54 protein-coding genes (2 of these 54 only partly in view) are annotated in these 55280 nt (G+C 68.3%); 25 read left to right on the top strand and 29 right to left on the bottom strand.

Going from position 1 to position 55280, the window contains the following annotated elements; all coding sequences use genetic code 11:
* The 4 genes from GA0116996_RS14810 to GA0116996_RS14795 all read left to right on the top strand — a co-directional run.
* Position 1 carries a 1-nt sliver of an AraC family transcriptional regulator gene (locus GA0116996_RS14810; protein ID WP_244159877.1) on the top strand. It extends 1013 nt beyond the left edge of the window, so a 1-nt sliver of its 1014-nt coding sequence is all that appears in the window; the start codon falls outside the window, past its left edge; only part of the stop codon is in view: it crosses the left edge, with 1 base visible at position 1.
* Positions 2–177: 176 nt separating this feature from the next.
* A complete protein-coding gene (locus GA0116996_RS14805) occupies positions 178–720 on the top strand; it encodes a (2Fe-2S)-binding protein (RefSeq protein WP_092312852.1) in 543 nt (180 codons plus the stop codon).
* Positions 717–1817, top strand: a complete 1101-nt coding sequence (locus tag GA0116996_RS14800) for an FAD binding domain-containing protein (RefSeq protein WP_092312849.1) — start codon at positions 717–719, stop codon at positions 1815–1817. Before GA0116996_RS14805 ends, GA0116996_RS14800 begins: the two co-directional genes overlap by 4 nt.
* Positions 1814–4093, top strand: a complete 2280-nt coding sequence (locus GA0116996_RS14795; RefSeq protein WP_092312846.1) for a xanthine dehydrogenase family protein molybdopterin-binding subunit — start codon at positions 1814–1816, stop codon at positions 4091–4093. Before GA0116996_RS14800 ends, GA0116996_RS14795 begins: the two co-directional genes overlap by 4 nt.
* Positions 4094–4108: 15 nt before the next feature.
* Here the strand turns inward: GA0116996_RS14795 and GA0116996_RS14790 are convergent, their stop codons facing one another.
* The 3 genes from GA0116996_RS14790 to GA0116996_RS14780 all read right to left on the bottom strand — a co-directional run bounded on the left by GA0116996_RS14790 (position 4109) and on the right by GA0116996_RS14780 (position 6696).
* Positions 4109–5017 carry a DMT family transporter gene (locus GA0116996_RS14790; protein WP_092312843.1) on the bottom strand — a complete coding sequence of 303 codons (909 nt, stop codon included), beginning with the start codon at positions 5015–5017 and terminating at the stop codon, positions 4109–4111.
* Positions 5018–5092: 75 nt separating this feature from the next.
* Positions 5093–6412, bottom strand: coding sequence for a type II toxin-antitoxin system HipA family toxin (locus tag GA0116996_RS14785; protein WP_092312840.1), 1320 nt, complete (start codon positions 6410–6412; stop codon positions 5093–5095).
* Complete coding sequence (locus GA0116996_RS14780; protein ID WP_208601250.1) at positions 6409–6696, bottom strand: helix-turn-helix domain-containing protein; 288 nt, start codon at positions 6694–6696, stop codon at positions 6409–6411. Before GA0116996_RS14780 ends, GA0116996_RS14785 begins: the two co-directional genes overlap by 4 nt.
* Before the next feature lie 302 nt (positions 6697–6998).
* Between GA0116996_RS14780 and imuA the strand changes: the two genes are divergently transcribed.
* The 7 genes from imuA (at position 6999) to GA0116996_RS14745 (ending at position 16499) form a co-directional block, all read left to right on the top strand.
* Positions 6999–7919, top strand: coding sequence for a translesion DNA synthesis-associated protein ImuA (imuA, locus tag GA0116996_RS14775; protein WP_092312835.1), 921 nt, complete (start codon positions 6999–7001; stop codon positions 7917–7919).
* Positions 7852–9414 carry a Y-family DNA polymerase gene (locus tag GA0116996_RS14770; protein WP_092312832.1) on the top strand — a complete coding sequence of 521 codons (1563 nt, stop codon included), beginning with the start codon at positions 7852–7854 and terminating at the stop codon, positions 9412–9414. The genes imuA and GA0116996_RS14770 overlap by 68 nt, the downstream gene beginning before the upstream one ends.
* Positions 9411–12884, top strand: coding sequence for an error-prone DNA polymerase (locus tag GA0116996_RS14765; protein WP_092312829.1), 3474 nt, complete (start codon positions 9411–9413; stop codon positions 12882–12884). Before GA0116996_RS14770 ends, GA0116996_RS14765 begins: the two co-directional genes overlap by 4 nt.
* Before the next feature lie 220 nt (positions 12885–13104).
* A complete protein-coding gene (locus GA0116996_RS14760; RefSeq protein WP_375790490.1) occupies positions 13105–13713 on the top strand; it encodes a tetratricopeptide repeat protein in 609 nt (202 codons plus the stop codon).
* 52 nt (positions 13714–13765) lie between these two features.
* Positions 13766–14593: a hypothetical protein gene (locus GA0116996_RS14755; RefSeq protein WP_092312823.1), complete on the top strand. Its 828-nt coding sequence runs from the start codon at positions 13766–13768 to the stop codon at positions 14591–14593.
* Positions 14594–14880: 287 nt separating this feature from the next.
* Complete coding sequence (locus GA0116996_RS14750) at positions 14881–15834, top strand: 5'/3'-nucleotidase SurE (protein WP_092312820.1); 954 nt, start codon at positions 14881–14883, stop codon at positions 15832–15834.
* Between the two features lie 11 nt (positions 15835–15845).
* Entirely contained in the window at positions 15846–16499 is a 654-nt protein-coding gene (locus tag GA0116996_RS14745; protein ID WP_092312817.1) for a YajG family lipoprotein, read from the top strand.
* Positions 16500–16517: 18 nt separating this feature from the next.
* Here the strand turns inward: GA0116996_RS14745 and GA0116996_RS14740 are convergent, their stop codons facing one another.
* Positions 16518–16997 (bottom strand): hypothetical protein, encoded by a 480-nt coding sequence (locus GA0116996_RS14740; protein ID WP_092312814.1) that lies wholly within the window; start codon positions 16995–16997, stop codon positions 16518–16520.
* 2 nt (positions 16998–16999) lie between these two features.
* The gene (locus tag GA0116996_RS28045) at positions 17000–17206 is read right to left on the bottom strand and encodes a hypothetical protein (RefSeq protein WP_141693745.1); all 207 of its coding nucleotides are present in this window, start codon (positions 17204–17206) and stop codon (positions 17000–17002) included.
* Between the two features lie 167 nt (positions 17207–17373).
* On the opposite strand from GA0116996_RS28045, the gene GA0116996_RS14735 reads away from it, so the two are divergent.
* From GA0116996_RS14735 to GA0116996_RS14725, 3 genes are all read left to right on the top strand, one after another.
* Positions 17374–18345, top strand: coding sequence for a Bug family tripartite tricarboxylate transporter substrate binding protein (locus tag GA0116996_RS14735; RefSeq protein ID WP_375790491.1), 972 nt, complete (start codon positions 17374–17376; stop codon positions 18343–18345).
* A gap of 203 nt (positions 18346–18548) precedes the next feature.
* On the top strand, positions 18549–18989 hold the full coding sequence (locus GA0116996_RS14730; protein ID WP_092312811.1) for a helix-turn-helix transcriptional regulator: 441 nt from the start codon (positions 18549–18551) through the stop codon (positions 18987–18989).
* A gap of 75 nt (positions 18990–19064) precedes the next feature.
* Positions 19065–19475 (top strand): VOC family protein, encoded by a 411-nt coding sequence (locus tag GA0116996_RS14725; protein ID WP_092312808.1) that lies wholly within the window; start codon positions 19065–19067, stop codon positions 19473–19475.
* A gap of 110 nt (positions 19476–19585) precedes the next feature.
* Here GA0116996_RS14725 and GA0116996_RS14720 read toward each other — a convergent pair whose 3' ends face one another.
* The 7 genes from GA0116996_RS14720 to GA0116996_RS14690 all read right to left on the bottom strand — a co-directional run bounded on the left by GA0116996_RS14720 (position 19586) and on the right by GA0116996_RS14690 (position 24204).
* On the bottom strand, positions 19586–20464 hold the full coding sequence (locus GA0116996_RS14720; protein WP_092312805.1) for an NAD(P)-dependent oxidoreductase: 879 nt from the start codon (positions 20462–20464) through the stop codon (positions 19586–19588).
* A 57-nt stretch (positions 20465–20521) separates the two neighbouring features.
* The gene (locus GA0116996_RS14715) at positions 20522–21055 is read right to left on the bottom strand and encodes a TetR/AcrR family transcriptional regulator (RefSeq protein WP_244159875.1); all 534 of its coding nucleotides are present in this window, start codon (positions 21053–21055) and stop codon (positions 20522–20524) included.
* A gap of 207 nt (positions 21056–21262) precedes the next feature.
* Positions 21263–22183 (bottom strand): arginase, encoded by a 921-nt coding sequence (gene rocF / locus GA0116996_RS14710; RefSeq protein WP_092312799.1) that lies wholly within the window; start codon positions 22181–22183, stop codon positions 21263–21265.
* Between the two features lie 126 nt (positions 22184–22309).
* Positions 22310–22528 (bottom strand): DUF2188 domain-containing protein, encoded by a 219-nt coding sequence (locus GA0116996_RS14705; protein WP_092312796.1) that lies wholly within the window; start codon positions 22526–22528, stop codon positions 22310–22312.
* Between the two features lie 38 nt (positions 22529–22566).
* Positions 22567–23022, bottom strand: a complete 456-nt coding sequence (locus GA0116996_RS14700) for a universal stress protein (RefSeq protein ID WP_092312793.1) — start codon at positions 23020–23022, stop codon at positions 22567–22569.
* 170 nt (positions 23023–23192) lie between these two features.
* The gene (locus tag GA0116996_RS14695; RefSeq protein WP_092312790.1) at positions 23193–23567 is read right to left on the bottom strand and encodes a VOC family protein; all 375 of its coding nucleotides are present in this window, start codon (positions 23565–23567) and stop codon (positions 23193–23195) included.
* A 61-nt stretch (positions 23568–23628) separates the two neighbouring features.
* Positions 23629–24204, bottom strand: coding sequence for a cysteine hydrolase family protein (locus GA0116996_RS14690; RefSeq protein WP_092312788.1), 576 nt, complete (start codon positions 24202–24204; stop codon positions 23629–23631).
* Between the two features lie 280 nt (positions 24205–24484).
* On the opposite strand from GA0116996_RS14690, the gene GA0116996_RS14685 reads away from it, so the two are divergent.
* Entirely contained in the window at positions 24485–26638 is a 2154-nt protein-coding gene (locus GA0116996_RS14685; RefSeq protein ID WP_425248314.1) for a TonB-dependent receptor, read from the top strand.
* 46 nt (positions 26639–26684) lie between these two features.
* Here the strand turns inward: GA0116996_RS14685 and GA0116996_RS14680 are convergent, their stop codons facing one another.
* The 8 genes from GA0116996_RS14680 to hppD all read right to left on the bottom strand — a co-directional run bounded on the left by GA0116996_RS14680 (position 26685) and on the right by hppD (position 36885).
* Positions 26685–27686, bottom strand: a complete 1002-nt coding sequence (locus GA0116996_RS14680; protein ID WP_092312782.1) for a Bug family tripartite tricarboxylate transporter substrate binding protein — start codon at positions 27684–27686, stop codon at positions 26685–26687.
* Between the two features lie 173 nt (positions 27687–27859).
* A complete protein-coding gene (locus GA0116996_RS14675; protein WP_092312779.1) occupies positions 27860–28732 on the bottom strand; it encodes a MipA/OmpV family protein in 873 nt (290 codons plus the stop codon).
* A gap of 134 nt (positions 28733–28866) precedes the next feature.
* Complete coding sequence (locus GA0116996_RS14670) at positions 28867–31074, bottom strand: xanthine dehydrogenase family protein molybdopterin-binding subunit (protein WP_092312776.1); 2208 nt, start codon at positions 31072–31074, stop codon at positions 28867–28869.
* Positions 31071–32069: an FAD binding domain-containing protein gene (locus GA0116996_RS14665; RefSeq protein WP_092312773.1), complete on the bottom strand. Its 999-nt coding sequence runs from the start codon at positions 32067–32069 to the stop codon at positions 31071–31073. Before GA0116996_RS14665 ends, GA0116996_RS14670 begins: the two co-directional genes overlap by 4 nt.
* Positions 32070–32077: 8 nt before the next feature.
* On the bottom strand, positions 32078–32650 hold the full coding sequence (locus GA0116996_RS14660; RefSeq protein ID WP_092312770.1) for a 2Fe-2S iron-sulfur cluster-binding protein: 573 nt from the start codon (positions 32648–32650) through the stop codon (positions 32078–32080).
* A gap of 275 nt (positions 32651–32925) precedes the next feature.
* Entirely contained in the window at positions 32926–34122 is a 1197-nt protein-coding gene (locus GA0116996_RS14655) for an amino acid aminotransferase (protein ID WP_092312767.1), read from the bottom strand.
* A gap of 106 nt (positions 34123–34228) precedes the next feature.
* Positions 34229–35623, bottom strand: a complete 1395-nt coding sequence (locus tag GA0116996_RS14650) for an amino acid permease (protein WP_092312764.1) — start codon at positions 35621–35623, stop codon at positions 34229–34231.
* Between the two features lie 182 nt (positions 35624–35805).
* Positions 35806–36885, bottom strand: a complete 1080-nt coding sequence (gene hppD / locus GA0116996_RS14645) for a 4-hydroxyphenylpyruvate dioxygenase (protein ID WP_092312761.1) — start codon at positions 36883–36885, stop codon at positions 35806–35808.
* A gap of 237 nt (positions 36886–37122) precedes the next feature.
* Here hppD and GA0116996_RS14640 point away from each other — a divergent pair, with 237 nt between their 5' ends.
* Positions 37123–37596, top strand: coding sequence for an Lrp/AsnC family transcriptional regulator (locus GA0116996_RS14640; protein WP_092312758.1), 474 nt, complete (start codon positions 37123–37125; stop codon positions 37594–37596).
* 10 nt (positions 37597–37606) lie between these two features.
* Here the strand turns inward: GA0116996_RS14640 and GA0116996_RS14635 are convergent, their stop codons facing one another.
* Positions 37607–39565 (bottom strand): PAS domain-containing hybrid sensor histidine kinase/response regulator, encoded by a 1959-nt coding sequence (locus GA0116996_RS14635; protein WP_092312755.1) that lies wholly within the window; start codon positions 39563–39565, stop codon positions 37607–37609.
* A 496-nt stretch (positions 39566–40061) separates the two neighbouring features.
* Between GA0116996_RS14635 and GA0116996_RS14630 the strand changes: the two genes are divergently transcribed.
* From GA0116996_RS14630 to GA0116996_RS14620, 3 genes are all read left to right on the top strand, one after another.
* Positions 40062–40685, top strand: a complete 624-nt coding sequence (locus GA0116996_RS14630) for a response regulator transcription factor (protein WP_092312752.1) — start codon at positions 40062–40064, stop codon at positions 40683–40685.
* Position 40686: 1 nt separating this feature from the next.
* Entirely contained in the window at positions 40687–41457 is a 771-nt protein-coding gene (locus GA0116996_RS14625; protein WP_244159874.1) for an Hpt domain-containing protein, read from the top strand.
* 153 nt (positions 41458–41610) lie between these two features.
* A complete protein-coding gene (locus GA0116996_RS14620; protein ID WP_092312746.1) occupies positions 41611–42117 on the top strand; it encodes a hypothetical protein in 507 nt (168 codons plus the stop codon).
* Between the two features lie 25 nt (positions 42118–42142).
* Here the strand turns inward: GA0116996_RS14620 and GA0116996_RS14615 are convergent, their stop codons facing one another.
* The 3 genes from GA0116996_RS14615 to GA0116996_RS14605 all read right to left on the bottom strand — a co-directional run bounded on the left by GA0116996_RS14615 (position 42143) and on the right by GA0116996_RS14605 (position 44696).
* Positions 42143–42742 (bottom strand): TetR/AcrR family transcriptional regulator, encoded by a 600-nt coding sequence (locus tag GA0116996_RS14615; RefSeq protein ID WP_092312743.1) that lies wholly within the window; start codon positions 42740–42742, stop codon positions 42143–42145.
* A gap of 116 nt (positions 42743–42858) precedes the next feature.
* The gene (locus GA0116996_RS14610) at positions 42859–43761 is read right to left on the bottom strand and encodes a patatin-like phospholipase family protein (protein ID WP_092312740.1); all 903 of its coding nucleotides are present in this window, start codon (positions 43759–43761) and stop codon (positions 42859–42861) included.
* Between the two features lie 203 nt (positions 43762–43964).
* Positions 43965–44696, bottom strand: coding sequence for a YceH family protein (locus GA0116996_RS14605; RefSeq protein ID WP_092312736.1), 732 nt, complete (start codon positions 44694–44696; stop codon positions 43965–43967).
* Between the two features lie 208 nt (positions 44697–44904).
* Here GA0116996_RS14605 and GA0116996_RS14600 point away from each other — a divergent pair, with 208 nt between their 5' ends.
* Positions 44905–46641 (top strand): FAD-dependent oxidoreductase, encoded by a 1737-nt coding sequence (locus tag GA0116996_RS14600; protein ID WP_092312733.1) that lies wholly within the window; start codon positions 44905–44907, stop codon positions 46639–46641.
* Between the two features lie 13 nt (positions 46642–46654).
* On the opposite strand, the gene ada is transcribed toward GA0116996_RS14600, so the two are convergent.
* The gene (gene ada, locus GA0116996_RS14595; protein ID WP_092312730.1) at positions 46655–47737 is read right to left on the bottom strand and encodes a bifunctional DNA-binding transcriptional regulator/O6-methylguanine-DNA methyltransferase Ada; all 1083 of its coding nucleotides are present in this window, start codon (positions 47735–47737) and stop codon (positions 46655–46657) included.
* 7 nt (positions 47738–47744) lie between these two features.
* Positions 47745–48551 (bottom strand): 2OG-Fe(II) oxygenase, encoded by an 807-nt coding sequence (locus GA0116996_RS14590; protein WP_092312727.1) that lies wholly within the window; start codon positions 48549–48551, stop codon positions 47745–47747.
* Positions 48552–48741: 190 nt separating this feature from the next.
* On the opposite strand from GA0116996_RS14590, the gene GA0116996_RS14585 reads away from it, so the two are divergent.
* Positions 48742–49221, top strand: a complete 480-nt coding sequence (locus GA0116996_RS14585; protein ID WP_092312724.1) for a nuclear transport factor 2 family protein — start codon at positions 48742–48744, stop codon at positions 49219–49221.
* A gap of 53 nt (positions 49222–49274) precedes the next feature.
* On the opposite strand, the gene GA0116996_RS14580 is transcribed toward GA0116996_RS14585, so the two are convergent.
* Positions 49275–51047 carry a dipeptidase gene (locus tag GA0116996_RS14580; RefSeq protein WP_092312721.1) on the bottom strand — a complete coding sequence of 591 codons (1773 nt, stop codon included), beginning with the start codon at positions 51045–51047 and terminating at the stop codon, positions 49275–49277.
* A 254-nt stretch (positions 51048–51301) separates the two neighbouring features.
* Here GA0116996_RS14580 and GA0116996_RS14575 point away from each other — a divergent pair, with 254 nt between their 5' ends.
* The 3 genes from GA0116996_RS14575 to GA0116996_RS14565 all read left to right on the top strand — a co-directional run bounded on the left by GA0116996_RS14575 (position 51302) and on the right by GA0116996_RS14565 (position 54246).
* The gene (locus GA0116996_RS14575; RefSeq protein WP_092312718.1) at positions 51302–52033 is read left to right on the top strand and encodes a glutathione peroxidase; all 732 of its coding nucleotides are present in this window, start codon (positions 51302–51304) and stop codon (positions 52031–52033) included.
* Between the two features lie 154 nt (positions 52034–52187).
* Complete coding sequence (locus GA0116996_RS14570) at positions 52188–53588, top strand: dihydrolipoyl dehydrogenase (RefSeq protein WP_092312715.1); 1401 nt, start codon at positions 52188–52190, stop codon at positions 53586–53588.
* A gap of 109 nt (positions 53589–53697) precedes the next feature.
* Positions 53698–54246 (top strand): TetR/AcrR family transcriptional regulator, encoded by a 549-nt coding sequence (locus tag GA0116996_RS14565; RefSeq protein ID WP_092312712.1) that lies wholly within the window; start codon positions 53698–53700, stop codon positions 54244–54246.
* A gap of 15 nt (positions 54247–54261) precedes the next feature.
* On the opposite strand, the gene GA0116996_RS14560 is transcribed toward GA0116996_RS14565, so the two are convergent.
* Positions 54262–54603 carry a BrnA antitoxin family protein gene (locus GA0116996_RS14560; RefSeq protein ID WP_092312709.1) on the bottom strand — a complete coding sequence of 114 codons (342 nt, stop codon included), beginning with the start codon at positions 54601–54603 and terminating at the stop codon, positions 54262–54264.
* Complete coding sequence (locus GA0116996_RS14555; protein WP_092312706.1) at positions 54587–54856, bottom strand: BrnT family toxin; 270 nt, start codon at positions 54854–54856, stop codon at positions 54587–54589. The genes GA0116996_RS14560 and GA0116996_RS14555 overlap by 17 nt, the downstream gene beginning before the upstream one ends.
* Before the next feature lie 256 nt (positions 54857–55112).
* Between GA0116996_RS14555 and GA0116996_RS14550 the strand changes: the two genes are divergently transcribed.
* Positions 55113–55280, top strand: the start of a protein-coding gene (locus tag GA0116996_RS14550) for a TonB-dependent siderophore receptor (protein WP_092312703.1). 2046 nt of this gene lie beyond the right edge of the window; the window shows 168 of its 2214 coding nt (coding positions 1–168); the start codon lies at positions 55113–55115; its stop codon lies beyond the right edge, outside the window.

Genomic DNA, 55280 nt, shown 5'->3' with positions numbered 1-55280 from the left:
AGCCCACGACACTGCGGTAATTCGTGCATGGCCCCGGCGGCAATATATGCAAAGCCGGCCGGCGCGGCGGCACGCACCGCTCGCCGGATGCAACGTGCTGAAGCCGGGGAAGCCTGATGGCATGACGCTTGCTGCCTTTGTTCCATTCCCCAGGAACATGACCCGGCGGAGGCGCCCATGGCACTGGAAGACCCGCTTGCTCCGCCGGCATCCGAGGCCGGCGCACTGCAACAGATCCCTACCACGCTGCACATCAACGGCATCACCCACGAGCTGCTGCTGGCCCCGTGGGTAATCCTGCTTGACCTGCTGCGCGAGCAACTGCAACTCACCGGCACCAAGAAGGGCTGCGACCACGGCCAATGCGGCGCCTGCACGGTGCTGGTCGGCGGCAGGCGCATCAAGTCGTGCCTGTGCCTGGCCGTGTCCTATGACGGCGCCGACATCACCACCGTGGAGGGGCTGGCCGATCGCGACACGGGCGCGCTGCATCCGCTGCAGCAGGCCTTTATCGACCACGACGCGTTCCAGTGCGGCTATTGCACGCCGGGACAGCTGTGCTCGGCCGTGGGCCTGCTGAACGAGCATCCGCCGGCAAGCCGGCAGGAGATCCGCGAGCGCATGAGCGGCAATCTGTGCCGCTGCGGCGCGTATGCGCAGATCGTCGAGGCGATCGCCGAAGTCGCCGGGCTGGCGGACCGCGGCCAGGACCCATCATGAACCCGTTCCGGTATGAGCGCGCGGCCACGCTGGAAGCGGCGCTGCAGTCGATCGCCGCAGCGCAGCGGGACGCCGGCGTGCAAAGCCTTGGCGACGACCACGCGCCGCACTTCCTGGCTTCCGGCACCAACCTGATCGACCTGGTGAAAGGCGGCATGATGCATCCGGCCGCGCTGGTCGATGTCAGGCAACTGCCGCTGCGGATGATCGAGGCCACGGCGGATGGCGGGCTCAGGCTCGGTGCGCTGGCCAGCAACGCCGATACCGCGCAGCACCCGCTGGTGCGCGCGCAGTATCCGCTGCTGCGCGCGGCGATTCTGGCCGGGGCCTCGGCGCAGATCCGCAATATGGCGACCAACGGCGGCAACCTGCTGCAGCGCACGCGCTGCTATTACTTCTACGATCCGGGCGTGCCCTGCAACAAGCGCGAGCCCGGCAGCGGCTGCCCGGCGGCGACCGGGCTGGCGCGCCAGCATGCCATCCTCGGCGCGAGCGAGCATTGCGTTGCTACTCACCCATCGGATATGTGCGTGGCGCTGGCGGCGCTGGACGCGGTGGTGCACGTGGCATCGGCCAGCGGCCGCCGCGAGATTCCGTTTCATGAATTCCATCGCCTGCCGGAGGATAGGCCGCACATCGACACCACGCTGCGCCCTGATGAACTGATTACCCACATCGTGCTGCCGCCCGCCGCCGAGTTTGCGCGCCATGCCTGTTACCTGAAGATCCGCGAGCGCGCGTCGTTTGCGTTCGCGCTGGTGTCGGTGGCCGCCGCGCTGGACCTGGCCGACGATGGCACCGTGCGCGCCGCGCGGCTGGCGCTGGGCGGCGTGGCGCACAAGCCGTGGCGCGATACCGAGGCCGAGGCGCACCTGCAGGGACGGCCCGCCACGGCCGAGCACTTTGCCTCCGTGGCCCGCTTCCTGCTGCGCGATGCGCGCGCCTGGGGCGGCCCGGCCGTGCCCGAGAGCCTGCCCGGCAACAGCTTCAAGCTTGCGCTGGCCGAGCGCGCGATCGTGCGCGCGCTGGAAATGGCGGTCGCCGGCTTGCTGAGCAATACCGGCGAAGACGCCTTCAGCGAGGAGGAGCAGCCATGAGCGATCCGATCCCGCAATGTACGCCGCGCGCGCGGCCCGGCACGGGTCCGGTCGGCATCGGCACGCCGGTCCCGCGCCTCGATGGCGTGGCCAAGGTCACCGGCACGGCGCGCTATGCCGCCGAGCATCCGGCCTTCGACCTCGCGCACGGAGTGGTGGTGAACAGCACCATCGCGCGCGGCCGCATCGTGTCGATCGATTGCAGCGCGGCGCTGGCGGTGCCGGGCGTGCTCGAGGTGCTGACGCATGAGCGCCGCCCGCGCGTGCGTTCGCTCGACCTGTTCTACAAGGACATGGTCGCGCCCGCCGGTTCGCCGTTCAAGCCGCTGCACGACGCGCGCATCTGGTATAGCGGCCAGCCGGTCGCGCTGGTGGTGGCCGAGACCTTCGAGGCGGCGCGCCATGCCGCCACGCTGGTGCGCGTGCGCTACCAGGCGTGGCAGCACGAGACCAGCCTGCTGGACCACCTGGGCCGCGCCGGCAAGCCGATGCGCTTCAAGGCTGGCTATTCCGGCCCGCCCAGGGCGCGCGGCGACGCCGACGCCGCCTTCGCGCGCGCGCCTTTTCAGGTCGACGCGGAGTTCTACAGCGGCGTGGAACACCACAACCCGATGGAGATGCACGCCACGACGGTGATCCGCGGCGGCGACGGCCACCTGACCATCTACGACAAGACCCAGGGCTCGCAGAATTCGCGCTGGATGGTGTCGCGGGTGTTCGGGCTGCCCAAGCGCAAGGTCACGGTACGCAATGAATACGTGGGCGGCGCCTTCGGCTCGGGGCTGCGGCCGCAGTACCAGCTGATCCTCGCGGTGATGGCAGCGCTGGCGCTGGAGCGCTCGGTGCGCGTGGTGCTGACGCGGCCGCAGATGTTCACGTTCTGCCACCGGCCCGAGACCTGGCAACGCGTGCGGCTGGGTGCCGACGCCGATGGCAGGCTGGTGAGCCTGATCCATGAAGCCGTGGCCGAGACCTCGCGCATGGAACACTACGTCGAAGTGGTGGTCAACTGGTCCACGCAGCTCTATGCGTCGGAGAACAGCCGGCAGGACTACAAGGTGGTCGACCTCGACCAGCCCACGCCGGCCGACATGCGCGCGCCGGGCGCCGCGCACGGCGTGCATGCGATCGAGGTGGCGATGGATGAGTTGTCCTATGCGGTGGGGATGGACCCGCTGGCGCTGCGGCTCAAGAACTACGCCGAGCGCGACGGCGCCAGCGGCCTGCCGTTCTCGAGCAAGGCACTGCGGGAATGCTACGCGCAGGGCGCGCAACGGTTCGGCTGGGCCGGCCGGCCGCCGCAGCCGCGTTCGATGCGCGATGGCCACGAGCTGATCGGCTGGGGCATGGCCAGCGGCACCTGGGACGCGCTGCAGATGTTCAGCCGCGCCCGCGCGGTATTCCGCGCCGACGGCCGGCTCGAGGTAGCCAGCGCCGCCACCGATATCGGCACCGGCACGCTGACGGTGATGAGCCAGATCGCCGCCGCGTCGCTGGGCCTGCCGCTGGAGCAGGTGACGTTCGTGCTGGGCGATTCGGACCTGCCGGTGGCGCCCGTCGAAGGCGGCTCGGCGCATGTGGCCACGGTCGGCACGGCGGTCGACGGCGTGTGCGACAAGCTGCGCCGGATGCTGTGGCACATGGCGCGGCGCATGCAGGGTGCCGGCTTCGAGCGGGCGCGCTACGAGGACCTGGTGTTCGAGCACGGCCGGGTCAGCCTGCGCCCCAGCCCCGGCGTGTCGTTGCCGCTGACCGGCATCCTGGCAGCGGCCCGGCGCGAGCAGATCGAGGCATCGTTCCTGCAATTGCCCAACCTGTTCAAGCAGAAGCAATACACGCGCGCCGCGCACTCGGCGGTGTTCTGCGAGGTGCGCGTCGACGAGGCGCTGGGCACCGTGCGCGTGACGCGCGTGGTCAGCGCGGTGGCGGCGGGCCGCATCATCAACCCGAAGACCGCGCGCAGCCAGATCCTGGGCGGCATGGTGTGGGGCATCGGCCAGGCCCTGCACGAGGAAACGCACAGCGACCATGCGCTCGGCCGCTTCATGAACCGCAATATTGCGGAGTACCACATCGCCTCGCACGCCGATATCCAGGACCTGGACGTGATCTTCGTCGACGAGGACGACCGGGTGGTCAGCAGCCTGGGCGCCAAGGGTGTGGGCGAAATCGGGCTGGTGGGGGTCGCTGGCGCGATCAGCAATGCGATCTATCACGCCACCGGCAGGCGGCTGCGCAGCACGCCGATGACGCCGGACAAGGTCATGGCCCGCTGATGGGGCCGGCCGCCGTCAGCGCCGCTGCGCCAGCCAGATCCCGGCCGCGATCGCGGCCAGGCCGACGCCGTGGTACCAGCGCGGCCAGTCGCCCAGCAGCACCGTCGACAGCAGCGCGGCGAAGACCGGCGTCAGCGTGATGAAGAACACCGGCAGCTGCGCGCCCGCGCGCGCGATGGCGCGGTCCCAGGCAAAGTAGGCCAGCAGCGACGGGATGGTCGCGACATAGAGCAGGATGCCCGCGACCTTGCCGTTCCATTGCAGCGGCTGCTCCAGCGTCAGCAGCTCCCATGCCGTCACCGGCGCGCTGGCCAGCACGCCGGTGACGATCTGCGCGAACAGCAGCACCGGCAGGGGCAGCGCGGGACGCTGCTTGCGCAGCAGCCAGGTGTAGGCGCTCCACGCGATGGTGGCCGCCAGCATGTACAGGTCGCCCGGCACCAGGTCCAGTTGCGCCAGCCGCGCCAGTTCGCCGCGCACCAGCACGAAGGTCACGCCGACCATGCACAGCAGCGCGCCGGCGACATGCCAGGGCCGGACCCGTTCGCCGAAGCACAGCGCGCCGATCACGATCAGAAACAGCGGCGTGGACGCGCCGATCAGCGTCACGTTGATCGGCGTCGAGCTGGTCAGCGCCAGGTACTGCAGCGCGTTATAGCTGGCAATCGACAGGATGCCCATGGCGGTGATCACGCCCGCGTGCCGGCGCAGCACCGCGCGGTGCTCGACCACGCCGCGCCACGCAAACGGTGCCAGCAGCATCCCGGCCAGCACCCAGCGCGCCCAGTTCAGCGTGACCGGCGGCACCGTGCCGGCGGCAAGCCGGCCCACGATGGCGTTGCCGGCCCAGCTCAGCGGGGGAAAGGTCAGCAGGAACAGGGTGGTCCAGTCGAGGCGTCGGGGGCTGGGGCTGCTGGCGGACATGGGGCGAGGTCGGTGGGTGAATGGCGCATTATCCGCGATGGCGATGCTTCAGGTGCCGCTACGCGGCGCGGGCAATCACCGGCCGGAGCGCGCGGCGCGCGCCAGCGGCAGCGTCGCCAGGCGCCCGGTGACGACCTCGCGGATGGCCGGCGGTGCGTCGAGCTCGTCCAGCAGGCGCGGCCAGCGGGCATGCGCCAGCGCCGCCGCTTCCCTGACCGCGGCGGTGGCGATGCGGCGCGGCACGCCGGCTTGCTCGGCGATCGCCTCGTACATGGCCAGGGTTTCCTCGCGCTGCAGCCGGTCGATGGCGACGTTCTGGCCGTACGAGGCGAAGCCGGGCAGCGCCGCCACGCAGACGATGTCGTACGCCGGCGACAGCACCGGCAGCACGCCGTTGGGGTAGATCACCGAGAAGTTCTTCAGGTGCGCGTCGCTGTTGCCGATCAGCGTATTGACCGCCTGGCGCAGGAAGAACTGCCGCACATGCTCGACCCCGCCCGGGCTCAGGCGGTACAGCGTGGCAACCAGCTGCACGTAGCCGTCGATGCTGGCGTACTTGCGGGCCGGCATCCGGCCCAGCATCTGGCAGCCGTCCTCGGCATGGACGCGCCCGGACGGGGTGCGGTCGAAGCGGTCGACGGCAAGGTAGTGCAGGTCCTCGCCCAGGGCCTCGGCCAGTCCTTCCACCGCGATGGTCGACATGGGCAGCACGCGCGTGGCCGCGACATGCACGCCGGCGGCGGCGGCGAGCTGCATCGAGACCGATTCGTTGAACACCTGCGCGTCGTCGTTCCTGGCCGGCAGCTTGGCGATGATGTCGGACAGCTTGCCGTGGCTCGGCAGCGTGTAGCGCTTGCCGTCCTGCACCGTCGACAGGGCCAGCTTGTTCTGCACCCCGGACACCGACGCGGCCCCCTGCGTGGCGCCCTCGACCACGGCGATCTCCAGGTTGTCGGCGCCGCCGGTCACGCCATAGGCGCGGGCATAGGCGGGCAGGGCGCCGATGTCCGCCGGCCGCACCACCACGGCTCCGGGCAGGTCGTTGCCGGCCGAAGCCAGGATGCCGAAGTCGTCCTTGTCTTCGGGGTGGCTGCGGGTGGCTTCCAGCCGCTTGCGCAACTCGCCTTCGGGCAGCAGCCCGGCAAAGTAGGGCGGCAGTTCATGGCCGGTGTTGTAGACCGCGGGATGGAAGGGGTTGTCCAGCACCTCGGCGGTGGCGCGGCGGCCGGCTTCGGTCGGCACGGTGATCGACAGGCTCAGCGTGGGGCGGTCGGTGTCGCCGCGGAATTCATCGGCGGGCACGAAGCGGACATTGCCGCCGGCCTCGCACAGGTAGCCGCACAGCCGGTCATATAGCCGAACCTCCAGGAAACGGGGATGCAGGGCGTAGCTCATTCCTGATCCAGGAAGATGTCGAGCGCGGCGCGGGCGCCGCGGTCGGGGCCGCTGCCCTTGCCCTCCAGCACCTGGCGGACTTCGGCGAGGCGTTCGTTGGGCACCAGGACCCACTGCGCGTCGAGCGCGGCGGCCAGCGCGTCCAGTGTGGAAGCGCGGCTGTCCTTCTTGCCGAGCAGGATGGCCGACAGGTTTTGCGCCGCCATGCCGAGGATCCGGCCGAGTTCGCCAAGGCTCTTGCCCCGGACTTCCCGCAACTGGCGGCATTGGGAGATTAATGACATGGCATTAGTCAATGGGAAAAATCATGCTTTGGAATGATACCTTCCTTGGCGGGCTTCGTGATTATCATTCGATAGAAGCTTTTTTTTCAAGGAATCATTCTATGGAATGATAGTGCATGGCAGCCTCCGTGGCCAAAGGCCTGCGTGCGCGAGAGGGCCGGCGCGTCGTCGAGACGCTGCGCAGTGCCGCTGCCTCCACCTCCGTGCGTTACCCCCTTGCCTTGTCACCGATACTGTATAAATATACAGTTATCGTAAATATCCTAAATCCTCGCCCTGCCGGCGAGCGACGCTAACTTCACATGACTGCCCCATTGCACGCACCCTCGCCAAGGGCGGCGGAGGGTCTGCTTTTCCCTGCGCCGGCGGCCTCAGGGCCTGCCTGGCCTGCCGCGGCCGAGCGCCAGCAGGCGCTGTCGGCGCTTGAGCAGCGCTATCCCGGGTTGTGGCGGGCCGGCCAGCTGGGCCGCGCCGGCGGGGCCGCGGTGTGCCCGACCGGGTATGACGCGTTGTCGGCGGAATTGCCCGGCGGCGGCTGGCCGGCCGGCGGCCTGACCGAACTGCTGACCACGCAGGGCGGCGCGGGGGAAATGCGCCTGCTGCTGCCGGCCCTGCGCACCCTGGCCGGGGCAGGGCGGCGCATTGCCCTGGTGGCGCCGCCTTACCTGCCCAATGCGATGGGGCTGGCCGCGGCCGGGCTGCCGGCGCGGCAGTGCTACTGGGTGCGTGCTCCGGCCGAAGCGGCCAGGGCCGCGCAGCAGGCCGACATGCTGTGGGCCGCCGAACAGGTGCTGCGCAGCCAGGCCTTTGGCGGCGTGCTGGTGTGGCTGCCCGCGGCGCGTCCCGAGGCGCTGCGGCGGCTGCAGGTGCTGGCGCAGGCCGGCGACGCGGTGGCATGGGCACTGCGCCCTGCCGCGGCGCTGCGCGAGTCGTCGCCCGCGGTGCTGCGGCTGCTGCTGGCGCCGCTGCCCGGCAACATGCTGTCGATCACCTTCCACAAGCGCCGCGGGCCGGTGCGGGACACGCCGTTGCTGCTGCGCCTGGACGGCATGGCGGCGGCCACGCGCGCGGCCGCCTGGCCGGCCCCGGCAGGGGCAACTGCGGGGGCGCCGCCCGGGCCCGAACCGCTGGCGCAGTCTTCTCAGCTTTCTTCCGATGCCGTACTGGATCGCGGTGCACCTGCCGCGCCTGCCCCTGGACGCCCTGCAGCCCAACTGGCCTGAGCCGGCGCCCGCCGCGAGCGTGTCCGCCGCCACCCTGCACCATGCGCTGCCGGTGGCGGTGATGGCGCGCGAGCAGGTGGTGCTGGCCAATGGCCCGGCCATGCAGCTGGGCGTGCGCTATGGCATGCGCCGCGGCGGCGTGCAGGCCCTGTCGGCCGATATCGTGCAGCTGGAGCGCGACCCGGCCGCCGAAGCCGCGCTGATGGAAGCGGCGGCGCTGGCGCTGCTGCGTTTCACGCCGGGCGTGACCGTCGACGAGGAGCCGGAGTCGGCCACGCTGATGCTCGATGTCAGCGCCAGCCTGCGCCTGTTCGGCGGCCATCGCGCGCTGTGCCGCGCGGTGCGTGCCTGCGTGCGCCAGCTGGGCACCGTGGCCCAGGTGGGTTGCGGCCCGACCGCGCACGGTGCCGCATGGCTGGCGCGCCAGCCGCTGCGGCGCACGCGGCGCGGCGTGGTGCGGCCCGGCCGCCGGGCGGTGGGCATGGCGCGCCTGCACCGGCTGCTCGACCGCCTGCCGGTGGAGGCGCTGCACACGCTGGCCGATCCGGCCTGGCTGGACGGCATCGGCTGCCGCACGCTGGGCGAGGTGCGGCGCCTGCCGCGCGCGGGCCTGACGCGCCGGCTGGGCCCGGCGCTGCTGGCGCGGCTGGACCAGGCCTATGGCGAGGCGCCGGCGCGCTTCGTCTGGTTTGTGGCGCCGCCCGCGTTTGCGCAGCGCATGGACCTGCCGGGCCGGATCGAATCCGCCGAAGCCGTGCTGGCCGGCGCGCAGCGGCTGCTGCTGGCGCTGGCGGGCTGGCTGGCGGTGCAGCAGGCCGGCGTCACGCGCTGCGTGCTGGTGCTGGAGCATGAGCGCTACCGGCGCGGCGCGGCGACCGAATGCACCCCGGTGCCCCTGGGCCTGGCCCAGCCCAGCCGCGATCCCGCGCACCTGTCGCGGCTGCTGCGCGAAAAGCTCGACAAGCTCAGCTTCCATGCCCCCGTGACCGGCCTGGCGCTGCGCGTGGAGGCCATGGCCGCGTGCGTGCCGCAAAGCGAGGCGCTGTTCCCCGAGCCCGGCGGCACGCCCGAAGACCTGGGCCGCCTGCTCGACACGCTGATGGCGCGGCTGGGCCGCGACAACGTGCTGCAGCCGCGGCCGCTGGCCGACCACCGGCCCGAGCGCGCCAACCGCTGGAGCCCGGTCGACGAGCCCGGCGGCAAGCCCGCCAGCCTGCCGGCGCCGCAGCCGGAGCGCCCGCTGTGGCTGCTGCCGCAGCCGCAGCCGCTGCCGGTGCAGCGCCACCGGCCCTGCCACGGCGGCCCGCTGGCGCTGCTGAGCCGGCCCGAGCGCATCGAGGCCGGCTGGTGGGACGGGGCCCTGGCCACGCGCGACTACTTTATCGCCGAGCGCGCCGACGGCCTGCGCTGCTGGATCTTCCGCGAGCGTCCGGGCCATGCCGCGCAGGACGATGGCGGCGAGTACCGCTGGTTCCTGCATGGGTTGTTCGCATGAGCGCGCCGCCTTTGCCCACCTCGCTGTCCGCCTCGTTGCCGGGTTTGCTGCCGGCGTTGCCGGATTACGTGGAGCTGCACTGCATCTCCAACTTCACCTTCCTGAGCGGGGCCTCGCACCCGGGCGAGCTGATCGAGCGCGCCTTCGGCCTGGGCTACAGCGGGCTGGCGCTGACCGATGAATGCTCGGTGGCCGGCACCGCGCGCGCGCACGATGCCATCGAGACCCTGCGCAAGCGCCTGCACGACGCGGTGGCGCGCAGCGCGGCACGGGGCGCTGATGGTGTCGATGAGGGTGCCGATGATGGTGTCGATGATGGCATCGATGAACCGCTGCTCGACGACGCCGATGCCTTCGGCAGCGGCGACGGCGATCCCGGCTTCCACGCCAGCCGCCACCGGCGGCTGCAGGCGCTGGCCCGCGCCGCCGATGCCTTCTCGCTGCTGATCGGCAGCCGCTTCAGCCTGACCCCGGCCGCTGGCCCGGAGCGGGCGCCGCTGCGGCTGGTGCTGATCGCGCAGCATCGCGAGGGCTTCGGCAACCTGAGCGAGCTGATCACGCTGGGCCGCCGGCGCGCGCAGAAGGGCAGCTACCGGCTGCATCCGGAAGATCTCGCCGCGCCGGCCGGCGACGTCGCCCACCTGCGCGGCATGCCCGGCTGCGTGGCGCTGCTGCTGCCCGACTATTGCGCCGAACCTGAACAACTGCTGGAGCAGGCCGAGTGGTGCCGCGCAGTGTTCGGCGAACGTGCCTGGATCGCGCTGGAACAGTTGCAGGGCCATGCCGATGCCTTGCACCGCGCGCGCCTGGAAGCGGTATCGGCGCAGACCGGCGTGCCGCTGGCCGCGGCCGGCGCGGTCACCATGCATGTGCGCTCGCGCAAGCCGCTGTCCGACGTGCTGACCGCGATCCGGCTGGGCCAGCCGCTGGCCGAATGCGGCATGGCGCTGGCGCCCAATGCCGAGCAGCACCTGCGCATGCGCCAGGTGCTGTCGCGCCTGTACCCGCGCGAGGCGCTGGCGCAGACGCTGAAGATTGCCGAGACCTGCGATTTCTCGCTGGGCACGCTGCGTTACGAGTACCCCGAGGAACTGGTGCCGCCCGGCGAGACCCCGATCTCCTATCTGCGCAAGGAAGTCGAGCGTGGCAAGGGCGAGCGCTTTCCCAACGGCCTCAAGCCGGAGTGGGAAGCGCAGTTGAAAGAAGAGCTCGAACTGATCGAGGAAAAGCACTACGAGCCGTTCTTCCTCACGGTGCACGACATCGTGCGCTTTGCGCGCTCGCGCGGCATCCTGTGCCAGGGGCGCGGCTCCGCCGCCAATTCGCTGGTGTGCTTCTGCCTGTATGTGACCGAGGTCAGCCCCGAGCAGGCCAACCTGCTGTTCGGCCGCTTCCTGTCGCGCGAGCGCGATGAGCCGCCCGATATCGACGTGGATTTCGAGCACCAGCGGCGCGAAGAGGTGATCCAGTACATCTACGACAAATACGGCCGCCACCGCGCCGCGCTGGCGGCGTCGCTGATTACCTACCGTTCGCGCAGCGCCCTGCGCGACGTGGGGCGCGCGCTGGGCATCGACGCCAGCGTGGTCGAGCAGGTGGTGAAGGGCCAGGCATGGTGGGACGGCGGCCCGGGCTTTGTCGACAAGATCGCCCGCTACGGGCTCGATCCCGAGTCCCCGGCGGTGCAGCAGTGGGCCAGCCTGACCGCGCAGCTGCGCGGCTTTCCGCGCCACCTGTCGCAGCACGTGGGCGGTTTCGTGATTGCGCGGCACAAGCTGTCGCGGCTGGTGCCGATCGAGAACGCGGCCATGGCCGACCGCAGCGTGATCCAGTGGGACAAGGACGACCTGGAGTCGCTGGGCCTGCTCAAGGTCGACGTGCTGGCGCTGGGCATGTTGTCGGCGATCCGGCGCGCGCTGGAGATGATCCCCAACCCCAGCATCGATCCGGCGCGCGCTGGGCTGCCGGCGCGCATGGAGGACATCCCGAAGGAGGACAAGCCGACCTACGACATGATCTGCAAGGCCGACACCATCGGCGTGTTCCAGATCGAGTCGCGCGCGCAGCAATCGATGCTGCCGCGGCTGCAGCCGCGCGAGTACTACGACCTGGTGGTGGAAGTGGCCATCGTGCGGCCCGGCCCGATCCAGGGCGGCATGGTCCATCCCTACCTGAAGCGGCGCGAGGCCTTCCGCCGCACGCGCAAGCCACCGGTCTACTTCAACCAGGTGATCGAGAAAGTGCTGGGCCGCACCCTGGGCGTGCCGATCTTCCAGGAGCAGGTGATGCAGCTGGCCATCGACGCGGCGGGTTTTTCGCCCGGGCAGGCCGACCAGCTGCGCCGCTCGATGGCGGCGTGGCGGCGGCGCGGCGACCTGCGCAAGTACCAGGATGCGCTGGTGCGCGCGCTCACCGGCAAGGGCTATCCGGAATCCTTCGCGCTGGCGATATGCAAGCAGATCGAGGGGTTTGGCGAGTACGGCTTCCCCGAAAGCCATGCGGCCAGCTTCGCCAAGCTGGTGTACGTGAGTTCGTGGCTCAAGTGCCACCACCCGGCGGCCTTCCTGTGCGCGCTGCTGAATAGCCAGCCGATGGGGTTCTATTCGCCCTCGCAGCTGGTGCAGGATGCGCGCCGCCATGATGTGCAGGTGCTGCCGGTGGATGTCACCATCAGCCGCTGGGACAGCACGCTGGAACCGGCACCGGAGTCCGATGCTGCCAACGCGGCCCGCATGCGGCAGGATCGGCCGCCGCATCCGCGCGTGCGCCTGGGCCTGGGCCGGGTCAAGGGCATGCGCGAAGCCGCCGCGCTGCGCATCGAGGCCGCGCGTGCGCTGCGTGCCTTCGACAGCGTCGAAGACCTGGCCCTGCGCGCCGGCCTGGATCGCCACGACATCGACGTGCTGGCCGCCGCCGACGCGCTGGCGCCGCTCGCCGGCAACCGCCGCCAGGCCCGCTGGCAGGCGCGCGCCGCGGCCGCGCACGCCGCGCACCGCGACCTGCTGTATGAAGCGCCGCCCGCCGAAGCCGCGCTGGCGCTGCCCCCGCCACGCCTGGGCGAAGACGTGACCGCGGACTATGCCAGCCTGGGCCTGTCGCTCAAGTCGCACCCGCTGGCGCTGCTGCGGCACAAGCTGGCGGCGATGCGCTTTGTCACCGCCAGCCAGCTCGAACGCTGCGCCAACGGCCGCCGCGTGCGCGCCTGCGGCATCGTCACCGTGCGCCAGCGCCCGTCCACCGCCAGCGGCACCATCTTCGCCACCATCGAGGACGAGACCGGCAGCATCAACCTGATCCTGTGGCCAGACCTGGTCGAGCGCCAGCGCAAGGAGGTGCTGGGGGCCACGCTGCTGGGCGTGGTCGGCACCTGGCAGCGCCAGGGCGACGTGCGCCACCTGGTGGCCAACGAACTGGTGGACCTGAGTCCGATGCTGGGACGGTTGATGGTGGGAAGCCGGGATTTTCATTGAATACCGGCCGCCTCGTTGCCGCTGGCAAGGTCGCGGAAGCTGCTTTCCGCTTTCCTGTTTCTTCAGGCAACGGTCAGTGCTGCGCGCCGGTTTTGACCAAAGACAAATGCCCGTGCGCCGGCGGACATGGGCATTTTTTCCATGGTGCGGCATTAGTGCTGCAGCTCTACACTGGGTCCGCTTTTTTTTAAAAAAAATCCAGATGCGGCAGAAGACTTAGGTGTATCAAGTCTTTCGATTTATGAAGATTGTTACGTTCTTGTTGATATTTGGTCTTGCTGGATGCGTCGCGCAAACACCAGCAGACCAGCTCTCACCCCGATCCCCGACAGTACGCCTGTGCAACGGGAACGCCTGTGCCGAACAGGACCGCCGTGCCGCGACACCGCAGGATGCATCAGCGGATGCCGACCAGCGCATGCAGGCTTTGGCAGCGGTGGCGCAGCGCGATCCGAACGCGGCTTACGACCTGGGCTTGCGGCTGCTGCGCGGCGACGGCGTGGAGCGCAATAGCTATCAGGCCCTCCAATGGTTGCGCCAGGCTGGAGACAACGGCCATATGCAGGCCCAGCTGGCGCTTGGGCGCATCTACCTGATGGGCTTTGAGGAAATGGGCTCGGACCCTGCGGAAGCAGAGGCGTGGCTGACACGCGCGGCAGCGCAGGGCAGCAAGGAAGCCCGCGACCTGATTCCACAAGCGCAGGCCGCCAAGGTAGACGAACAGAGCCTGTACCAGGTGCGCGAAGCCTATCGCAAGTCTTGGATGACGTGGTACGGCAGCTATCCGTATTACTGGGTATGGGGCCCTGCCGGCTGGCATCCTCGCTAGGCCCCGCCAGCTCTGTCTTTTTTATTGCTTACGTCAACAGGAACGCGTTCTTATGCCGAAGAAGACTTCTCTGCGCGTGGCCGGCTTGGCCACATCCCTGGTTCTGTCCGGCTGTGCCGCACCGGGTGGCGGCATCATCAGCACCGGCACCGCGCCGACGGCCGCCACCGGCGCCGCGGGCGGGGCGACCAGCGTGAATGCCAATTCCGCGCTGGAGCGCTGCGACAAGCCGCTGGGCACGCTTGCCGTGGACGATGGTCGTGGCAAGGAATGGTATGCGAGCTTTGGTGCAGTCACCAAAGTCACTACCATCGAGCCTCTGATCCGCCTGGCCGTGCAGCAATCGAACTGCTTCGTGATCACCTCGATCGGCAATAACCGCACCGAAAGCAAGCTTTCGAACATTACCGACAAGCAGCGCAATTCCGGCGAGTTCCGCGCCGGTTCGCGTCAGCACAAGGGACAGCGCGTAGCGGCCGACTACTACATGGAGCCTGCTATCGTCATCGATAACGACTCCACGGGTCAGTTGGCCGCCGGTGTAGGCGGACTGTTCGGCAGGGTTGGGGCGCTCGTCAGTGGCGCCATGCAAAGCAAGGCCTCGGTCGTGACCCTGACCATGTTCGACATCCGGTCCGGCGTGCAGCTGTCGATCTCGGAAGGCAACTCCACGGCAACCAACGTCGGTGCCGCTTTCAGCGCCCTGGGCGGCAGTGCGGCCGGCGGGCTGTCGGGCTTCTCCCGCACGCCCGAGGGCAAGGCCACCGTGGCCGCATTCATGGATGCCTACAACAACATGGTGGTGTCGCTGCGCAACTACAAAGCCCAGGAAGTGAAGGGCGGGCTGGGCCGTGGCGGCCAACTCAAGGTGGGCTCGTGAAACAGAGCGGGGCGTGCACCGCGGCGCCATGCCTGCCTTGCGCAACAGTCCTCAGGCACCCGGCCTGGCACATGGCTTCGGTAGTTGTTCACGCAACTGTCATACGGCGCGGTTAAGGTAGCGTCCGTCCACCACGGACGATCCAGGGCGCTGCGCCCGGCCCGCCACCTACATCGGCGCTGCCGGCGCGTGCGCCGCGCCAGCCTCACCCGGCTGCCCGAAGTTGCTTGCCTGCCGCGCGGGGCACCGAGTCCCGCATTCCTGAACCGCCTCGATACACCACCGACATGAAATCCCGCCTGATCGCCGCGGCCTTGCTGGCCGCCACGGCGAGTCCTGCCTTCGCCCTCAACATCCTGCTGACCAACGACGACGGCCTGACCAGCAACCTGAAGGCGCTGTACGACGCCCTCAAGGGCGCCGGCCACAACGTCATCGTCAGCGTACCCTGCACCGGCCAGAGCGGCCGCGGCGCCGGTATCGTGATGTACAGCACCACGGTCATCGTGCCGGACAACGACAAGACCCAGGTCGAGGCCGAAGGCGGTTGCCACAACGGCGCGGCCAAGACCGGCGAGCCGGCGGTGGGCCCCTTCACCAAGGCGGGCTATACCAACGGCGATTACCACTACGCCCATGGCACGCCGGTGATGGCGACCATGTACGGCCTGGACGTGCTGGCGCCGGCGCGCTGGGGCAAGGCCCCGGACCTGGTGCTGTCCGGTCCCAACGAAGGGCAGAACGTCGGCCGCATCGTCAACAGTTCGGGCACCGTCAGCAATGCGCAGTTCGGCGCAGCGCGCGGCATTCCGTCGATCGCGCTGAGCGCGGGCACGGACTCGGTCGACAATGCCGGCCTGGCGAGCCCGGTGTCCGGCGTGGTGGCGCAGCTGACCATCAAGCTGCTTGGCACGCTGCAGGCCAAGGCCAACGGTGGCCCGCTGCTGCCGGCGGGGCTGGCGCTGAACGTCAATTTCCCGAACGCGCCGACGGCGGCCACGCCGTTCGCGTTCTCGCGGCATGGCACCTTCGACGCGTATGCGCTGAAATTCAGCGGCACGGCGCCGTACGGGCTCGGCATCGGCGCCGGCAGCGGCACGCCGACCGCCGCGCAGGCCGAGGACGAGTCGGTCGTGTACAAGACCAAGACCGCCGTCACTGCCATGCAGATCGGCTTCGACCAGCGTCCCGCCGGGCAGCAATGGCTGCGCCTGCGCCTGGGTGAACTGTTCGGCCAGTGAGGCAGGTCCCGATGAAACGCCTCATTTCCCTGTTTCCCCTGGCAGCCGTGCTGGGGCTGGCCGCCTGCGGCGGCAACGACGCGCCCGACAACGGCGCACCGCCCGCCACCGCGACCTTGTCGGTCACCGACCTGGATCCCGGCGCCTACGTCGTCAGCGTCGGCGACGCCGACAATCCGACCGTCGGCAAGTACTACGCCGGCACGGACGGCAGCCGCTACCTGGCCCTGGCCGATGCCGAAGACAAGGCCACCGCCATCTACCGGCGCGACAAGGGCGGCAGCTGGATCGCTGCACCGGGCGCGGACGCGTCCGCCAGCGTCAAGCTGCTGAGCCGGGCCGCGGTGCCCGCCGCGAGCGTCGACCTTGCCAGCGTGGCCGGCACCTACACCACGGTGCTGCCTACCGGCGCCAGTGCCACCTTCACCGTCACCGCAGAAGGCAAGATCGCGCCCGGCGCTTCGGCGTGCCAGCTGTCGGGAACGCTCGCCGCGCAGGCCATGCCGAATACGCTGGGCCTGAAGCTGTCGACGTCGGCCTGCGGCACGCTGCCCGCCAGCGCCACCGGGGTGCTGGCCATCGATGCCGACTACCAGCCGGCGGCGTTCCGCCTGATTGCCGACGATGGCGGCCGCGTGGTGGACCTGTGGGCGTATCGCGACTGAGCGATGCAGCCTGGCGTGCTAGCGCATGGCCAGGCTGCCGGCCAGCATTTGCTGCTCTGCGGAGAGTTCGCGAATGGCCTGGTTCAGCGTCGCGGTGGTGGTGGTGATGGCGGCGCCCAGGCTGGCGATTTCCTGTTGCAGCACCGCGATGCGGATGCGCTTCTGGTCCGGCGTGCCGGTGGTGGCGTTCTTCGCCGCCTCCAGCTCCTGCAGCTTGCGCGCCAGCTGCGCGCGCAGTTCGCGCAAGCGCTTGATCGCATCCTTGGCCTGATCGGGCAGGCCGCTGTCGTCGACATCGCTGTGGTCGCGCACCGACGCGGCCTGGTTGCCCCCAGCCAGCGCGTGGCCAGGGGCCGAGATATGGATTTCGGTACTGGCCGCGGGGCCGGAGCGAATCCCCGGCGCGTCGCTGGCGCTTGCGCTGGTGGAGGCGGGTGGTGCCGCAGGTGTATCCATCGACACGGCAGCCGCTGCGTTGGCTGCAATCGGTTCGATCATTGTCACGGTGGTACTTCTCCTGGTTCGCCGGCGATCGGCAATTCGTCCTCGGAATCTGCCGGCTCCAGGCGGATATCGGCTGTTTCGAGCGCCGGCTTTAGCTTGCCATACGGCAATTGCGCCGCGGAAACCGCTGAGTTGGTGCCGGAAACCGGTGTAGAGAGGCGCTGAAACGTTGACGCACATCCCGGTTTTTTCACGACAGGCACGATGACGCGCCGATAGCGCGCCACCCCGTACGCACGGCTTCCGTCCGGCAGAAGCCTTCTTTCTCGAAACGTGAATTCACTTCGCCCTGACGGGCGACTTATCGTCACTCGACGCCGCGCCAGGACCACATCGCACAAGCATGGCGCGGCCCTAACAGGAGGCGACGATGAAGCAGGCTTTCAATGGACTGTGGCTGGCGCTTGGTGCTGCCCTCATGGCGGCCCCCGGCGCAGCGGCGGCGGCATATCCCGACAAGCCGATCCGGCTGATCGTGCCGGCAGCCGCGGGTGGAACGACCGATATCGCCTCGCGCCTGGTCGGCAAGCGCATGGGCGAGTTGCTGGGCCAGCCGGTGGTGGTGGAAAACCGCGCCGGCGGAGGCGGCATCATCGGCGCGCAGGCGCTCAGGCAGTCGGCCGCCGACGGCTACACCCTGATGATGGGCAATATCGGGCCCAATGCCATCAACTACAGCCTGTACCGGCAACTGCCTTACCGCGCCGAAGACTTTGCGCCGATCACCCTGGTGGTGTCGGTGCCCAATGTGCTGGTGGTCAATGCCAGCGTGCCGGCCCGCACCGTCGCCGAACTCGTTGCGCTGGCCAGGGCGCAGCCGGGCAAGTACTCCTTTGCGTCTTCGGGCACCGGCCAGTCGGTCCACCTGTCCGGCGAGCTGTTCCGCAAGCGCACCGGCACCGACCTGATCCATGTTCCGTACAAGGGCGCGGCACCGGCCGTGGCCGACCTGGTGGCCGGACAGGTCACCATGATGGTGGACAACCTGCCCAGCTCGCTGCCGCATATCCGCTCGGGCAAGCTGCGTGCGCTGGCCGTGACCAGCGCCAGCCGCGTGCCCGAGCTGCCTGACGTGCCCACCATGAAGGAAGCGGGCGTGAACGACTTCCAGGTGACGGCATGGTTCGGCCTGGTGGCGCCGGCCGGCACGCCGCCGGAGGTGATCGACCGGTTGCAGAAGACCGTCGCCGGCATCCTGGACGAGCCCGAAATCAAGTCAAGGCTGGCGGAGCTGGGCGGCATCCCGGGCGGCGATACGCCGGCCCACTTCGGCAGCTTTATCAAGAGCGAGCGCGAGCGCTGGGCGCGCGTGGTCAAGGACACCGGCATTGCGCAGCAATGAGGCCCAGACATGATCGACAAGGCCGTGGCATCCCTTGGAACAGGCAGCCTATGAATTCGTGACCAGGCACCTTGGTGTGGGAGATAATCGCAGGCCGGGAGACCGGGAGACCGGCGGCGACGCCCTTGCCATGCGTGCGCTATTCCCGCCAGGATCACCGATGAGCAGCCGAACGCGCACTACCAGCCTCGCCACACCTGCCGATGCCCGCCGCGAACTCCGACACCGTCCTGCGTGACCTGGCCCGCCTGCGCCGGGTCCGCGACCGCATTGACCGCGACTACGCCCAGCCGCTGGACGTCGAGGCGCTTGCACGGAGCGTGCACATGTCAGCGGGTCATCTCAGCCGGCAGTTCCGGCTGGCCTATGGCGAGTCGGTCTACGCCTACCTGATGACCCGGCGCATCGAGCGCGCCATGGCGCTGCTGCGGCGGGGCGACCTGAGTGTCACCGAGGTTTGCTTCGAGGTGGGGTGCTCGTCCCTGGGGTCCTTCAGTTCACGGTTCACCGAGCTGGTCGGCGTCTCGCCCAGCATTTACCGGCGCGATTGCGCGCGCGAGGCCGAGGGCATCCCGTCCTGCATCGCCAGGCAGGTGACGCGACCGATCAGGAATCGAGAAGCGTCGGAACAGTCGTCCGGCTAGACTGGCTTCCATGCATTCCGGGCCAACGCCGCGACGGCCGCGGCCACCGCTTCCTCACCCTTACGGAGACTGATCTTGGACCTCACCATTCACTCGACCTTTCTGCCCCATTCCGATCCGGAGGTCTCGCTGGCGTTCTACCGGGACGCCCTGGATTTCGAGATCCGCAAGGATGTGGCCTTTGGCGGCCACCGCTGGATCACCGTCGGCCCGAAGGACAAGCCCGACACTTCCATCGTCCTGTACCCGCCAAACGCGACACCGGGCGTTACCGACGAGGAGAAGCGCACCATCGCCGAGATGATGGCCAAGGGTACCTTCGCCATGCTGCTGCTTGGCGCAAGGGACCTGGACGCCGTCTTCCAGCGCCTGCAGGACCGCGACGCCGAGATCATGCAGGAGCCGACAGACCAGCCTTACGGCGTGCGCGATTTCGCGGTGCGCGATCCGGCCGGCAACATGATCCGGGTCCAGCAACTCAAATGAGGGCGGCGGCCGTGCGCCGCCCCCCGGGTCCGCGCCGCACGTAATGAGTCCGCTAAGAAGAAGATCAAAAGCTGCGAGCATCTTCGCAGCGGTCGCTGTGCGGCAACTGTTCAGGCCTGCCCGGCACGGCGCGCGGACGTGCGCGACAGCGCCGCCCAATCCAGGTGGCCTTCGCCATGGGCCAGGCTTTCGATATGTGTATCGCGCAGGGTACTAGCCAGGGGAAGGGGAACGTTGGCCTGTTCCGCCGCTTCCAACGCCAGGCGCACGTCCTTGAGGCCGAGCGCCAGTTTGAATCCTGCTGGCTCGAAGCGCTCTTCGGCGATGGCCTGGCCATAGCCCTTGTAGACAGGCGCAGCGAAGGCCGTAGACATGACCAGTTCCAGAAAGCCGGCCTTGTCGACCCCATGGCCGTGCGCCAGTGCCACGGCTTCGCCCATCGTACCGATGGCGCTGGCGATCATGAAGTTCACGGCAAGCTTGGCAGCATTGGCCTGTTCTGGCCGTTCGCCCAGGCGCCAGGTCTTTTGGCCGAGTACATCCAGCAGCGGCTGCACGGTTGCAATGGCGTCGGCATTGCCGGCGGCCAGGATGTTGAGCTGGCCCGCTTCAGCAACGTTTACCCGGCCCAGCACCGGTGCGGCGACATAGCCCACGCCTTGCGCCTGGTGTAACGCAGCCAGTTCGGCTGCCATGGCCACCGAAACGGTGGCCATGTTGACATGAATGGCTCCCCGCTTGAGCGCGGACAGTGTCTGTGCATCCACTATCGTGGCACGGGTGGCGGCATCGTCGGCCAGCATCGAGATCAGCACGTCCGCATCGGTGACCGCCTCGGCGGGTGTGGCCGCGCCTTGCGCGCCGAGCGCTGCCAGTTTCGCCACCGGCGCGGGCGAGCGATTCCAGCCGCGCACTGCATAGCCGGCCTTGAGCAAGTTTGCCGCCATTGGCAGGCCCATGGTGCCCAGGCCAAGAAAAGCGATCTTCATCGGTGTTCTCCTCGGTCGAAAATGGAATTGATTGTTTCCTAAATAGGGAAAAAATTATCAGGCAAATACCTTGAGTGCAGCGGTCGCCACGGCTTGCATCTGTTCGCGACTGCGTCCGGTCTTGCCGACCACCCGCATGCCTTGCGTCAGGCACAACAGCATCCGCGCGGTCGCTTCGACGTTCACATGGGCCGGGATCGAGCCGTCTTGCTGGCCCTGGCGGATCAGGTCGGCCAGTAACGCCTCGTTGCGCGACATCGCGGCGGCGATGTGGCTGGCCACTGGCTTGTCGAATGCCGACAGTTCCACCGCGCTGCCGACGACCAGGCAACCTTGCCGGCCAGCGGCGCCCTGGGCGGAGTCGGCATAAAAGTCCAGCGTGGCGCGCAGGCGGTCCAGCCCGCTGCCGGCGTTGTCGATGGCCCGGTGCAGCTTTTCCGCCCGCTGGGCGCGGTAGCGATCGAACGCCGCCATGAACAGTGATTGCTTGTCCTTGAACGCCTTGTAGAGACTGCCCTGCGCGAGACGCATGGTGCGGGTGAGGTCGGAGATCGAGGCGCCGTGGTAACCGCGTTCGCTGAACACGCGCACGGCCCGATCCAGCGCCTGGTCGACGTTGAACTCGCGCGGGCGGCCCCGGCCGCGTGTGCGCGTGGGGACTTGGGGCTGGGTTGCGGTCATGCTGCCAGATTGGCCAATTAGGAAACGATAGCTCCCAATATAGCACCACATCGGCGCTTCGTCATGGCGGCGCCGGTGCACGGCTTTGAAGTATCGACAGACACGCCGTGCAACTTTTCAAGCGGGCGGCGGACGCCATAGCGTCGATTTGCCGAACAGGCTTTCGACCAGGTCCACGGCCAGTTGCGCGGTCTGGTTGCGCACGTCGCAGGCCGGGTTCAGTTCCATCACGTCGAGCGATGCCAGCTGGCCGGTATCGGCGATCATTTCCATGCACAGCTGGGTTTCGCGATAGGTCGGCCCGCCCGGCACGGTCGTGCCCACGCCGGGCGCAATCACGCAGTCGAGGAAATCCACGTCAAAGCTGACGTGCAGGTGCGTCTGCGCGTCGATGCCCGCCAGCGCCTGCTGCATGGTGTGGCGCATGCCGTTCTCGTCGATGTAGCGCATGTCGTACACCGCCAGATGTAATTCGTGCAGGCGGCGCTTCTCCTCCGCATCGACGCTGCGGATGCCGATCTGCCGGATCGCGCTGCGCTGCACCGCCGGCGCCGCGCCGGCCAGCGTGGTCAGCGGTGCGGGACCGTCTCCGCACAGGCAGGCCACCGGCATGCCATGCATGTTGCCGGTAGGCGTGGTGGTGCCGATATTGGCGTCGGCGTGCGCGTCGAGCCACAGCACCATCAGGGTCTTGCCGGTGTCACGGCAATGGCGCGCCGCGGCGCTGATCGAGCCGATCGCCAGGCAATGGTCGCCGCCCATCAGCAACGGCAGACGACCGGCTTGCAGGGTGCCGAGGCAGGCGTCATAGACCGCACGGTTCCACGCCAGGACTTCGTCGAGGTGGCGCAGGCCGTCCCGGGGCGGCTGCCACGGATTGGCGGGACCGTCCAGGTTGCCGGCGTCCTCGACCTGCAGTTTGTTGCGTGACAGCGCCTGCGCCAGGCCGGCGACGCGCAGCGCCTCCGGGCCCATCGAGGCGCCGCGCGTGCCGGCCCCGATGTCGGTGGGGGCGCCAATCAGCGTGACAGGTTTCATGGCAAGGATGCGGTGAGTGCGGATGCCAGCCTGCGTTTGCAGGTTTCGTACCCGCCGCGGCCGGGACCCTCCCGCCTTGACGCAAAGGGTCGCCGGCGAGGGCGGTGTCCCACACAGCGTCGACGCCTACCTCCTGACGTCTCGGGCGTCATTACCAAACGAATTCCGGATGCGAATCGCCCCGTCCGCCCCATGTACGAGCAGTTCACCCTGCAGCTTCCTCGCAAGCGCCGTCGCGGCGACGATTGCTGCGTCCTCGCTGTCATAAGTCGGCGTGTCTTGTGTGCCACGCTCCACTTCGACCTTCCATTTACCCCCGCTGGGTACCACATGAACGTTCGGCATGATTGCTCCTGGTCAGCCACATGCCTGCAGTCTAGGACCTAGCCTTCGATTTCGCTGCGAACCAGCAGCACGGGCTTGCTGGTCTTGGCCAGGACGCCTTCCGATACGCTGCCCATCAGCAAGCGCCGTACGCCGCGGCGTCCGTGCGTGCCAAGCACGATCAGGTCGGCATTCCAGGCATCGGCCTCGGCAACGATGGTCGACGAGACCTGGCCCGGTGACACCGGCTTTTCATCCAGTTGCATCAGGTTCGGCACGCCTGCCTCGCTGAGCCTGACGGAGGCCGCATCGAGTGCCTTGCGGCCATGCGCGATGATGCTGTCGACCAGTTCTTTCGGGTTGAAGTAGCTGGCTTCGAAGAAGACATCGGTGTCGTCCGCCACGAACAGGGCCTTGACCTCGGCGCCGGTCGCCCTGGCGATGATGATGGCCTGGCTCAGGGCCAGGTCCGAAGAACGGCTGCCATCGACGGCGAGCAGGATGCGCTGGTACATGATGAGTCTCCTGGCGAAGGGATGTGCGGAATCAAGGAGCGGGGCGCTTTATTCAGCGTAGATGCCGGCGTGGATGCACGCTTGACGCGCATCAATCCGAAGCGGCAGGCTGGCGCCTCCTTGGTTGCGACCAGGCGCGCGGTGATGACGACAGGTGCTTGTCTGAAGGGTTATGCGCCGGGCGCCTGGCAAACCACCTCGATGTTGTGCCCGTCCGGACCAATGACGAACGCCGCATAGTAGTTCGCGTGGTAGTGCGGCCGCAGTCCGGGGCCGCCATTGTCCCTGGCCCCGGCCGCCAATGCTGCGCGATGGAAGGCGTCGACCTGCTGCCGGTTCTCGGCGGTAAACGCCAGGTGCAGATGCGCGGGCTTCTCGTCGGTCTGGAACAGGCATAACGAAGCCTTGCCCTTTGCGCTGAGTTCGACACCGTAGGCAGGCGGCCCCTCCGACACCACCGCTACACCGAGCGGCTCCAGCGCTTTGAGGAAGAACGCCTTGCTTGCTGCATAGTCGCTCACTCCGAATTTGACGTGGTCAAACATGGGTTCTCCTCAGTCGTTGGTGTGCCCGCGTTGCGCCCCCGGGCTGCCGGAATCTGGTGGCTCATCCAAGCAGTGCCAGGGCGTCAGCGAGCGACAGCACCGTGGTGCGCGAATCGAATGCCGTGGCAAACAGATGGTCGTGCACGACCTGGTCCGGGTCGTAGCAGCAATCCTTGACCGTGAACAGGCGAAAATCCGCATCGCTTGCATACGCCACCGATGACAGCACCACGCCGGTCGAGGCAATGCCCACCATCAGCAGGGTATCGATGCCCTGGGCGGACAGGCGTACCTGCAGGTCGGTGCCAAAGAACACACTCGCGCGATGCGCGACGATCAGCGGCTCACCGTCCCGCCGCTCAAGTTCGGGCGAGATCTGGTCGTCGACGAACAGGCCCAGCCGCTTGATTCCCTGCCCATTGCGGTTCAGCGGGCTGATTTCCGGATAGCCCGGGCTGAAGTGGATCTTGGCGAAATAGACGCTGACGCCCCGGGACCGCGCTGCGTCGCACAGCTTGCGCGTATTGGCAAGCAAGGTGGGAGCGACGGAGGGAAAGAGGGCCAGGATGTCGGTCTGGTAGTGCATGACTACCAGGGCGGTTTGCGCCGGGACGATAGGCGGGATCGGGTCGGTCATGCTGTGCGTACCGGCGTGAATGAAGACCGACTCTATCACGGCAACCAGGGCCGGTTCCGATCGCGTCCTGCGCTGCCATATGCCTTGCCAGACATAACCACGGCCACACCAGCGCTTGCTAACACAATCGGGAATCATTATCATTTCCGGTTTTGTTACAAATCATTAAATCCCTCCGCGCGCGCCTGCAGCCACCATGCAAAACCTTCCGGCCACCTCTATCCGTTTCGCCCTTCGTCCTCGCCCGCTGTCTCTGCTGATCTGCGCCATAGCGGGCACGATGCCGCTTGTCTCCGTCGCTCAGGCCCAAACCCAGGCCCAGGCCCAGGCCGCGTCGGTGGAGGCGGGCAGCCTGAATGCCGTGGAGGTGCGGGTCGACCGTATCAAGAGCGACCTGGTCAATCCGATGCGGCAGGTCACGGTGATCGAGCGCGAGGAGCTGGACGAGTTGCGCACGGGCTCGACCAACCTTGCCACCATGCTGAGCAAGGTCATTCCGGGCATGGCCGATTCCAGCCGCACGGTGACGGATTTCGGCCAGACGCTGCGCGGGCGCAGCGCGCTGGTGCTGGTCGACGGCATCCCGCTGAACACCAACCGCGATTCGGCGCGCAACCTGGCCACCATCGACCCCAGCAATATCGAGCGCATCGAGGTGCTGCGCGGCAGCAGCGCGCTCTACGGGGCGGGTGCCAGCGGCGGCATCATCTCGATCACCACGCGCCAGGCCGGCGGGCCGCCGAGCGCGGACACCACGGTCACGCTGGGCACGCCGCTGACGCGGCTGAGCAAGGAAGGGCTGAGCGCCAACGTGCAGCAGCACTTCTCCGGCAGCCAGGGGCCGATCGACTATGCCTTCCACCTGGGCGCGCAGCGCATCGGCAGCCCCTACGATGCCGAAGGCCACCGCATTGCGCCGGAGCCCAGCCAGGGCGATCTCTTCGATTCCAACGTCTACAACCTGAGCGGCAAGCTGGGCTGGCGCATCGACGGCCAGCAGCGGCTGCAGCTGAGCGTCAGCCGGTACCAGGCGAAGCAGAACACCGACTATGCGTCCGATCCGTCGGTGGCCCGTGCGCCGGCCGGCTCCACCGCCGCGCGCGCGATCCGTGGCCTGCAGCTGGACAACCAGAATGAGCTGCGCAATACCGTGGTCAACCTGGATTACCAGCACCAGGACCTGCTCGGCAGCACGGTATCGAGCCAGTTCTACTACCGCGACTACTTCACGCGTTTCCCGCCCTTCGATGCGCGCGCGGTGGCCACGCGCGGCGGCAATGTCGACCAGATCAGCCAGAACAGCGACGTGTTCGGCGGGCGCCTGACCATCAGCACGCCGCTGGGCCAGGCCAAGGCCACCAAGCTGCTGTGGGGCGCCGACTACAACCAGGAGCGCAGCGACATGCCGCTGGACCTGTTCGATCCGCGTGCCTACGACAGCAGCGGCGGGCTGGTCTTCAACCGCATCGGCACGGCCACCTACATGCCGCCGCTGACCACGCGCAGTGGCGGCATCTTCGGCCAGCTGCAGCACAAGTTCAGCGAGCAGTGGTCGGCCGAGGGCGGCCTGCGCTATGAGCGCGCCAGCGCCAGCTTCGATGACTTCGTGCCGCTGTCGCAATCGCGCGTGAGCAACCCGGCTACGGTCAAGGGCGGCACGGTCAACTATGGCGCCTGGCTGTTCAACCTGGGCGCGGCCTATGCGCCGGTCAAGGGCCAGGAGTTCTATGCCTCGTTCAGCCAGGGCTTCCAGCTGCCGGACATCGGCCTGCAGATCCGCAATGCGCGTGCCGGCTTCGACATCAATTCGTCCAGCCTGGATCCGGTCAAGACCAACAACTATGAACTGGGCTGGCGCGGCGCGCTGGGCAATACGCTGGCGAGCGTGGCGCTGTTCTACACCACGTCCAAGCTTGGCGACGTGCAGAGCTTCAACAACGGCCTGATCCTGACCCGCACCGAAGAGCGCATCGCGGGCGTGGAAGCGGCGGCCGACTACCGGTCGGACGACGAGCGCTGGGGCGCGGGCGGCACCATCACCTGGATCAACGGGCGCGAACGGCCGCAGGGCAGCGCCAGCATGCAGGACATGACCGGTTACCGCATCCCGCCGCTCAAGGTCACGGCGTACCTGCAGTTCCGTCCCGTGAGCCAGTGGAGCAACCGCGTGCAGCTGAGCTACTACGCCAGCCGCGACTACCGGCTCAACGGCCAGAACAGCTTCGGCCGGCGCGAGGTCAGCAGCTATACCACCGTCGACCTGATCAGCCGCTATGAACTGACGCGCAAGGATACGATCACGGTCGGCATCGAGAACCTGTTCAACCGCAACTACTACCCGCTGTACAGCCAGCTGCTGCGCAACAGCAACAACACCAGCCGGCTGCCGGCAGCGGGCATCACGCTGACGGCGATGTACCAGCACCGCTGGTAAGCAGTGCAGCGTGGCTGGCGGCGCTCGGCGCCGCCGGCCCATGGCCTTAGTCGAGGGTGATCTTGCCCGCCTTGACGATCTCCGCATACCGCCTGGTATCGCGCTCGATCAGCTTGCGGAATTCCTCGGGCGTACCGCCCACCGGCACAAAGCCGAGGTCGGTCAGCTTCTTCGTGACTTCCGGGCTGCGCGTGGCCGCGGCGATTTCCCGGGCCATGCGCGCGACGATCGGCTGCGGCGTGCCGGCCGGTGCCAGCAGGCCGGTCCATGAGCTCATCACGAAGCCGGGGAAGCCAGCTTCTTCCATGGTCGGGATATTGGGCTCGCCCGGCCAGCGTTTGGCCGAGGCGACGGCCAGCACGTTGATCTTGCCGGACTTGACGTGCGGCATCGGCACCAGCAGCGGGTCGAACGCCACCGAGACCTCGCCGGACACCAGCGCCGGCAGGATCGGCGCGCTGCCGTTGTAGGGCACGTGGGTGAGCTTGAGCTTCGATTCCATCGCCAGGCGCTCGCCGGTCAGGTGCGCGGAACTGCCGACGCCGCTGGAGCCGAAGGTCAGCGTGTCGGGATGCTTCTTGCCGTAGTCGACCAGTTCGGCCACGGTCCTGGCGGGCACCTTCTTGCTGGCGAACAGGAACAGCGGCAGCTCGGCCATTTCCGCCACCGGCACCAGGTCGGCGGGCTTGTAGCTGAGCTTCGAATACAGCGACATGTTGGCGCTGTAGGCGGCCAGCACCGAGACAAAGGTGTAGCCGTCCGGCGCCGAGCGCGCGGCGACGCCGACGCCCAGGGTGCTGTTGGCACCGGGCTTGTTCTCGATGATGATGGGCTGGCCGAGCCGTTGCGAGACCTGCTCGAACACGACCCGCGAGACCGTGTCGGTGGAGCCGCCCGGGGTGTAGGGCACGATCACCTTGATCGGCTTGGCCGGCCATGCGTCGGCGGCAAGGGCAGTGGGAGCGGTGTGGGCGGCGGCCACGCCGGCTACGGCGATGGCGATGGAACGCGCGCTGCGCGCGACGCGATGCTTGATGCTGGACTTCAACTACGTCTCCTTCTTTTGCATGCTTGGCAATCCCCTGGCGGGGCCTGCGGCCGGAGATCCGGCCGGCCAATTATGCGGGACGCAGTCTGCGCGGTGCCGCACCGGCTGCGGCTGAATCACCGGAGCTGGCCATCCAATGTGCGATAGCCGAACCAGGCCGGCCGCGACGATGGTCAGAATTCGTAGTTGACCGACAGGTCGAACACCGCGTTGGTCCGCTTGCGCGTGATCGGGCTGTCGGCCGCATCGCCGGCCAGTTGCGACACGGCCACGTCAGAGCTGGCAAACCAGTGTCTGGCGAAGTACCACACAGAGGTCACGCCGAAGCCGTATGACTTGATCCCGCCGCGCGCGTGGTACTGCGGCCGGCCGGCGCGCGCCTGCGCGGCGCTGACGCCGTACCAGGCGTTCATGTAGCGCGAGTCGGCCAGCGTGACGGTGGGGCCGGCGAACCAGAAGAATCTTTCCGAGCTGCCGGGCAGCGGCATATAGGCGCCGATGTCGCCGATCCAGCCGTCGCTGCCGCCCAGGCTGCGGCGCGCGTCGATGCGCAGCACCAGCGGGAATTCTTTCGAGACCGCGTATTCGGCGAACAGCTTGCCTTCCGGCGCCGGGTTGATATTGCCCATGCCGTCCAGGTGCGGCGAGTCTTCCTGGCCGCGCCGGCCCAGGTTGTAGGTGAGCGCGATGCCGGCGCGCCAGTTCTTGCCGCGCAGCAGGTTCACGCCCAGCCCTTCGCCGATCGACGCAAAGGCGAGGTCGCGGTAGCGGATATCGATGCTGGGGCCGCCGATCACGATGTACTCGGACGAGCCGTCGTAGCGCGGCCGCAGCATGGCGGCGGCGCCAAGCCGGACCTGCCAGTCGGGGATGTCGTCCTGGAACAGCTTCTGCAGCGGAATGCCGGCGGAGAACTGCCATTCGGCCAGCGGTGCCGGCGTCTGGGCGCTGGCCCGGCCAACGGCCAGCAGCGCGCCGGTGGCCAGCAGCAGGGCGATGCACGAGGAAGTACGCGGTGGAATTCGCTCGGTCACGGCAGCCTCCATGCCCGCATGGCGGGCAGCCAGGTTGCGGGCGCGGGGCCCGTGGCGACATCTTTCCACTGGATCGCGGCCTGCGCAACCACTGGCGCGGCGCCGGCGTGAATGCCTGTGGGGCCCGCCTGGTGCCGGGGCGGCGTTCAGTCGAGGAGCTTGTCCAGCGTGATCGGCAAGTCGCGCACGCGCCGGCCGGTGGCGTGGTACACGGCATTGGCAATGGCCGCGGCCACGCCCACGATGCCGATCTCGCCGATGCCCTTGGTGCCCAGCGCATTGATATGCGGATCGTCCTCGTCCACCACGGAGACGTCGATGGTGCCGATGTCGGCATTGACCGGGATATGGTACTCGGCCAGGTTGGCATTGGCGACGCGCCCGGTGGCCAGGTCCAGTTCTGTCTTCTCGTGCAGCGCCATGCCGATGCCCCAGACAATGCCGCCCATCAACTGGCTGTGCGCGGTCTTGCGGTTGAGCAGCCGGCCGGCGCCGTAGCGGGCAACGACGCGGTGGACGCGGATCTCGCCCAGTTCCGGGTCGACGCGGACTTCGGCAAAGACCGCGCCGAAGGCGTGCATGGAATACGCCTGGCGCTCCTTGCCGGGCCGGGCGCTGGCGCGGGCTTCGATCGCACGGCCCCCGGCGCGCCGGATCGGCGCGGAGATGGGTTCGCGCTGCGCCGGATCCGAACGTCGTTGCAGCCAGCCATCGACGATCTCGACGTCCTCCACCGGCGCGCCAGCCAGCGGCGAAGCCGTATCGGCCACGGCCTGGCGGATCAGGCGCTGCCGTGCCGCTGCGGCCGCCTGCTGCACGGCGGGTGCGACGCTGGCCACCGACTGCGAGCCGCCCGACACCGGCGCCTCGGGGAAGGCCGTGTCGCCGAGTTCAAAGCGCACGCGCGCCGGCGGCAGGCCCAGCGCATCGGCGGCGACCTGCGTCATGACGGTATACGTGCCGGTGCCAAGGTCCTGCGAGCCTGAGCGCACCAGCGCCGTGCCGTCCGCCAGCAGGCGCACCATCGCGCTGGCCGGGGAGCGGTAGGTCGGGTAGGTGGCGGTCGCCATGCCCAGTCCCACCAGCTTGCCGTCGGCGTGCATCGAGCGTGGAGTGGGGTCGCGGCGCGCCCAGCCAAAGCACTCGGCGGCGTCGCGATAGCATTCGCGCAGCGACTTGCTCGAGAACGGCAGCTGCTTCTCGGGATCGGTGTCGGCGTGGTTGCGCAGGCGCAATGCGACCGGATCGATGCCCAGCCGTTCCGCCAGTTCGTCCAGCGCGCATTCCAGCGCAAAGCTGCCGGGGACTTCGCCGGGCGCGCGCATGAAGGTGGGCGTGCCGATATCCAGCTCGACCAGCCGGTGGCTGGTCTGCACGTTGGGGCAGGCATAGAGCCGGCGCGTGATCAGCGCGGCGGATTCCAGCCATTCCTCGATCGTGGAAGTGCATGTGGTCACGTCATGGCGGAGCGCGTGCAGCGCGCCGTCGGCCGCCGCGGCGGCGACCACATGCTGCTCGGTAAGGGGCCGCCCGCCCACCGGGCCGAACATCTGGGTCCGTTCCAACACCAGCCTGACCGGCCGGCTGACCTGCCGCGCCGCCATCGCGGCCAGCACCACGTGCGACCACACCGAGCCCTTGCAGCCAAAGCCACCGCCCACGTAGGGGCAGATCACGCGCACCTTGTCGGCGGCGATGCCGAACGCGGCCGCGACCGCCTTGCGCACGCCGGTGACGTATTGCGTCGCGTCGTACAGGGTCAGCTGGTCGCCGTCCCACGCGGCAAGGGTGGCATGCGGCTCCATCGGGTTGTGGGTTTCCATCGGCGTGGTATAGACCGCGTCGATCACGGCAGCGGCGCCACGCAGGCCCGCGTCGGGATCGCCGCGGCGGCTGTCGGCGGATTCGTCCTCGTCGGGCTTGCGGGCCCGCGTGCGCGCCTGCGCGAAGTCGAGCACGGCATCGGCCTGCCGGTATTGCACCCGCAGGCAGCGCGCGGCGTCGCGGGCCTGCTCGAGCGTATCGGCCACCACTACGGCGATGGGCTGGTTGTTGTAGTGGACCGCGGTGTCCTGCAGCAGGCTCATCACATGGCCGGCGGTGGGGATGTCGGCGGCCGCCTTGCCGCCCTTGGGCAGGTGCGGGGCGTTGAACGGCGTCAGCACCAGCCGCACGCCCGGCATGCGTTCGCACGCGGCGGTGTCGATGGCAACGATCTCGCCGCGGGCAATGGCGCTGGTCACCATCACCGCGTGGACCAGCCCCGGCAAGGTCTGGTCGGCGCTGTAGCGGGCGCGGCCGGTGACCTTCGGGATGCCGTCGACGCGATCGAGCGGGGTGCCGGTCACGCTCATGCCGAAGCTCCTGGCGGGCCGCTGGCAACCTTCAGCGCCAGCGCGACGGCGCGCTGGGCCAGGCCGATCTTGAACGCGTTGTGCGCATACGGGTGCGCGCCGTCAAGCAGCAGCCGCGCCGCGTCGGCCGCGCTGTGCGCGCTCAGCGGCCGGCCGGCCAGGGCGCGTTCCGCCGCGGGCACGCGCCAGGGCTTGTGCGCCACGCCGCCCAGCGCGAGCCGGGCGCTGCGCACGAGCTTGCCGTCGAGTTCGAGCGCCGCGGCGACCGAAACCAGGGCGAAGGCAAAGCTGGAGCGGTCGCGCACCTTCAGGTAGTGCGCGTGGGCGGCGTAGGGCGAGGACGGCAGGTCGATGGCAACGATCAGCTCGCCGGGCGCCAGCATGGTGTCGCATTGCGGGGTATCGCCGGGCAGGCGGTGGAAGTCGCCGATCGGGATGCGGCGCTCGCCGGTGGTGGCGCGCACCACGATCACGGCCTCGAGCGCGGCCAGCGCCACGCACATGTCGGACGGATGCACGGCAATGCAATGCTCGCTGGCGCCCAGGATGGCGTGGATGCGGTTGATGCCGTCGCGTGCGCCGCAGCCCGAGCCGGGCTTGCGCTTGTTGCAGGCCGGAAATCCCAGGTCATAGAAGTAGTGGCAACGGGTGCGCTGCAGCAGGTTGCCGCCCACCGTGGCCATATTGCGCAGCTGCCCGGAGGCACCCGACAGCAGCGCCTGCGCCAGCAGCGGATAGCGTTCGCGCACCAGCGCATGGTTGGCCGCATCGGTGTTGCTGGCCATCGCGCCCAGGCGCAGGCCGCCTTCGGGCAGCGCCGTTATCTGGTTCAGTGGCAGCCGGCTGACGTCGACCAGCAGCCGCGGCGCCTCCACGCCGGCCTTGACCAGGTCCAGCAGGTTGGTGCCGCCGGCCACATAGCGCGCGCCCGGCTGGCTCCCCAGGCGCATGGCCTCGTCGACCGAGCCCGGCCGTTCATAAGCGAAAGGATTCATGGTCGGCCTTAGCTGCCGCCGCCCGTGCCGCAGGCTGCGCGGACCGCGGCAACGATATTGGGGTAGGCGCCGCAGCGGCACAGGTTGCCGCTCATGCGCTCGCGGATCTCGTCGTCGCCGAGCGGCAACGGCGGCGGGCTCAGCGGCTGCACCGCGCTGGCATGGCCGGCCCGAGCCTCGGCCATCATGCCCACCGCCGAGCAGATCTGGCCGGGGGTGCAGAAGCCGCACTGCAGCGCGTCGTGGGTAACGAAGGCCTGCTGCATCGGATGGAGGGTGTCGCCGCTGGCCAGGCCTTCGATGGTGGTGATGTGGCGGCCTTCCTGCATCACCGCCAGCGTCAGGCAGGCGTTGATGCGGCGGCCGTCGACCAGCACCGTGCACGCGCCGCACTGGCCGCGGTCGCAGCCCTTCTTGGCGCCGGTCAGCTGGAGGATTTCACGCAGCGCGTCGAGCAGCGTGCAGCGCGGCTCCAGTTGCAGCGTGCAAGGCTTGCCGTTGACATGGAGCGTGACCGCGCGGGTGGCCGCGCCTGGCGGGGCAGTGGCGTTGCAATGGGCCGGAACATTGTCTTCGGACATGGGCGAGCCTTCTGTCTGCGTCCCGGCAGGCCGTCAGAGGGCGCCGGGAATACCGGAAGGCTGCAAGTTCAGTGCCGGGCAGCGCCCCGGCCATGGCGCCACGGGCGGTACGGCAACGCGGTGCGGCAAGCGTCAAAAACGCCACGCGGTGCGTGTAGAAATTACGCTGGGAAATACGTACGGCGATACGTGCGGCGATACGTGGCAGCGAAACCTGGCGCCGCAAACGAAAAACGGCGCCCGGAGGCGCCGCCATGAGCCTATGCAGGCCGGGTTCAGCCCTTCAGCACGCTGCCGATGGCCTTGGCCACGATGCCGACATTGCGCTCGTTCAGGCCGGCCACGCACATGCGGCCCGAGCGCAGCAGGTACACGCCATGCTGCTCGCGCAGCCTTTCGGCCTGGTCGGCGGTAAGGCCGGTGTAGGTGAACATGCCGCGCTGGGTCAGGTAGCGCGACAGCGCCTCGCCGCTGACATGGTCGCGCAGGTGGTGGTGGATGGCCTCGCGCATGCGCGCGATGCGGCTGCACATCTCGGCCAGTTCCTGTTCCCACAGCCGGCGCAGTTCGGGCGTGGTCAGCACCCTGGCCACCACGCGCGCGCCGTGCGTGGGCGGGTTGCTGTAGTTGGCGCGCACCGCGCCGGTCAGCTGGCCCAGCACGTTCGATGCCTCGGCCGCGGTGTTGCAGAACACGCTCAGGCCGCCGCAGCGCTCGCCGTACAGCGAAAAGTTCTTCGAGAACGAGTTGGCCACCAGGCAGGGCACGTCCTGCGCCACCAGTTCGCGGATGGCGAAGGCGTCGTCTTCCAGGCCGGCGCCGAAGCCCTGGTAGGCCATGTCGACGAACGGCAGCAGCTGGTTGGCCTTGAGCAGCGCGATCAGCTGGCGCCACTGGTCCTGGTTCAGGTCCACGCCGGTCGGGTTGTGGCAGCAGGCATGCAGCAGCACGATGCTGCCGGCCGGGATCGCGCGCAGCGCGTCGATCATGGCGTCGAACTTCAGGCCGCCGGTGGCGTCGTCATAGTACGGGTAGGTATTGACGGTGAAGCCGGCGCGCTCGAACACCACGCGGTGGTTTTCCCAGCTGGGGTCGCTGATCCACACCTGCGCCTGCGGGTAGTAGCGCTTGAGGAAATCGGCGCCCACGCGCAGCGCGCCCGAGCCGCCCAGCGTCTGCAGCGTGGCGATGCGGCCGGCGGCGCGCGCCGGGGAGTCCTCGCCGAACACCAGCGCCTGCACGGCGTTGCGGTAGGCCGCCAGGCCCGACATCGGCAGGTACGGGCGCGGACCCATGTCGGCCAGCAGCGCGGCCTCGGCCTGCGCCACGGCCTGCATCACCGGCAGGCGGCCGTCGTCGTCAAAGTAGATGCCGATGCTCAGGTTGACCTTGTCGGTGCGCGGGTCGCGCTGGAAGTCCTCGTTGAGCGAGAGGATCGGATCGCCGGGAAAGGCCTCGATGTGTGCGAACATGGGATGCGATGGAGTTGGGTCGGGGGCGGCTGCCGCGGCGCAAGACGCCGCGCAGCCCGGGATTTTAACCGGCGGCGCCCGCGGCCTGCGGGCGCCGCCTGGCGGCTCAGCGCAGCTGCTGCGCGGCCACGCCGGCTTGCAGCGCGGCGCCGGCCTTCTTCTGGCGCACCAGATAGCTTACGCCGAGCACCACCAGCCACACCGGGATCAGGTACACCGAGAGGCGCAGGCCTTCGGTCAGGTACATCACCACCAGGATGCCGGCCAGGAACACCAGGCACAGGTAGTTGGTCAGCGGATAGCCCCAGCTCTGGAACGCCGTGGCCTGGCCGGCCTTGCGCTTGTCGGCGCGGAACTTCAGGTGGATCAGGCTGATCATGGCCCAGTTGATGATCAGCGCCGACACCACCAGCCCCATCAGCATCTCGAATGCCTTGCCCGGCATGAAGTAGTTGATCACCACGCAGGCCGCGGTGGCCACGGCCGAAAACGCCAGTGCCGTCAGCGGGATACCGCGCTGGTTGACCTTGAGCAGTGCCTTGGGCGCGTTGCCCTGTTTGGCCAGGCCGTACAGCATGCGGCTGTTGCAGTACACGCCGCTGTTGTAGACCGACAGCGCCGCGGTCAGCACCACCACGTTGAGCACGTTGGCGACCCAGTTGCTGTTCAGCGCGTGGAAGATCAGCACGAACGGGCTGCCGCCGGTGACCACGTTCTCCCACGGGTACAGCGACAGCAGCACTGCCAGCGCGCCCACGTAGAAGATCAGGATGCGGTAGATCACCTGGTTGGTGGCCTTGGGAATGGTTTTCTCGGGCGAGTCCGCCTCGGCCGCGGTGATGCCCACCAGCTCCAGGCCGCCGAACGAGAACATGATCACCGCCATGGCCATCACCAGGCCGCCCATGCCGTTGGGGAAGAAGCCGCCGTGCTGCCACAGGTTGGCCACGCTGGCCTGCGGGCCGGCGTTGCCGGACAGCAGCAGGTAGCCGCCGAAGCCGATCATGCCGATGATCGCCGCGACCTTGATGATCGAGAACCAGAATTCCATCTCGCCGAAGGACTTCACGCTCGCCAGGTTGATCGCGTTGATGATGACGAAGAACGCCAGCGCCGAGACCCAGGTGGGAATCTCCGGCCACCAGTACTGCACGTAGATGCCGACGGCGGAGAGTTCCGCCATGCTCACCAGGATGTACAGCACCCAGTAGTTCCACCCCGACAGGAAGCCGGCGAAGTGGCCGCAGTACTTGTCGGCGAAGTAGCTGAACGAGCCGGCGACGGGCTCGTCCACCACCATCTCGCCGAGCTGGCGCATGATGAAGAAGGCGACGATGCCGGCGATGGCATAGCCCAGCAGGACCGAGGGCCCCGCCATCTTGATGGTCTGGGCGATGCCCAGGAAAAGTCCGGTGCCGATGGCGCCGCCCAGCGCGATCAGCTGGATGTGACGGTTCTTCAGCCCGCGCTTGAGCGAGCCGTCGTTGTTGCTGGAATGCATGCAGTGTTTCCTCTACCCATTCTCATGGAATGCGGGCCCGCGTCTCTGGCTTTTGTCGGAGTCGGACGCTTGGGCCTGGGGGTCGTCGCCGCGCGCGCGGCAGGGTGTCTGCCGCGCGGGGCGTGCGCGTTGCCGGACCGGCGCGCCGACGAAGGCGGCCGGTCAGGAAAGGCCGATGCCGGTCAGGCCTCGACCTTGAGCGTGCCGCGTTCGATCTGGTCGCGTTCCAGCGACTCGAACAGTGCCTTGAAGTTGCCTTCGCCGAAGCCTTCGTCGCCCTGGCGCTGGATGAACTCGAAGAACACCGGGCCGAGCGCGGTCTTGGAGAAGATCTGCAGCAGCAGACGGGGCTTGCCGCCTTCGGTGGTGCCGTCCAGCAGGATGCCGCGCGACTTCAGTTGCTCGACCGGCTGGCCGTGGCCGGGCAGGCGGGTGTCGAGCGCCTCGTAGTAGTAGTCGTTCGGCGCGGTCATCAGCGGCACGCCGGCCAGTTGCAGGCGGTCGATGACCTCGATCAGGTTGTCGGTCAGGAAGGCGATGTGCTGGATGCCTTCGCCGTTGAAGGCCATCAGGAACTCTTCGATCTGGCCGGCGCCCTTGGACGATTCCTCGTTCAGCGGAATGCGGATTTTACCATCCGGCGCGGTCATGGCCTTGGAGGCCAGGCCGGTGTACTCGCCCTGGATGTCGAAATAGCGAATTTCGCGGAAGTTGAACAGCTTTTCGTAGAAATTGGCCCAATAGGCCATGCGGCCACGGTAGACGTTGTGGGTCAGGTGGTCGATCAGCTTGAGGCCGTGGCCGACCGGGTGGCGGTCGACGCCCTCGATGAACTCGAAGTCGATGTCATAGATCGACTTCCCTTCCTCGAAGCGGTCGATCAGGTACAGCGGCGCGCCGCCGATGCCCTTGATTGCCGGCAGGCGCAGCTCCATCGGGCCGGTCGGGATTTCCACCGGCTGCGCGCCCAGCTCCAGAGCGCGGGCGTAGGCCTTGTGCGAATCCTTCACGCGGAAAGCCATGCCGCAGGCGCTGGGGCCGTGCTCGGCGGCAAAGTAGGCGGCGTGGCTGTGCGGCTCGCGGTTGACGATGAAGTTCACTTCGCCCTGGCGGTACAGCACCACGTCCTTGGAGCGGTGCTTTGCCACCAGCGTGAAGCCCATCTGCTCGAACAGCGGCTCAAGCAGGTTGGGGGTGGGCGAGGCGAATTCCACGAATTCGAAGCCCATCAGCTGCATCGGATTGTCAAACAGGTCGGCCATGGCTTTCTCGGTAAGAACGTAGGGGCGGGAAATAATATTGTGGCTTCAGCACTTGCTTGCGCAGTCGCGCCGGGGCCAGCCGGCTCGGCACCAGACCCGTGATGGCACGGGTTTGCGGTGCGCTTGCTTGGGATGCAGTGTATATTCGGGGCGGCAAAATTGGATTTCGTAAAACAGGCAGGGAAACCCTAGATTATGAAATTTGATTTCCTGAATACTTGAGATGAGGAAACCGAAGTGCAATCAATCGAGCTGGACCGCACCGATCGCCGCTTGCTCGGGGTGCTGCAGGGGAACGGGCGGGCATCCAACCTGGAACTGGCCGAGGCTATCGCGCTGTCGCCGGCGCAGACCTTGCGGCGCCACCGCCGGCTGGAAGAAGCCGGGCTGGTCAAGCGCTACGAGGCACGGCTGGATGCCGCGGCGCTGGGCTTCGGCGTGGTGGCCTTTATCCACGTGACGATGGAGCGCGGACATATCCGCGACCTTTCCAACTTCAAGCGGCTGGTGGCGGAACTGGCGCAGATCCAGGAGTGCTTCTCGGTGACCGGCGATATCGACTACGTGCTGAAGGTGGTCGCGCGCGACCTGAAGTCTTTGTCCGATTTCCTGCTGGATACGCTGATGCGCATTCCCGGCGTCAGCGGCGTGAAGTCGAGCGTGTGCCTGGACGAGATCAAGTGCACCAGCGCGGTGCCGATGGAGCCCTGAAGCGGGCCGGTCAGTCCTCGGGCAGATCGATGCGGTCGCACTGCACGTTCATCGCGCGGCAGACCGCGCACCATGATGCCCGCGCGCCCGGCGCGGCATCGCAGCGGGAGTTGCCGCCGGTCATCGTGCCGCTGGGCGGCGCCGGGTCTTGCCCGTGGGCGGGGCCGGCGGGTTCCGGCTCCGGCGCCCCGGGCGGCAGCGGCAGGCCGCCACAGGCCTGCGCCACGGCGGCATCGAGCGCCTGCAGGCCCACCGGCTTGACCACCACGGCGTTCATGCCTGCGGCCAGGGCCGCGGCGTGGTCGCCGGCCACGGCACTGGCGGTGCAGCCTACGATGGGGACGCAGCGGTGGGGGTCGTCGCGGGCTCGCACCGCGCGCGTGAAGGCCAGGCCGTCCATCACCGGCATGGCGCAGTCGCACACGATCACATCGAAGCTGCCGCGGTCCAGCGCGGCCAGGGCTTCGCGGCCATCGCGCGCCGTGCTGACGCGGTGGCCCAGGTGCTCCAGCTGGCGTTGCAGCAACAGGCGGTTGGGGGCGTGATCGTCGATCACCAGGATGCCGGCGTTGCGCCGCGGGCAACCGGCCATGGGCAACGGCGGCGCCGGCTCGGCCGCTTCGGCCGGCTGCGGCGCGCTGGCGATGGCCAGCGGCAGCGACACCGCCACGCGCGTGCCCCGGCCCGGCTGGCTGGTGAGCGTGATGCGGCCGCCCATGGCCGTGGCCAGGCGCCGGCAGATCGCCAGCCCCAGCCCGGTGCCGCCGGCATGAGTGCGCGCGCAGCCGTGCGCCTGCTCGAACGGCTGGAACAGCCGGGCCTGGGCCTCGAGGGGAATGCCGACGCCGGTGTCGGAAACGGTCAGCATGACGTGCTGGACGCCGTCGCAGGGCGCCTGCGCATCCAGGCGGACGTGGACCGTGCCGCGGTCGGTAAAGCGCACCGCATTGGACACCAGGTTGGCCAGGATCTGCCGCAGGCGCAGCGCGTCGACCTGATGCAGCGGCGCCAGCGCGGCGCTGACGCCGCTGGTCAGGGGCAGGCCTTTTTGCGCGGCCACGGGCCCGAAGATCAGCAGGGTATCGTCGACCAGCGCTGACAGCGACGCGGGCGCCGGATGGATGCTGAACTTGCCCGCCTCCAGCTTGGACAGGTCGAGGATGTCATCGATCAGCGCCAGCAGCCCCAGTGCCGACTTGTGCGCGGTGACCAGCTGCAGCCGCTGCTCGTGCGGCAGATGGCTTTGCGCCAGCGTCAGCTCGAGCATCCCGGTGATGGCATTCATCGGCGTGCGGATCTCGTGGCTGACCGACGCCAGGAAAGCGGACTTGGCGCGGTTGGCGGCTTCGGCCTCGGTCTTGGCCTGGGCCAGCTCGGCCAGCATCTGGTGGCGCTCGGTCAGGTCGACGCAGCCGCCGGCCAGGCCCTTGACGGTGCCGTCGGCGCCGCGCAGCGGGGTCAGCCAGTTCAGCACATGCAGGGTGCGGTCGCCCAGGCGCAGGCATCGGTCCGCGCGCAGCGGCGCGCCGTTGTCGATGACCTGGCGGTAGTCGTGCGCCAGTTCCGCGAGGTCGAGGGCAAGGGGGTGTGACGCCTGCAAGGCGTCCAGCGGCTGCCCCAGCAGGGTGCCGCGCGTGGCGCCCAGCAGTTCCTCATAGCTGCGGTTGCAGGCGACGAGCCGCAGCCGGGCATCGCGCAGATAGACCGGCTGGGGAATGCCATCGAGCAACGCGGTCTGGATCGCGACGTGGTCCTTCAGGGCAATTTCCGCGGCCCGGCGCCGGCGCACCTCGCGGTACAGCGCGATGATCCACGCCAGCAGGCATGGGGTGAGGACGCAGAGCACGCCGGTGGACCAGCCCAGCCATTGCGCATGCGAATCCGGCGCCGGCGCCTGGACAGATGCCGGCACGCTTGCCGCCAGCGCTGCGGTCACCGCGCCCTGCGACAGGCCGATGGCCAGGGCCATGGCGCACCCGAGCCGCCGCGCACGCGCGCTCCGGCTGGTCCGTGCCGGGGCCCGGGCGGGTTGGGTGGCATCGACAGCGGCACGAAGCAGGCGCGTGGTGACGGGTGGCGAAACAGAAGAGAGCGGACGGAACGGCAAGCGGGTTGGCGAGGTCGGTGAAGTGTTTTCACTCTAGGGGCCCGGGCCCGCCAACTCATTAGGACGAATCTGAAATTGATACGGAAATTTCGAAATCGCGGGCACTTTGCCGTCGGCCGCGCCACATATAGAACACAATCTGGGCCCGCTTGCGGCGCGATGGGAAGCATGACGGAGGCACTGCAATGCCAGCACGTTTGCGGTGCATCACATGAACGGCGCCGCCGCTATGGCAAGCGCGGCCTTTCAGAAGAAACCACCCGTGCCTCGGAAATTTCTGGTTTCGTAAGGCGTAAAGGCTTAGCACAATGATGTGCCCGCTCGCGCGGGAAACGCCATGTTTGCAACGGAGTACAGTTTGACCACAATCCTGATCGTCGATGACCACCCGCCCGTGCGCGCCGTACTCAAGACGCATTTTTCCCAGGTGCTGGGCGTCACCCACGTGCTCGAGGCGGACAATGGCCAGGCGGCCATCGAGATCGTGCGGCAATACCTGCCCGACGTGGTCATCCTGGATCTGGATATTCCCAAGATCAACGGGCTGGACGTGATTCCGCGTCTCAAGGCCAGCCATCCCACGGTGCGCATCCTGGTCATCTCGGGCCAGGACCAGAACGTCTTCGCACCCCGCGCGCGCCATGCCGGCGCCCACGGCTTTGTCAGCAAGACGCAGGAACTGGCTGAAATCGTGCGGTGCACGGAGTCGGTACTGGCGGGCTATACGGTGATGCCGGAGATCGACCACGGCAAATCCGGGCTGGCTGACGAAGCCGAGCGCCTGGCCTCGCTGTCGGACAAGGAACTGGTGGTCATGCAGATGCTGGCGCGGGGCATGTCGAACAAGGAAATCGGGCAGGTACTGTTTATTTCCAACAAGACCGTGAGCACGCACAAGACCCGGGTGATGGAAAAGCTGGGCGCAAAATCGATTGTCGATGTCATCGATTTTGCGCGGCGCCACCATATTGCGGTGGGATAGCGTGCACGCCGCCGAAGCGCAGTCCCGCCCCAGGGCCCTGTTGCTGGACCCCGCCGGCGACCCGGGCTGGTTGGCGGATGCCGCGCGCATCCTGCGTGACCTCGGCTTCGCGGTGCAGATCGGTGTAAGCGCCCCGGTGGCGGATATGGCCGCCGATGTCGACCTGGTGATGGCGAGCGCCGCTGCCGGAGTGCCATCCCCGCTGCAGGCATGGCGCGCCCGCGGCGCGGTCTGCGCCATGGTGTTGCCGCTGGGCGCGGTGCCGACGGCTGGCGCAGACGCCGGCGTGGCCACTCTGCCCGCGCCGGTCACCGAAGCGACGTTGCTCGCCATGCTGGCCGGCCAGCACTACGTGGCGCTGTCCGCGCGCGAGGCTGCCGGCATCGCCGGGGCCATTGCCGCGCAGACCTTCGGCAATCCGGCATTTGCCAGGGAACTGCTGGAGGCGCTGGTGAGCTCGACCCGCGATGACCTGGCGCAACTGCGCCAGGCCGGGCCTGAGCTGGAGACATTACGGGGCGTCGCGCACCGGCTCAAGGCCTCTGCCCACTACGTCGGCTGCCATGCGCTGCGGCTGACGGCGCAGCGGCTCGAGCATGCCGCCCGCGATGGCGATGCAGCCACGGCCGCGGCGCTGGCAGCGATCGTGGCGCCAACCGCGGCACGGCTGCTAGGGCTGCTGGCCAGCCTGCCTTCCGCAAATCATTCCGAGAATGCCCCCGAAAAACAGCACAGCGGGAATACACCGAATTGGCGTGATGCCGGCGCTTGATTATTCTGGTGCATTGAATGGGGATAACGCGTGCATTATTGATTATCAGGAATAAATCACGCCGATTTATTTTGTCCGGGACTGGTTGAATGCCGGATGCTGCCCGGCCTTTGCCGGCTGTGGCTTCAGGCATTTACGGGGAGGAGCGCAGGGATGGCCCATATCATGGCGTCAATGCCGGAGTCGGCGGTCTATTTCCACCTGGCCGCGGTGGCGCTGCTGCTGCTGGGACTGGCTGCGTTCCGCGCGGTGGCTTATGTCATGGCCTCGCCGCATGGGCGTCCGGCGCGTGCCCGGCGCATGCTGCTGGTCAGCGCCGGCCGGGTGCTGGCGGTCGGCGCGATCTGGACCGCCATCGTCTACGGCCACGGCGTTACCGAGCGGGCCGGCGCGCACAACTGCCGCCGTGTGCCGGCCGTCGATGCCGCGGCCCGCTACGCCGCGGAATACTGCTACCTCGGCGGCGAGCGGATCTTGCTGCGGATCTACGGCGCCGAACGCGACCGGGTGCTGGCCCATCGCACCTTCACCAGTACCGGGCCGGTGCGGCTCAGCTGGGACGGGCAGGGGGTGGTATTCGACCCGGCTGCGCCGGGCCGCAAGGGTCGGCTGGCATTGCCGCCCGCGCTGCACGACCGGCTGCTGGCGCGGCTGCCTTGAGTGTGCAATCGCGCGGGCCAGCGCGCTAGCGGTGCTGGTCGAGCATGCGGGCCAGCACCGCGTCCAGGCCGTCGGGCCGTGGCAGCTGCGCGATCAGCCAGCGCACGGCCTCGGACAGTTGCTGCGCGTCATAGTCCGGCGCGAAGCTGTGCAAGGTGGCGCCGTGCAGGAAGCAGCGCAGCGCCAGCCATTCCGGCTGGGGCGGTGCGTCCGGCGGCTGGCCGAACAGCCGCTGCGGCACCGCCGCCAGCGGTTCGTGCACGGCGCGGGCAAGACGGATGTCGCCGCGCGTTGCCATCCACACCTCCAGGATCGCCAGCGAGGCATGCCGTCGCGGCCGGTTTGCCAGCACATGCAGCATCAGGTGCATGCGCAGTGACGGGCCCAGCGGCCCGAGGGCTGCCAGGCGGTCGGCTTCGCGCTCCAGCAGCGACTTCAGCATGGCCGGCAGCAGGTCGTAACGCCCTTCCGGAAAGTGGTGGCGCAGCGAGCCGCGGCTGGTGCCCGCCAGCTCGCACACGCGCGCTTCGGAAAAGGCCGCGTAGCCTTGCTCGATGAGCAGGGTCGCGGCGGCGTCGATCAGGGACTGGCGGGTACTGGCGCTGCGTTCGGCTTGGCTGGGCATGGGCCGGATTGTAGCAATCGCGCGGGACGGCTTTTCTTGCCCCCGGTACGGTGGCGCGTGGATCCAACGCGAAAATGCAGGCCCGCGCCGCGGACCTTCGGCGCACAGCAGGTGCTTCAGTGCGGCGCTGCCGCCGGAATGTCGGCACTGCAGCTTGGTGCCGTCTCGTCGTGCGAATGCGGGGCGAGGGCGCCGGGAATGCGGGGGGTGTCGAGGCCCTTGCCACGCAGCCACTCGGCCGTGGTGGCGGCGGCGCGGTCGATCAGTTCGCCGCAGCGGGAGTAGTCGTAGGGCGAGATATCGAGCGGGCACAGCGGTGGCACCACGCTGATCTGCGCCTGGCTGGCGAAGTGCTGCAGATCGTGCACCAGCTGGCGCGCCACCAGCAGCGAGAGCGCGTTGAACGCATGCTCCAGCGCGCCGCGCGGCGGGCGGCGCTCGGCGCAGGTAAAGCCCGCCGGCAGCACGATCACGCGGGTGGCGCCGAGGCCGATCGCGGTCGACACCGGCGTATTGTTGGCCACGCCGCCGTCGATCAGGGTACGGCCCGCCAGCTGCACCGGCGGAAACACGCCGGGAATGGCGGCGCTGGCCAGCACCGCGTCGACGATGCTGCCGCTGGACAGCACCACTTCGTCGCCGCTCTGCATGTCGGTCGCCACCACGTGCAGCGGCAGTTCGGCGGCCTCCAGCTGGCGCGGCCCGAAATGCCGCGCCAGCAGGCTGCGCAAACCCGTGGCCTCCACCAGGTGGCCGCGGCCGCCACCGAACATGTTCCACACACTGCGCCAGCTCCACGGCAGGATGTCCGTGCGCCGGATCGCGCGCCACAGCGCGTCGAGCCGCTGCGCGCCGTCCACGCCCGGGTTGCAGGCAAAGTAGGCGCCGTTGATGGCCCCGGCCGACGCGCCGATCACGATGTCCGGCGTCACGCCCCAGGCCGCCAGTTCACGCAGCATCCCCACCTGGATCGCACCCAGGCTTCCGCCGCCGGCGAATACAAAGGCTGTCTTGTCCATGGCTGCGGCGGTCTCCCCTGGCTTGTCGGCGTCCTGTGCAAAAGGATAGGCGACGTACGGACCATCCGACAGTCCGGCCTGCCACCGCGGCGGGCGTGTTTTTTTGATTAATAGTGCAATTAACCGCCATGAGTTTGCCCCGCCCGCGGGCTTGGGCCAGCAAGGGCAGGGCAGCGCTTCCGGCGGGGCGGTGGTACCGGGGATCAGCCCAGGAACTCGTCGGCGGAGATGCCGAGCTGCGCGGCCATGTGTTCGACCAGGCCTTGCAGCCTTGCCACTTTTTCGGTCAGCGCCTGCTGCTCGGCGCGCAGCTGTTCCAGTTCGGCCGACGGTGCGGCGTCGTCGTCGGCGCCACGCCCGCTGTCTTCTGCGGCCGCCGCGGCGCTGGCTTCGCCGCTCAGCAGATGCATCCAGCGGTTTTCACGGGCGCCAGGGGCGCGCGGCAGGCGCACTACGCGCGGCGGCGTGTGGCTGGCCAGCTCGTCGAGGAAGGCCTCGACCGAGGAGATGTCGGCAAAGCTGTGCAGGCGCGCGGTATTCAGGCGCAGTTCCGCGGCCGTTTGCGGCCCGCGCAGCAGCAACATCGCCAGCAGCGCGACCGACTGGCTTGGCACGCCGAGCGCGCGCTGCATGTTGTGCTCGAAGCGCGGCACGCGGCTGCTGCTGCCTTCAAAGACCAGGCTCAGGCCCTTGAGGCCGTCGATGGCCTCAAGGATTTCAGCCTCGCTGACATTCATCACCGGCGCGCGCGCGGTCTTCTGGTTGCAGCCGGAAGCCAGCGCGTTGAGCGACAGCGGGTAAGTATCGGGTACGGTGTGCTGCTTTTCGACCAGCACGCCCAGCACGCGGCCTTCGACTGGCGTGAGGGCGCGCAATGCCGGGCGCGCGGGACGGTCGCTGGGCGGGGTCGGATCGGATTCAGGGGTGGATGGCATCAAGTCTTCAGTGTTCTGACAGTGGTGGCGCCGGTACCGGCTGGCCGGAGCGCCGAGGCGAACATTCAATCCCAAGCCGGCGCAATACGCAACTGTCGGCGCCCCACGGCCTCGCATTCCCCGTCGCGCCGTCTACTATCGATAGGCCGCGCCGCGGCGGCCGGGATACGCGCGATCCGGTGGGTACCGATGTCATCAGGGGGGCAGCATGGCGAACTTGCAGGCGGAGGCAATGGCGGTCGAAGCGGAGCCGGGCGCAGAGGCCGGTGGCGGCCTGGAGGCACCGTACTCCACGCTGGAATCACGCTGGCACCAGATGTTCCCGCAACTGACCGCCGACGAGATGGAGCGCGTGCGCCGCTTCGGCACGCCGCAGAGCTGGCATGCGGGCGAGAAGCTGTTCGCCATCGGCCAGTCCGGGCGCGGCATGTACCTGGTCACCAGCGGCCGCGTGCGCGTGATGCGGCGCGACGGCCTGGGGCGCGAACACCAGATCACCGAGCAGGGGCCCGGGCACTTCCTGGCCGAGGTCGGCACCCTGGCCGGCCGGCCGGCACTGGTCGACGGCGTCGCCGTCACCGAGACCCACGGCTACGTAATCATGCCGGACCGGCTGCGCGCGCTGCTGGTGGCCGAGGCCGAACTGGGCGAGCGCATCATGCGCGCGCTGATCCTGCGCCGCGTGGGGCTGATCGAGTTCGGCAGCGGCCCGGTGCTGGTGGGCCACGGCACCGAGCCGCAACTGCTGGCGCTGCAGGCCTTCCTGCGGCGCAACGGCTACCCGCACACCGTCATCGATATCGACGCGGACCGCGACTGCTCCTTATTGCTCGACTACGCCAACGCCCCCGCGAGCGACTTTCCGCTGGTGATCTGCGCCGACGGCCGCGTGCTGCGCGCCCCGGACGAGGGGCAGCTGGCGTCGTGCCTGGGCCTGCTGCCGGAGTTCGACCCTGACCATGTCTATGACGTGGTGGTGGTCGGCGCCGGGCCGGCCGGATTGGCGACGGCGGTCTATGCCGCCTCCGAAGGCCTGTCGGTGGCGGTGATCGATTGCCGCTCGCCGGGCGGGCAGGCGGGCGCGAGCGCGCGCATCGAGAACTACCTGGGTTTCCCGACCGGCATCTCCGGACAGGCGCTGGCCGGCCGCGCGTTCGTGCAGGCGCTCAAGTTCGGCGCGCACATCGCGATTCCGCTGGAAGTGAAGGCACTGCACTGTGGGGCCGACCCGATCCGGCTGGAGCTTGCCGACGGCCGCATGGTGCCGACCCATACCGTAGTCATTGCCACCGGCGCGCAGTACCGCCGCCCCGGCATCGCCGGGCTCGAGCATTTCGAAGGCCGCGGGGTCTACTACTGGGCCTCGCCGGTGGAAGCCAAGCTGTGCAAGAACGAGCCGGCGATGCTGGTGGGCGGCGGCAATTCGGCCGGGCAGGCGGCGGTGTTCCTGGCCTCGCATGCGGCGCACGTGCATATGCTGGTGCGCGGCCCGGGCCTGGCCGCCACCATGTCGCGCTACCTGATCGACCGCATCGCCGCGCTGCCGAATATCACGCTGCATACCCATGCCCAGATCAGCGCGCTGGACGGCGACGGCTGGCTCAGCGCGGTGCACTACGATTGCCGCGCCGAGCATCCCGCGCCGGTCACCATGGCGGTGCGGCATCTGTTCCTCTTCATCGGTGCCGACCCGAATGCGACGTGGCTGCGCACCTGCCATGTCGAGGTCGATGACAAGGGCTTCGTGCGCACCGGCGGCGGCGCGCTGGGCTGCGCGTCGGCGGTGCCGTATCCGCTGCAGACCAGCGTGCCGGGGGTGTTTGCCATTGGCGATGTGCGGGCGGGATCGACCAAGCGCGTTGCCGCCGCAGTCGGCGAAGGCGCGGCGGTGGTGGCGCAGATCCACGATTACCTGGCAAAGATCCAGGCGCCTGCCTCCTACTGAGCGGCGGGCGGCTTCACCCCTGCGCCTCGCGCTCCAGCAGTTCGCGCTTGCGCGCCACGCCCCAGCGATAGCCTGACAGGTCGCCGTCGCTGCGTACCACGCGATGACAGGGAATCGCCACCGCCAGGTGGTTGGCCGCGCACGCCTGCGCCACCGCGCGCACCGCGCGCGGCGCGCCGATGCGGGCCGCAATCTCGGCGTAGCTCGCAGTGCTGCCGGCGGGGATCTCCCGCAACGCTTGCCATACGCGCTGCTGGAACGCGGTGCCGCGCACGTCCAGCGGCAGCGCCAGGCCGATCGAGGGCGCTTCGATCAGGCCGACCACCTGGGCCACGAGCTGTTCGAAGTGCGCGTCGCCGCCGATCAGGTTGGCGCGCGGGAAGCGGTCCTGCAGGTCTTGCAGCAGCGCTTGCGGATCGTCGCCCAGCAGGATTGCACAGACGCCGCGCTCGCTCTGCGCCACCAGGATCGCGCCCAGCGAGCATTGGCCGATGGCAAAGCGGATATCGATGTCGGCGCCGCCCGCGCGGTAGCGCGATGGAGTCATGCCGAGCACGGCGTCGGAGGTCTCGTAGAAGCGGCTGTTGGAGCCGAACCCGGCATCGTAGATGGCCTCGGTCACGGAGTCGCTGGTTTCCAGTTGCTCGCGCAGTTTCCTGGCCCGATGCGCGGCGGCGTACGCACGCGGGGTCAGGCCGGTGGCACTCTTGAACAGGCGGTGGAAGTGGTAGGGGCTGATGCCCGCGGCGCCGGCCAGCTCCGGCAGCGTGGGCACGGCGTCGGCGGCCTCGATGCGGCGGCAGGCGTCGGCCACCACGGCCGCGTGCCGTGCCGCCAGCGCGGGCGGCGCCGCACGGCGGCTGGGGCGGTAGCCGGCGGCTTCGGCCGCGGCGGCGTTGTCGAAGAACTCGACATTGGCCGGATGCGGCAGCCGCGACGGGCTGCTCGGCAGGCAATACACGCCGGTGGTCCTGACCGCATAGACGAAGTCGCGGTCTGCGCCCGGGTCGCGCGCCAGCACGCGCGCCCAGCGCGGATCCTGTTCGACCAGCGTGGCTTCGGCTGCCTGCGCGGAACGGCGGATGGATCGGGTCATGGATGCCTCACGCAGCGTCGTGGAAGATGATGCCGAGCGTGTAGCGCTGTCCGGCATGCAGCCGGCTGACACCATGCCGCAGGTTGACGCGATAGCTGCCGCGGCTGCCCTGCACCGGGCGCTGGCTGACCGCGAACACCACCGCATCGCCCTGGCGCAGCGCCACCACCTCGGCGCGCGACTGCATGCGCGGGCGCTGCTCGGTCAGCACGAACTCGCCGCCAGTGAAGTCGCGGCCCGGCTCCGAGAGCAGGATCGCAACCTGCAGCGGAAACACGTGCTCGCCGTACAGGTCCTGGTGCAGGCAGTTGTAGTCGCCCGGCCCGTAGCGCAGCAGCAAGGGCGTCGGCCGCGACTGGCCGGCATCGTGGCAGCGCGCAATGAAGTCCCGGTGCGCGGCGGGGTAACGGACGTCGATGCCCATGGCGGCATTCCAGCGGTTGGCCACCGGCACCAGGTGCGGGTAGAGCGCCGTGCGCAGTCCGGCCACCAGGCCGGGCAGGGGATAGCGGAAGTACTTGTATTCGCCCTGGCCGAAGCCGTGCCGACGCATCTCGATGCGCGAGCGGTACAGCGCGTCGTTGCCATAGCCGGCCGCCAGCGCGTCGCATTCCACGGCGGACAGCAGGCCGGGGATGGCGGCGCAGCCATAGTCATCGAGCTCGCGCGCGACCGCGGCCCAGCCGATGCCGTCGACCCGTGTCGCCACGTCGGTCTCATGCCGGCGCGCCACATCCGCGCCACTTGGCTGCGGGAACGGCCGGCGCGGCCCGGCCACTGCCATTTTCGGCTGCTGCATCTGGCTGTTGCCCACTGCGAATCTCCTGTCCTGTGCTTGCATGGTGCCAACTTTAGGCCGGGTCCGTGCGCGGCACACTCCGGGTCTTGCTTTTGAATTAAGTCGCCATCCTGCCTTGACAAGACAGATCTGTCTACCAATAATGAGACAGGTCTGTATCACCTGTCGTTAATCCCCACTTCAATGCCTGTCCCAAGGAGCCTCCATGTCCACACCCGTTGAAACCCGTCCGCCGCTGCCTCCGTTCACCCGCGAAACCGCCATCGCCAAGGTCCGCGCCGCCGAAGACGGCTGGAACAGCCGCGATCCGGAGCGCGTGGCGCTGGCCTATACCGTCGACAGCGCCTGGCGCAACCGCGCCGAATTCGTCAACGGCCGCGCCGATATCGTCGCGTTCCTGCAGCGCAAATGGCAGAAGGAACTGGATTACCGCCTGATCAAGGAACTATGGGTGCACGAGGAGAACCGCATCGCCGTGCGCTTTGCCTATGAATGGCACGACGATTCCGGCAACTGGTACCGGTCATACGGCAACGAGAACTGGGAATTCGATGAGGCGGGGCTGATGCGCAAGCGCTTTGCCTGCATCAACGATGCGCCGATCCGGCTGGCGGATCGCAAGTTCCACTGGCCGCTGGGCCGTCGCCCGGACGGGCATCCGGGCTTGAGCGAACTGGGCTTGTGATGGGTGTGGCCCCTCTCCCGCGCGCGGGAGAGGGGAAAATGCAAACGGCCGGCTTACTGCATCTTGTCCAGGTTGCCGATCCGCACCAGCATCTCGGTGAACATCTGCATATCGAGATTGAGGTCGGCCACTTCCTTGTACTCGCGCGCGTTGTGCGCGGTGTATTTCTTGCCCGGCATGGCCGGCCCGAAGTTGATGGCGTTGGGCATCAGCTTGGCCGTGGTACTGCCGGCGGTGGCGACCGGCTTGGCTTCCAGTCCGGTGGTATCGCCGAAGATGTTGAGCAGCGTCGACAGCCATGCACCCTTCGGATCGCGCGCCATCCAGTTGCCCTGGTCGTACTTGATCTCGACCGGCCCATGGGTGGCGGCCCAGCCGAAAATGCGCTTGGTGATCTTGCCGCCCAGTTCGTCCGGCGTGCGCCCGCGCGGCATGCGCACGTTGGTGACCACGTCGACGTATTCGCCGCGCTCGCGCACCAGCGTGGGCGACATGGTCAGCGGGCCCATGAACGGATCGCGGTAGGCCACGTCCATGCGGTTGCCCAGATAGTCCAGGCCGTACAGGTCGTTCAGGTAGCGGACCGCGTTCAGGTAGTGGTTTTCGGCAAAGCGCACCCCGCTGGCCTGCAGGAACAGCGCCAGCCGGGGCAGCGGGTTTACGCCTTCTTCGGGCCGCGAGCCGTGCGCCGAGGCGCCGGTGACCTTGACTTCGACATCGTTGCCGGCTCGCTTGACGTCGATGGAGAACTTGCCGCGCGGCGTATAGCGGCGCACGAAATCCGCGCGCGCCTGTTCCAGCGCGGCGGCCACCGCGGCCGGATCGCCGCCGGCGATGCGCGCGGTGGCGGTTTCGGGAATCGCGTTGGCCGAGGCCGCGCCGCGCATCGCGACAATGGCGGGGCCCTTGTTGTCGGCCTGGCTGGGCGCGCGCTTGTCGTCGGCCGCCTTGATGCCGAACGAGACGGTCAGCGTGCCCGCCCCTTTCTCGGCCACCACGGCCGGATACTTGCTGTCGAGCACGACGTTGTACTCGGGCAGCGTAGTGTGTTGGCGGTAGTACTTCATGCCGTCGCCACCGGTTTCCTCGGTGGTCTCGATCATCAGCCGGATGCTGCGCTCGAGCGGCACGCCGCTTTCCTTGACGGTCTTCATCGCGTACAGCACCGCGGCGATCGAGCCCTTGTCGTCGATGGTGCCGCGTCCGTACAGCAGGTCGCCGATGCGCGTCATGCGGAACGGGTCAAGCCGGGTGCCGTCGTCCAGCACCCATTCCTCAGCCACTGCCGGCACCACGTCGGCGTGGGTCAGGATGCCGAAGGTGTCCTTGCCGCCGCCGGGCAAGGTCACCTCAAACACGCGGTTGTCGACATTGCGATAGGCCAGCCCGAACTCGCGCGCCATGCCTTCGATCATCTTGCCGAACTCGATGATGGCGGGGTTCTCGTGCTGGGCGATCTTTTCCTCGCGCACGGTGCGCAACGCCACCATCCTGCCCAGCAAATCGATGGCCGCGGTCTCGTTGCGCAGCCGGTTGTAGACCCCCAGCAGCCGGGCGACGTTGACCAGGTTGTCGCCCGACAGCGGCGTCTTCGACTGCCACGCCGCCACCGCGGGCGCGACCATCGGCTCGGCCTTGGCCGCCGCCGCCATGAAGGCCGGCAGGTCGGCCTGGGCCGCCTTGGCCGCGGCCGGGCTGTTGCCGGTCAGGGCTTCCAGCGCCGGCTTCTTCAGCGTCTGCGCGTGCGCGGGAAGGGCCAGCGCGAGCGACAGCGCAAGCAGGGATGCCCACCGATGGCGGTACGGCAGGCGGCAAGGTCGGGTCATTGCGAAGGCCGGAGTCTGAGGAGATGCCGCATGATAGGGCACTCCCCGGGGTTTTCCCGAAAAAATATGCTTTTTCGTCCGCGCGGGCTGGACAGCTTCCGAACCGATAGGCGGTGCCGATCCCTCAATCATAGTCTTTGACAATCATCGCTTTTGAAACGATGAATTGTACAAATCACTTGCCGGTCTACAGAATGGGGCCTTCGCTGCAACCCGCAGCCGAACCAACCCGATCCAGAACCAGGAGTGAACTGATGCTGCAATCCCGCGAAGGCCAACGCGTTCCCAATGTCGCTTTCCGTGTGCGTGAAGACAACGAGTGGAAGACCGTCACCACCGGCGAGCTGTTCGACGGCAAGACCGTGGTGGTGTTCTCGCTGCCGGGCGCCTTCACCCCGACCTGTTCCTCGACCCACCTGCCGCGCTACAACGAACTGGCGCCGGTCTTCGCCAAGCACGGCGTCGACGACATCCTGTGCGTGTCGGTGAACGACACCTTCGTGATGAACGAATGGGCCAAGGACCAGGAGTCCGAAAACATCACCATGATCCCCGATGGCAATGGTGAGTTCACCGAAGGCATGGGCATGCTGGTGGACAAGGCCGACCTGGGCTTCGGCAAGCGCAGCTGGCGCTATGCGATGCTGGTCAAGGACGGCGTGGTGCAGAAGATGTTCATCGAGCCGGAAGAGCCGGGCGACCCGTTCAAGGTGTCCGACGCCGACACCATGCTGGCCTACATCGCCCCCGGCGCGCGCAAGCCTGACCAGGTGGTGGTGTTCTCCAAGGTCGGTTGCTCGTTCTGCGCCAAGGCCAAGCAGCTGCTCGACGACCACGGTTTCGACTACATCGACGTGCCGCTCGACAACAAGGTGCGAGGCAAGGTGCTGGGCGCCGTCTCGGGCGAGATGACCGCACCGCAGGTCTTTATCAACGGCAAGCTGATCGGCGGCGCCGAAGCGCTGCAGCAGTACCTGGCCGCCTGAGCCCCAATCAGCCGATTCCCATTCTTGCCCCGATCCACGGGGCCGGCAGTCGCCGGACCCGATGGCGCCGCCTTGCCCGAACCGCGCCGGGCAGCGCCATCCAGCCCGCTGATTGACCCAGCCTGACGCTTCAGAACACAAAGGAACCACCGCCATGACCACCATCCAGACCGACGTCGCCGTGATCGGCGCAGGCACCGCCGGCCTTGCCGCCTACCGCGCCGCGATTGCGGCGGGCAAGCGCGCCGTGATCATCGAAGGCGGCCCCTACGGCACCACCTGTGCCCGCGTGGGCTGCATGCCCTCCAAGCTGCTGATCGCCGCCGCCGAGGCCGCGCACGAACTGCGCCACACCGCGCCGTTCGGCGTGCATGTCGATGGCCAGGTCCGCATCGATGGCCGCGAGGTGATGGCGCGCGTGCGCAGCGAGCGCGACCGCTTTGTCGGCTTCGTGGTGCGCGGCGTGGAGAACATCGCGCCGGCCGACCGCATTCGCGGCTATGCCCGCTTTATCGACACCACCACGCTGGAGGTGGACGGGCATACCACCGTGCGTGCCAGCCGCGTGGTTATCGCCACCGGTTCCACGCCGGTGCTGCCGGCGCCGTTCCGGGTGTTCGGCGACCGCCTGATCGTCAATGACGATGTGTTCTCGTGGCAGGACCTGCCCGGCAGCGTGGTGGTGTTCGGCCCGGGCGTGATCGGGCTGGAGCTGGGCCAGGCGCTGTCGCGGCTGGGGGTGCGGGTGCGCGTGTTCGGGGTCAGCGGCTCGCTCGGGCCGTTGACCGACCCGGTGATCCGCGCCGACGCGGCACGCACCTTCAACCAGGAGTTCTACCTCGATCCCGATGCCAAGGTGACCGACATGGGCCGCGACGGCGACCAGGTGGTGGTGACCTATCTCGACCGCGAAGGCCGCAGCGTGACCGAGCGCTTCGACTACGCGCTGGCAGCCACCGGCCGCGCCCCCAATGTGCGCGGCCTGGCCCTGGAGAACACCGGCCTGGCGCTGGATGCGCGCGGCGTGCCGCTGTTCGACGCGCACACGCTCCAGTGCGGCAACGCGCCGGTCTTTATCGCCGGCGATGCCAACAACATCCTGCCGCTGCTGCACGAGGCCGCCGACGAAGGCAAGGCCGCCGGCGAGAACGCCGCCAGCTATCCGCAGGTGAAGCCGCTGGCGCGCCGCGCGCCGATCGCGGTGGTGTTCACGGACCCGCAGATCGCGATGGTCGGCCAGCGCTACGCGGACCTGGCGGCGCGCGGGGAGGACAGCTTCGTCACTGGTGAGGTCAGCTTCGAAGACCAGGGCCGCAGCCGCGTCATGCTGAAGAACCGGGGGCTGATGCACGTCTATGCCGACAAGACCACGGGCCGCTTCCTGGGCGCCGAATGGACCGGCCCGCGCGCCGAGAATATCGCCCACCTGCTGGCGTGGTCGTACCAGCAGGGCCTGACCATCGCGCAGATGCTGACGATGCCGTTCTACCACCCGGTGGTGGAAGAGGGCCTGCGCACCGCGCTGCGCGATGCGGCCGCCAGGCTTGAAGGCTGATCGCACGGCGATTGCTAGACAGGTCTGTCTGTCATAGTATCGAGACACGGCCGGGACGGCGCGCTGCCCCCGGCTGTTGTCCTGTTCCCGCTACCCAAGCTTTCCCCACATGGCCACGCCTTCCGCCCGCGACCGCATCCTCGACACCGCCGCCCGCCTGTTCTACCAGGAGGGCTATCGCGCCACCGGCATCGACCGGATCATTGCCGAGTCCGGCGTGGCCAAGATGTCGCTGTATCGCCATTTCGCCTCCAAGAACGCGCTGATTGCCGCGTTCCTGGCGCGCCGGCATGACGAGTGGATGGCGTGGTTCCGCCAGGACGTGGAAGCCCGCCTGGCGGCGCGGCCGCGCCTGGATGTGATCGCCGATACGCTGGCCGACTGGTTCGGCAGCGACTTCCGCGGCTGTGCCTTCATCAATGTGGTGGCCGAGGCTGGCGGCGATGCCCAGGCGCAGCAGCAGGCGGCAGCCCACAAGGCCGAACTGGAAGCCTTCATTGCCGACCTCGCGGCGCGCCTGGGCCTGCGTGCGCCACAGGCGGTCGCGGCGGAGGCGATGCTATGCATCGAGGGGATGATCGTGCGCTACCAGACGCAGCCGGATAGCGGGGTGATCGAGGCCGGGAGGCGGTTCCTTGGTCGCCTGCAGGACGATTGAAGAGATCGTCCGGGCCTATCGCCTGGGCAGCAGCATCCGGCGCGCTGCCGCATAGTCGCGCAGCGCCTCGTTCATCAGCGTTTGCCAGCCGCTGCCGGTTGCCTTGTAAGCCGCCAGCACGTCGGGATCGATGCGCAGCGTCTGATTGACCTTGCGTTCGCTGACTGGTTTGGCCGGCCTGCCGCGGCGCTTTGCCAGTGCATCGGCTTTATCCTTGCCGAGCACCTCCCGCGCTGAGCGCATCTCCTTGAACTGCTCTGTCGGCACTGACACCGCATCGCGGTCTTCCGCAATGCCGCGCGCGATGGTGGCGTCCTCTGCGGGGGTGGGGCGGATGAGGTCAGGCTTCCTGTTCATAGTCTCGCATCCCTCTTGAGTTGCCCTTACGCAGGCTGATTGCCCTCAGTGTGTCGCCGCGCAGGGTGAATACCAGGCAATACAGGCGCGCACCAATCGGTCCATATGCGATGTAACGGGTTTCGCCGTACGGTTTGCGGTCATCGATTTTCAAGAGGGCGCAATCAAAGTCCATCAACCCTGCGGCGGCCAGCGACAACCCGTGATGGCGTTGGTTGATGGCGTCCTTTGCCAAGTCAAACTCGATTTCCATTCGGATTTACTGTAGCAGCACAAAATAAGGTGGGCAATATTTTTATGCTATAGCGAAAAAATCGCGGCTGGCATCGCATAAAGCGGAAAAGCGATCACTTGGTCGACGACGTTCCATGAAAGTCGTTGTCCTATGTCTCGCTTCTGACACATTCAGGCTACAATTCTGATGTAATCACGAATCATTCCTATTCGTAATCAGAATTTTCCACTTGTGATGCCCCTTTGCGGCATCGCCACCTTTCGATCCCTGAGTGATGCCTCTGCACCCGACCCCGCGGGCGAAGCCACGCTTTGCCCGCTCCGCGCTTGCCACCCCATGCCGCCTTTCCCTGACCACCCTCGTGCTGAGCCTGCAGGCCGGCGGCGTGTTTGCGCAATCCGGCGAGAGCCCTGTGCCTGCCGCGCCGGCGACCGCAGCCGCG

The organism is Cupriavidus alkaliphilus, from assembly GCF_900094595.1.
GTDB lineage: Bacteria > Pseudomonadota > Gammaproteobacteria > Burkholderiales > Burkholderiaceae > Cupriavidus > Cupriavidus alkaliphilus.
The sequence above is the reverse complement of the archived record's forward strand: the minus strand, read 5'-3'. Positions and strand labels throughout refer to the sequence as shown.

Excerpts from the sequence above, each read along its gene's own strand:
- GA0116996_RS14805 (WP_092312852.1), top strand. The coding sequence starts at position 178 with ATGGCACTGGAAGACCCGCTTGCTCCGCCGGCATCCGAGGCCGGCGCA.
- GA0116996_RS14800 (WP_092312849.1), top strand. The coding sequence starts at position 717 with ATGAACCCGTTCCGGTATGAGCGCGCGGCCACGCTGGAAGCGGCGCTG.
- GA0116996_RS14795 (WP_092312846.1), top strand. The coding sequence starts at position 1,814 with ATGAGCGATCCGATCCCGCAATGTACGCCGCGCGCGCGGCCCGGCACG.
- GA0116996_RS14790 (WP_092312843.1), bottom strand. The coding sequence starts at position 5,017 with ATGTCCGCCAGCAGCCCCAGCCCCCGACGCCTCGACTGGACCACCCTG.
- GA0116996_RS14785 (WP_092312840.1), bottom strand. The coding sequence starts at position 6,412 with ATGAGCTACGCCCTGCATCCCCGTTTCCTGGAGGTTCGGCTATATGAC.
- GA0116996_RS14780 (WP_208601250.1), bottom strand. The coding sequence starts at position 6,696 with ATGTCATTAATCTCCCAATGCCGCCAGTTGCGGGAAGTCCGGGGCAAG.
- imuA (WP_092312835.1), top strand. The coding sequence starts at position 6,999 with ATGACTGCCCCATTGCACGCACCCTCGCCAAGGGCGGCGGAGGGTCTG.
- GA0116996_RS14770 (WP_092312832.1), top strand. The coding sequence starts at position 7,852 with ATGCCGTACTGGATCGCGGTGCACCTGCCGCGCCTGCCCCTGGACGCC.
- GA0116996_RS14765 (WP_092312829.1), top strand. The coding sequence starts at position 9,411 with ATGAGCGCGCCGCCTTTGCCCACCTCGCTGTCCGCCTCGTTGCCGGGT.
- GA0116996_RS14755 (WP_092312823.1), top strand. The coding sequence starts at position 13,766 with ATGCCGAAGAAGACTTCTCTGCGCGTGGCCGGCTTGGCCACATCCCTG.
- GA0116996_RS14750 (WP_092312820.1), top strand. The coding sequence starts at position 14,881 with ATGAAATCCCGCCTGATCGCCGCGGCCTTGCTGGCCGCCACGGCGAGT.
- GA0116996_RS14745 (WP_092312817.1), top strand. The coding sequence starts at position 15,846 with ATGAAACGCCTCATTTCCCTGTTTCCCCTGGCAGCCGTGCTGGGGCTG.
- GA0116996_RS14740 (WP_092312814.1), bottom strand. The coding sequence starts at position 16,997 with ATGATCGAACCGATTGCAGCCAACGCAGCGGCTGCCGTGTCGATGGAT.
- GA0116996_RS14735 (WP_375790491.1), top strand. The coding sequence starts at position 17,374 with ATGAAGCAGGCTTTCAATGGACTGTGGCTGGCGCTTGGTGCTGCCCTC.
- GA0116996_RS14730 (WP_092312811.1), top strand. The coding sequence starts at position 18,549 with ATGCCCGCCGCGAACTCCGACACCGTCCTGCGTGACCTGGCCCGCCTG.
- GA0116996_RS14720 (WP_092312805.1), bottom strand. The coding sequence starts at position 20,464 with ATGAAGATCGCTTTTCTTGGCCTGGGCACCATGGGCCTGCCAATGGCG.
- rocF (WP_092312799.1), bottom strand. The coding sequence starts at position 22,183 with ATGAAACCTGTCACGCTGATTGGCGCCCCCACCGACATCGGGGCCGGC.
- GA0116996_RS14705 (WP_092312796.1), bottom strand. The coding sequence starts at position 22,528 with ATGCCGAACGTTCATGTGGTACCCAGCGGGGGTAAATGGAAGGTCGAA.
- GA0116996_RS14700 (WP_092312793.1), bottom strand. The coding sequence starts at position 23,022 with ATGTACCAGCGCATCCTGCTCGCCGTCGATGGCAGCCGTTCTTCGGAC.
- GA0116996_RS14695 (WP_092312790.1), bottom strand. The coding sequence starts at position 23,567 with ATGTTTGACCACGTCAAATTCGGAGTGAGCGACTATGCAGCAAGCAAG.
- GA0116996_RS14690 (WP_092312788.1), bottom strand. The coding sequence starts at position 24,204 with ATGACCGACCCGATCCCGCCTATCGTCCCGGCGCAAACCGCCCTGGTA.
- GA0116996_RS14685 (WP_425248314.1), top strand. The coding sequence starts at position 24,485 with ATGCCGCTTGTCTCCGTCGCTCAGGCCCAAACCCAGGCCCAGGCCCAG.
- GA0116996_RS14675 (WP_092312779.1), bottom strand. The coding sequence starts at position 28,732 with ATGGAGGCTGCCGTGACCGAGCGAATTCCACCGCGTACTTCCTCGTGC.
- GA0116996_RS14670 (WP_092312776.1), bottom strand. The coding sequence starts at position 31,074 with ATGAGCGTGACCGGCACCCCGCTCGATCGCGTCGACGGCATCCCGAAG.
- GA0116996_RS14665 (WP_092312773.1), bottom strand. The coding sequence starts at position 32,069 with ATGAATCCTTTCGCTTATGAACGGCCGGGCTCGGTCGACGAGGCCATG.
- GA0116996_RS14660 (WP_092312770.1), bottom strand. The coding sequence starts at position 32,650 with ATGTCCGAAGACAATGTTCCGGCCCATTGCAACGCCACTGCCCCGCCA.
- GA0116996_RS14655 (WP_092312767.1), bottom strand. The coding sequence starts at position 34,122 with ATGTTCGCACACATCGAGGCCTTTCCCGGCGATCCGATCCTCTCGCTC.
- GA0116996_RS14650 (WP_092312764.1), bottom strand. The coding sequence starts at position 35,623 with ATGCATTCCAGCAACAACGACGGCTCGCTCAAGCGCGGGCTGAAGAAC.
- hppD (WP_092312761.1), bottom strand. The coding sequence starts at position 36,885 with ATGGCCGACCTGTTTGACAATCCGATGCAGCTGATGGGCTTCGAATTC.
- GA0116996_RS14635 (WP_092312755.1), bottom strand. The coding sequence starts at position 39,565 with ATGGCCCTGGCCATCGGCCTGTCGCAGGGCGCGGTGACCGCAGCGCTG.
- GA0116996_RS14620 (WP_092312746.1), top strand. The coding sequence starts at position 41,611 with ATGGCCCATATCATGGCGTCAATGCCGGAGTCGGCGGTCTATTTCCAC.
- GA0116996_RS14615 (WP_092312743.1), bottom strand. The coding sequence starts at position 42,742 with ATGCCCAGCCAAGCCGAACGCAGCGCCAGTACCCGCCAGTCCCTGATC.
- GA0116996_RS14610 (WP_092312740.1), bottom strand. The coding sequence starts at position 43,761 with ATGGACAAGACAGCCTTTGTATTCGCCGGCGGCGGAAGCCTGGGTGCG.
- GA0116996_RS14605 (WP_092312736.1), bottom strand. The coding sequence starts at position 44,696 with ATGCCATCCACCCCTGAATCCGATCCGACCCCGCCCAGCGACCGTCCC.
- GA0116996_RS14600 (WP_092312733.1), top strand. The coding sequence starts at position 44,905 with ATGGCGAACTTGCAGGCGGAGGCAATGGCGGTCGAAGCGGAGCCGGGC.
- ada (WP_092312730.1), bottom strand. The coding sequence starts at position 47,737 with ATGACCCGATCCATCCGCCGTTCCGCGCAGGCAGCCGAAGCCACGCTG.
- GA0116996_RS14585 (WP_092312724.1), top strand. The coding sequence starts at position 48,742 with ATGTCCACACCCGTTGAAACCCGTCCGCCGCTGCCTCCGTTCACCCGC.
- GA0116996_RS14580 (WP_092312721.1), bottom strand. The coding sequence starts at position 51,047 with ATGACCCGACCTTGCCGCCTGCCGTACCGCCATCGGTGGGCATCCCTG.
- GA0116996_RS14575 (WP_092312718.1), top strand. The coding sequence starts at position 51,302 with ATGCTGCAATCCCGCGAAGGCCAACGCGTTCCCAATGTCGCTTTCCGT.
- GA0116996_RS14570 (WP_092312715.1), top strand. The coding sequence starts at position 52,188 with ATGACCACCATCCAGACCGACGTCGCCGTGATCGGCGCAGGCACCGCC.
- GA0116996_RS14565 (WP_092312712.1), top strand. The coding sequence starts at position 53,698 with ATGGCCACGCCTTCCGCCCGCGACCGCATCCTCGACACCGCCGCCCGC.
- GA0116996_RS14560 (WP_092312709.1), bottom strand. The coding sequence starts at position 54,603 with ATGAACAGGAAGCCTGACCTCATCCGCCCCACCCCCGCAGAGGACGCC.
- GA0116996_RS14555 (WP_092312706.1), bottom strand. The coding sequence starts at position 54,856 with ATGGAAATCGAGTTTGACTTGGCAAAGGACGCCATCAACCAACGCCAT.